Source organism: Streptomyces sp. NPDC088762 (assembly GCF_044750905.1).
Classification (GTDB): domain Bacteria; phylum Actinomycetota; class Actinomycetes; order Streptomycetales; family Streptomycetaceae; genus Streptomyces.
The window spans coordinates 166,073-220,553 of sequence record NZ_JBIVKT010000011.1; the positions used below are offsets into that span (position 1 = coordinate 166,073).

Sequence of the window (54,481 nt, forward strand, 5' to 3'; positions counted from 1 at the left end):
GACGACCAGATTGGGAATCGTCTGCCCCGCGACGAAGTTCAGGTTCGACGCACTCGTACGCGTCGTCCCGTTCGGATACACCGACACGTAACTACCGGCGGTCGGATCGGTCGCCGTGACGTTCAGGACCACCGCCGTCACCCCCGACGCCGGAATCCCCGCCGTACCCGTGACCTGCAAGGTCACCGTCCCACCCTGACCCACCTTCGCCTTCGGCACACCCAGACCCTCACGAGTGTCCATCAACCGCGTCGGCGTGATCGGCTTGTACGTGGAGCCCGTGCCATCGGTCGTGTAGTAACCGGCCACATCCGCGATGAGGTCGACCGACCCCGCGTTGTTGTAGAAGCTGACCTTCCCGTTCACCACCGGCACGACGACCAGATTGGGAATCGTCTGCCCCGCGACGAAGTTCAGGTTCGACGCACTCGTACGCGTCGTCCCGTTCGGATACACCGACACGTAACTACCGGCGGTCGGATCGGTCGCCGTGACGTTCAGGACCACCGCCGTCACCCCCGACGCCGGAATCCCCGCCGTACCCGTGACCTGCAAGGTCACCGTCCCACCCTGACCCACCTTCGCCTTCGGCACACCCAGACCCTCACGAGTGTCCATCAACCGCGTCGGCGTGATCGGCTTGTACGTGCCCTGGCCGGAGCCCGCGGGCGGCGTCACCGTCAGCGTGCCGCGCGAGTACTGGTGGTTGAGCGCGTTGACGGTGATGTTCCAGATGCCGGCGGGGGCCGTGCGCAGGTCCACCGTCGCCTTGAGCGTCCGGGCGTCGGCGGAGACCGAGACGGTCTTGGCCGTCAGCGGCGCCGGGCCGCCGGTCAGCTGGACGGTGGTGTTCATGCTCAGCGCGGTGCCCTGGACGGTGAGGGTCGCGACCGTACCGCTCTGGGCGGTGTTCGGCGTGACCGCCCCGACCGACAGCTCCTCAGGGCCGCAGGGCGCGTTGGTGCAGACGAGCTCGGCGCGGTACGCCGTACGCTCCGCCCGGTCCGGCAGCGCGAGGACGAACAGGCTCTGGTCGACGCCGTCGCACTTGTAGGGGGACGAGCTGCCCTGGCACAGGTTGCGCCCGGTGCCGTTGTACAGCGCGGGCTCCGGGGTCGACTGCCCGCCGTCCGTGGCGGTGATGTCGGCCCTGAACTCGTCACCCTGGACGCTCGGCAGGACGGCGCACACGCCGGTGCGCTCCGCGGAGAGAGTGCCGGTCAGGGGCCCGTACCCGTACGCGACCGACCCGGCGCGCGTGCACTCGGGCGCGGGTCCGGCGGCCGTGGCGATCCGCCAGGCGTCGAGGCGGTAGGAGGCGGGCAGGGTCCAGTTCTCGGGGACCTGGGTGACGACCTGGTAGCCGGTGGAGCCGGTGAGCGGGCATGTCCAGGTGGTCGGGTGGCAGGCGATGCCGCCGCCGTTGTCCATGATCAGCATGTGCGTGCTGTCGTGGGCGTCCCGGACGTTGACGTTCAACCGGTCCGTGGCGGCGGCGGTGGTGATCCGGTGGCAGCGCAGGGTGCCGTTCTGGCCGGACGTTCCGGTCGTGGCAGGGGCCCCGATCGCCGTCGCGGCGGAGGTGGTGCAGCCCTTGGCCGTGGCGGTGACGTCCCGGCGGTCCAGGGTGTGGCTGCGCGGGGCGTCCTGGCCCTCCAGGAGCACGGTGTACGCCTTGCCGGCGGTGAAGTAGCAGCTGGTGAGGCCGTCGGTGCGCAGCTGCTGCCCGGGGGTGGGGTGGCTGTAGCAGGACGGCCCGTTGCCCTCGGTGTCGATGATGCTGACCGCGTAGTCCGGGAACAGCTCCGTGTCGTCCGGGAGGCCGTAGCGGGTACGGAGGAGCTCGGAAGTGGAGTGCGCGGCGGCCGGGATCGTCAGGCAGTGCGAGAAGACGCCGTTGCCGGTCTCCAGCCGCACGGCCGCGGTGTCATCGGCGAAGCTTCCCGCGGACCAGACCGGGCAGTCCGCCTGGAGTACGTCCGTACGGACGAAGTGGACGCCGTACGGCCCGGTCGCGGCGGTGTCGTCGGCGTGCACGAGGGCACGGAACGGCGCCGTCCCGGTCAGGGCGCACTCGCCCCGGACGAGATCGCCGGCGGCGCACTGGGCGGCGCCGTTGCGGTCCACCACCTCGACCTGGACGCTCACGCCCGCGCCGCCACGCGAGGTGAGGGCGGCGATCCGGGCGCCCTGCGGGCTCGGCAGCTCCAGGCAGTGCGTCTGCCCGGCGGTGGCGAACGTACCCGAGTACCGTCCCGCGGCGACGGCGACGCAGTTCTCGGCGGCCGGCGCGGCCTGAGCGGCGCCCACCGGCAGGAGGAGTGTGGCGAGGACGGCGAGAAGGAACGTCAATACGGCGGGAATCGGGCGTCTCTCGGACACCGAAGACATTGGCATGAACCCCCCAGGGTGATGTGCGACGAGTGATCGTCGCACACCCCTCCCCGGGGCTCCGCCCCGGCTGCCCGGGCCCCGCCCCGCACCCCGCGGCGGTCAGGCTCGGAGGGTGCCGGCCAGGGTGGCCAGGAAGGACGCCACGGCGGCCGGTCCGGGGAGGACCAGGTCGGCGCGGGCCGCGAGCTCCGGGACCTCCGCCGAGCCGCTGCACAGCAACAGGCCCGGCAGACCGTCCGCACGCCGCTTCTCGACCGCCGAGTACGCGGCGAGGTCACCCAGGTCGTCCCCGGCGTACAGCACCGCTTCCGCGTCCGTCTCCGCCAGGAACTCCGTCAGGGCGACCCCCTTGTCCATCCCCGGCGGCCTGAGCTCCAGTACCGCCCGTCCCGGCTCGACCATCAGCCCGTGCCGCGCGGCCAGCTCGGCCAGCGGTTCCCGCAGGGCGGCGAAGGCCGCCTCCGGGTCGGCCGCCCGCCGGGTGTGGACGGCCAGGGCCCGGCCCTTCTCCTCGATCCACGTGCCGCGCCAGGCCCCGATCGACTCCAGGAACCCCGGCAGCTCGGCCCGGACCGCCGCCACACCGGGGTGCTCGGCGGGTGCCTGGACGATGCCGGTGACGGCGTCCCACCGCTCGGCCCCGTAGTGGCCGAGGACCACCAGGTGTTCCAGTCCGGGGACCCCGGCGAAGCCCCCGTAGCGGACGGCGACCCCCGCCGGCCGGCCGGTGACGACGGCCACCGACGCCACCTCGGGGGCGAGTGCCGCAAGGGCGGGTACGGCCCCGGGGTGGGCCCGGGCCTGGTCCGGGTCCGGGACGATCTCGGCGAGGGTGCCGTCGAAGTCCAGGGCGATCACGGATCGGCGCGGTGCGCGGAGCAGGGCTTCGAGTCCCTCGCGTCCGGCTGCGGTGACGGGCATCGGCAGGTCGCGGTCGTTCGGCTGGCTCCCCATACGCACGACCCTAACGGCCCCGCCCGAGGACGGCTACGGTGCCTACCGCCTGGCCCGCTGGGCCTCGCGGATGCGCCGCAGCCGGTTCACCGTGCCCGGCGCGTGGGCGAGCGCGCGCGGGTCGTCCATCAGTACGTTGAGCAGCTGGTAGTAGCGGACCGGGGTCATCCCCAGCCCCTCCCGTATCGCCCGCTCCTTGGCGCCGGGCCCGGGCCAGGTGCGTGCCTCGTACGCGAGCACCGCGGCCTCGGTGGCCGTCAGCTGCCCCTCGTCCGTCATACCGCCAGATTAACGCCGACCGCTGACACCGCGGCGGCCCGTCACCGCCGCCGCCGCTGCCGCCGCCGTCACCGCCCTCACCGCCGTCGCCGCCGTCACCTCTGGTCGGCCGCCCGCGCCGCCGTCGCGATGTCCTCCAGGACCTTCGCCGGCTGTCCGCCCGGCTGCACGCTCGTGCCGATGTTCCGCTTGATGTCCTCGCTGACGCCCGCCCAGGACTTCTTGCCCACCGGGTACAGCTTCGAGGTGGGCAGCGCGTCGAGGAAGGTCTTCAGCTGCGGCGCGGAGCCCGCCGTGCCGTTCGCCATGGCCCGGTACCCGCTCGTGGTCGCCGGCAGCAGGTCGTACGTGTTGGTGAAGGCGGTCACGTTCTTCGGCTCGTACAGGCGGTCCAGGAACTTCCCGGCCTCCTTCCGGTGGCCGTTCTTGAAGGCCATCACCCAGTCCGCGACGCCCATCGCCGAGTGCTCGGTGCCGTCGGCGGTCGGCATGGTCACCATGCCGAACTTGACGCCCTTCCCGGCCGCCTGCTTGAGCAGCGTCGGGTGTCCGTTGAGCATGCCGACCTCGCCCCGCGTGAAGGCGTCGAAGGCGGCCTGCCGGTCGAGCTTCGCCGGTTCGACCGGCCCCGTCAGCCCCTGCCCGACCATCCTGTCGCGCAGGAACTCCAGCGTCCGGACGTTCTCGGCGGAGTCGAGGGTGTACTCCTCCTCGTTGTCGGTGTAGCCGCCACCGCCCGCCAGCATCCACATCATCGTCTCGGCCTGCGCCTCCTCGCGGCCCAGCGGCAGCGCGAAGGGGGTCGCGACGCCCGCGCCCTTGAGCTTCTTGGCGGCCGCCTCCAGCTCCGCCCAGCTCTTGGGCTGCCAGCCGGCCTTGGAGTCCTTCGGGATGACCCCGGCGTCGGCCAGCAGCTTCTCGTTGTAGAAGAGCAGCCGGGTGCTGGCCACGAAGGGCAGCCCGTACTGGACCCGCTTGACCTTGCCCGCGTCGGCGAGCGGCCCGAGGAAGTCGGCCTCGGTCTTGACGGAGAGCAGCTCGTCCGCCGTGTAGAGCTTGCCCGCCTCCGCGTAGTCGGCGTAGGCGCCGATCTGCGCGATGTCGGGGGCCTTGCCCGCCTTGACCATCTCGGCGACCTTGGCGTCGACCTGCGACCAGGAGTAGACGCTGACCTCGACCTTCACGCCGGGGTTGTCCTTCTCGAAGCCGTCGGCGAGGCCCTGCCAGTACGTCTGCGAGGAGTTCTGCGGATTGTCCCCGTAGTCGGCCGCCACGACCCGCAGGGTCACCTCGTTGTTCCCGGTGAGTCCGCCGGCGGCGCCACAGCCCGTCAGTGTCGCGGTCAGGCTCAGCGCGGCGCAGGACGCGGCGAGGCCCGGCAGGTAACGGCGCTTCACAGTTCTCGTTCCACCCCTTGTTGTACGTACGATCCACGTAAGGTCTACACCACTTTGGCGGCTGTTCCACATCCGGCTCCCCACCGGGGCCTCGATTTGTATGGCCGCTCAACAATCCCTCTCAATGGACTAGACCTTTCCCCGCCGAGCACGCGAGACTGTCCCCTGTGAAACCCGTGAAACACGTCATCGCCCTCGATGTGGGCGGCACCGGGATGAAGGCCGCCCTGGTCGCCGCCGACGGCACCCTGCTCCACGAAGCGCGCCGCGCCACCGGCCGCGAACGGGGCCCCGGGGCCGTCGTCGAGACGATCCTCGACTTCGCCGCCGAGCTGCGCGACACCGGCCGCGAGCACTTCGGGCAGCCCGCCTCGGCCGCCGGCGTCGCCGTCCCCGGCATCGTCGACGCCGACAACGGGATCGCGGTCTACGCGGCGAACCTGGGCTGGCGCGACGTACCGATGCGGGAGCTCCTCAGCGCCCGCCTCGGCGGGATCCCGGTGGCCCTCGGCCACGACGTGCGCACGGGCGGACTCGCCGAAGGCCGCATCGGCGCCGGCCGGGACGCCGACCGCTTCCTCTTCGTCCCCCTCGGCACCGGCATCGCCGGAGCCATCGGCATCGCCGGCCGCATCGAAGCCGGAGCCCACGGCTACGCGGGCGAGATCGGCCACATCGTGGTACGCCCCGGCGGCCCCGCCTGCGGCTGCGGCCAGCACGGCTGCCTGGAGACCCTCGCCTCCGCCTCCGCGGTCAGCCGCGCCTGGGCGGCCGCCTGCGGCGACCCCGACGCCGACGCCGCCGACTGCGCCAAGGCCGTCGCGTCCGGCGACCCCCGCGCCCGCGAGGTGTGGCTGGCCGCCGTCGGCGCGCTCGCCGACGGGCTGGTCACCGCGATCACCCTGCTGGACCCGCGCACGCTGATCATCGGTGGCGGGCTCGCCGAGGCGGGGGAAACCTTGTTCACACCACTACGGACGGCCGTGGAGGAGCGCGTGACGTTCCAGCGGCTCCCCCACATCGTGCCGGCGGCCCTCGGGGACACCGCCGGATGCCTGGGCGCAGGGCTGCTCGCCTGGGACCTACTCGCCACGGAGGTACCTGCCTGATGTCCGGAAGCGGAAGCGAGCACAGCACTGTTCTCTCCGGCGCCAGGGTGGTCCTGCCCACCGGAACCGTCGCGAACGGCCGGGTCATCGTCGACGGCGACCGGATCGCCGGCAGCGCCCGGGAGGGCGCGCGGGTCGTGGACCTGTCCGGGCACTGGGTCGTCCCCGGCTTCGTGGACATGCACAACCACGGCGGCGGCGGCGCCTCCTTCACCTCCGGCACCGCCGAGGAGGTCCTGAAGGGCGTACGGACCCACCGCGAGCACGGGACCACCACCCTGGTCGCCTCCACCGTCACCGGGGACCTGGACGGACTGGCCCGGCGGGCCGGGCTGCTCGCCGAGCTGACGCAGCAGGGCGAGATCGCCGGCATCCACTTCGAGGGGCCGTTCATCAACGCCTGCCGCAAGGGCGCGCACAAGGAGGACCTGCTCCGGGACCCCGACCCGGCCGAGGTCCGCAAGCTCATCGACGCCGCCCACGGCGCCGCCCGCATGTTCACTCTCGCCACCGAACTCCCGGGCGGCCTGGACTCCGTACGGCTGCTGGCCGAGCACGGGGTCATCGCGGCGATCGGGCACACGGACGCGACGTACGAGCAGACGCGCGCGGCCATCGACGCGGGCGCGACCGTGGCCACCCACCTCTTCAACGCGATGCCGGCCCTCGCCCACCGCGAACCGGGCCCCATCGCGGCCCTGCTGGAGGACGAGCGGATCACCATCGAGCTCATCAACGACGGGACCCACCTGCACCCGGCCGCCCTGGAGCTGGCCTTCCACCACGCGGGCGCACACCGCGTGGCGCTGATCACCGACGCGATGGACGCGGCCGGTTTCGGCGACGGGACGTACCACCTGGGCCCGTTGGAGGTCGAGGTCAAGGACGGCGTGGCCCGGCTCGTGGAGGGCGGCTCCATCGCCGGCTCGACGCTCACCTTGGACACCGCCTTCAAGCGGTCGGTGACGGTCGACAAGCTGCCGGTGGAGTCCGTGGTCCAGGCGATCTCCGCCAACCCGGCCAAGCTGATCGGCCTGTACGACGAGATCGGCTCGCTGGAGCCCGGCAAGTACGCGGACCTCGTCGTCCTGGACGCCGGCTTCTCGCTCAAGGGCGTCATGCGGCGCGGCGAATGGGTCGTCAGCCCGGGGGCACCGCCCGCCCCCTGACGGCCAAGCGGCTGTACGCACGGGGCGGTCGGCCCACAGGACTGGGCCGACCGCCTTCTGTTTGGCATGATCCCGGCAGCAACAACCCCGGGGGTGCCCTTCATGATCCTGACCGTGACGCTCAACACCGCGCTCGACGTCACCTACCGTGTGCCGCGGCTGCTCCCGCACGCCTCGCACCGGGTCTCCGACGTCGCCGAGCGGCCCGGCGGCAAGGGGATCAACGTGGCCCGGGTGCTGGGCGCGCTCGGCCACCCGGTGACGGCGACCGGCTTCGCGGGCGGCCCGGCGGGCGTCCTCGTACGGGAGTTGCTGGCGCGGCGGTCCCCGGAGGTCGTGGACGCCCTGGTGCCCTGCGCGGGCGGCACGCGGCGCACGCTCGCCGTCGTCGACGAGGCCTCCGGCGACACCACCCAGTTCAACGAGCCGGGCCCGCTGATCACTCCCGCGGAGTGGACGCGGTTCCTCGACCGGTACGAGTCCCTGCTGGCCGGCGCGGACGCCGTGGCCCTGTGCGGCAGCCTGCCCCCGGGCGTGCCGGTGGGCGCGTACGCGGTGCTCGTACGGGCCGCCCGCGCGGCCGGGGTCCCGGTCCTGCTGGACACCAGCGGCGAGGCCCTGCGCCGCGGGGTCGCCGCCCGCCCCGAGATCATCAAGCCGAACGCCGCCGAGCTGGCCGAGCTGACCGGCTCCCGCGAGCCGCTCCCCGCCACCCGCGACGCCCGCCGCCGGGGCGCCCACGCGGTGGTCACCTCGCTCGGCCCGGACGGGCTGCTGGCCGCCACCCCCGAGGGCACCTGGCAGGCGGCCCCGCCCCGCGCCCTGTCCGGCAACCCCACCGGAGCCGGCGACTCCGCGGTGGCCGGCCTGCTGTCCGCCCTGACGGAGGGCCTGGACTGGCCGGAGCGGCTGGCCCGCGCGGTCGCCCTCTCGGCGGCCACGGTGCTCGCCCCGGCGGCGGGAGAGTTCGACCCCCGCACCTACGACGAGGTACGGGGGTCGGTGAAGGTCACGACGACGGCGGCCGTCTAGACGGCCTTGGCCGGGGAAGTGGACCGGCTCAGCCCTGTTCCAGCCAGAGCTGGTCGAGCTTCACGTCGCACTGGTTGCCCGCCTCGCACGAGATCCTGATCGTGTTGGCGCCCTGCTTGAGGTCCACCAGTGAGTAGGTGTTGGTCCAGCCCTTGGCCCAGTCGCCCTCGGCGGCCTTGGAGAAGTTCTTCATGTTGATCGGCCGGGTCTGCGCCTCGCCGTTGACGGTCAGCGTGGTGTTGGCGTCCTTGCCCGGCACCCCGTAGGTCATCTTCAGCTTGTACTTGCCCGCCTTGGGGACCTCCAGCGACCAGGTGGCCGCCGCGCCCAGCTGGTTGAGGCCGCCCACGTACTGGCCGCCCGCGCTCTTCGCGCCCGGCACGACGCTCTCCAGGGCGGCGCCGCCGGTGAGGGACATGCCCGCGCCGGCGAAGTCGGCCTTCGGCAGCGGAGCCTCGGACGGCTTGGGGCTGCCGCTCGGGGCCGGCTGCGAGGCGTTCTGCGAGGGCGCCGTCTGGTTCTGGCCGGCGTTCGCGGCGTCGTCGCGCTTGTCCTTGTCCTTGTTGCCGAAGGCCAGGGCGGCGCCGATGCCGATCACGACCGCGCCGACCACCGCGACGGCCGCGATGAGCAGGCCCCTGCGGCTGGAACCGCCGCCGCCGTGGCCGCCGTGACCGCCGGAGTGGCTGATCGACTGCGTCTGGTGCTGCGGGGCCTGCTGCTGCGGCGGAACGCCGTAGCCGCCCGCCTGGAGCGCCTCGGGGGCCTGGTACTGCGCCTGGTAGGCCGGCTGCTGGGCCGGCACCTGTCCGCGCTGACCGCCGGCGTTCCTGCGCTCACCGACCGTGCGGACCTGGTGGTGGGAGGTGCGCGGAACTCCGGGCTGTGCGCCGGGATGACCACCGGCCGCGGGGCCCGGGTAGCCGTATCCACCGCCCGCAGCGGGCGGGGCGGCACCGGCCGCCTGGCCGTCCGCGTAGAGATAGCCGAACGGATCATCGTCCTCGGGCTTGTTCGCCCCACCGTGCGGGCCGTTGTTCGCGGGCGTCGTCATCGCAGGTCACTCCTTTCGACCCCCGGGAGCCTACCCCGAACACGTGCGCCCACGGGCGTCCGATCACCTCAGCCGGCCCGGCGGTGCGCCTTCGAGCGGGACCTCTTCTCGATGTACATCCGCTGGTCGGCGGAGCGCAGGACCTCCTCCGCGGACATGCCGCAGCTGGCCCAGCCGATGCCGAAACTGGCCCCGACACGCACCGCACGCCCGTCCACCCGGATCGGCGGGATGATCGCGTTGCGCAGCCGGACGGCGAGATCGGCGGCGTCCGCGGCGCCCAGTCCGTCGGCGAGGACGACGAATTCGTCACCACCCAGCCGGGCGACGGTGTCACCGTCCCTGACGCCCGTCGTGAGCCGCCGGGCCACCTCGATCAGGACCGCGTCCCCCGTGTGGTGCCCGAACCGGTCGTTGATCGACTTGAAGCCGTCGAGGTCGCAGAAGAGCACCGCGAGCCCCTTCGTCCCGTCGTCGACGTCGCTCGCGGGCGCCACGGTGTGCACGTGGTGGTCGTACGGGCCGTCCGTGCGGGCCGCGGGCACCCCGGAGTAGGCGAAGGAGTCCCCGCCGGGCCCGGCCCCGGGGCCGGGCTGCTGCTCGGAGACGTCGGGATGAAAGCCGTGCTCGCCGGCACCACCCGCCCCCGCTCCGACGCGTACTTCGTGCCCGCCGTACACCGCGTGGTCCTCACGCCCCTCGAAGGCCGCGTCCAGGGCCTCGACCGCGGTGGCCCGTACGGACTGCGGCCTGCGGCAGAGCCGCGCCCCGAGCCGTGCGCGCAGCTCGGCGCTGTTGGGCAGCCCGGTCAGCGAGTCGTGGCTGGCGCGGTGGGCGAGCTGGAGCTCGTGGCGCTTGCGCTCCTCGATGTCCTCGACGTGCGTGAGCAGGAACCGCGGCCCGTCGGCGGCGTCCGCCACGACGGAGTTGCGCAGCGAGACCCATACATACGTGCCGTCGCGCCGCCCGAGCCTCAGCTCGGCGCGGCCGCCCTCGGCCGAGGTCCGCAGCAGCGTCCCGATGTCCTCCGGATGCACCAGGTCGGAGAAGGAGTAGCGGCGCAGGACCGAGGCCGGTCGGCCCAGCAGCCGGCACAGCGCGTCGTTGGTCCGCAGCAGCCGGCCGTGCTGGTCCCCGCCCATCTCGGCGATGGCCATGCCGCTGGGCGCGTATTCGAAGGCCTGCCGGAACGACTCTTCACTGGCCCGCAGCGCCTGCTGCTCGCGCTCCAGCCGGACGAGGGCGCGCTGCATGTTGGCGCGGAGCCTGGCATTGCTGATCGCAATCGCCGCCTGGAAGGCGTACATCTGGAGCGCTTCGCGGCCCCAGGCGCCGGGCCGGCGCCCGTTGCGCGGTCTGTCCACCGAAATGACACCCAGAAGTTCCCCGCCGGACGCATACATGGGGGCGTAGAGCCGGTCCTCGGGGTGCCACTCGTCCTGGAACCGCGGTTCGGGGCCCTCCGTGTGCCACTGGGGGACGTCGTCCTCCATGAGGACCCAGCCCTCGGTGTGCGCGATGAAGCGGAGGCCGTCCCAGTTCTCGCCCATCGCCAGGCGGCGTTCCCAGGAGGAGCGGGAGCCGACGCGGCCGGTGATGAGGGCCTCGGCGGCGGGGTCGCCGGCGAAGGCGGCGACGACGAGATCACCGTCCGGGCGTACGAGGTTGACACAGGCGAGTTCGTAGCCGAGGCCCACGACGATGCCGTCCACGACGGTCTGCAGAGTGTCCGCCAGGCTCCTGGCCGTGTTGAGTTCGGCCACCACCCGGTGCAGCTGCCGCAGGGTCGCAAGACGGACGTACGGCTCCGACTCGGTCTCCATTGCTCGCTCTCCCCGAGACCTCGACAGCAACTCCAGGTTTGTCATCGGCGTTTCGTTGCGGTGTCCCGTCCACTGAATCACAGTGAGCTGTGCGGCAGGTACACAGGGTCAACAAATCTTGCCCTGTGTGACTCAAGTCACATGAGATGAATAACGAGGCCCGACGCGCCGGGTGAGGACTGGGAGCGCTCCCCGCCCTTCCCGAGAGCAAACGATACGCCCGGGCCTAGTCCCAGGGGCGGGGACGCGACTCGGACCGTGGCCCGATGTGCCGGACGGAAGGGCGAGATTAGCGTTCGACCGTGCCGAAAACGACCCCCGCACCGCTGCCCGTGCCGACGCCCGTACCCACCCGGGTACCGGCCCCGCCCCGGCCGACCCCGCATGCTGAGGGAGTGAGCAACGACGAATTCCGTGCCGCCATGTCCCGGCTGGCGGCGGGCGTGTGCCTGATCACCGCACACGAGCCCGCCCTGACGGCGGACGGCCCGCGCGGCGAGGACGTCGGCATGACGGCGACCGCCTTCATGTCCGTGTCCCTGGACCCGCCCCTGGTCCTGGTCAGCCTGCGCGAGGGCTCCCGGATGGACGACCTGCTGGCCGAACAGCCGCTGTGGGCCGTCTCGGTCCTCTCCGAACACCAGCTCCAGGTCGCGGGCCGCTTCGCGATGAAGGGCCGCATCAGCGACCGGCTGCTCTTCGCGGACGTCGCCTACGAACGCGGCGGCGCCTCCGGCGCCCCCCTGCTGACCGGCGCCCTGGCCACCCTCGAATGCCGCACGGAGAACCGCGTCGAGGCGGGCGACCACACCCTGGTCATCGGCCGCGTCCTCACCGCCGCCCAGCCCAACCCGGACGCGCAGCCCCTGACCTACTTCCGCGGCCGCTACCGCCACTTGGGCGCGTGACGCCGTGACGCCGTGACGGTCCGCCGGGGCCCGGCCGCGGAAAGCGGCGCGGCAGCGGGCCGTCCGGCGCCTACCAGTCCCGGCCGGTGCGCCCCCGCTTGGTCTCGGCACGGGCCTTCTTCTCCCGCAGCCGACGCTCGTTGATCCCCCGCGGAATCTTCGTCGCCCGCCTCGGCTTCGGCGGCGGTGCCGTCGCCTCCGCCAGCAGCGAGGCCAGCCGGACCAGCGCCATCTCCCGGTTGCGGAACTGCGACCGGTGCTCGGAGGCCCGTACGGTCACCACCCCGTCCACCAGACGCGACGCCAGCCGCTCGAGCGCCCGCTCCTTCCACACCTCCGGCAGCGCCTTCGTCGCCCCCAGGTCGAACAGCAGCTCCACGCGCGAGTCCGAGGTGTTCACGTGCTGCCCGCCCGGCCCCGAGGACCGCGAAAAGCGCCAGGCGAGCTCGCCCTCGGGGAGCACGACCGAACCGCGGATGACATAAGGACCAGGCATGCCCCCTATGATCCGCCCCCGCCCCACCGCCGTCACCCGCATTTCGCCCGGGAACCCGACCGCCCCCTCGTCGCGTTATAGAGGTCAGCGGTAGTTTGACCGCCTGTACGTGCATGTCGGATGAGGAAAGGGACATTCCCATGGCTGTCAGCCTGTCCAAGGGCGGCAACGTCTCGCTCACGAAGGAGGCCCCGGGCCTCGCTGCCGTCACGGTCGGCCTCGGCTGGGACGTCCGGACCACCACCGGTGTCGACTTCGACCTCGACGCCTCGGCCATCGCCGTGAACGCGATGGGCAAGGTCGTCTCCGACGGCCACTTCGTCTTCTTCAACAACAAGTCCACCCCGGACCAGACCATCGTCCACACCGGTGACAACCGCACCGGCGAGGGCTCCGGCGACGACGAGGCGATCAACGTCAACCTCGCCGGCCTCCCGGCCGACGTGGACAAGATCGTCTTCCCGGTCTCCATCTACGACGCCGAGACCCGCAGCCAGAACTTCGGCCAGGTCCGCAACGCGTACATCCGCGTCGTGAACCAGGCCGGCGGCACCGAGATCGCCCGCTACGACCTCTCCGAGGACGCGGCGACCGAGACCGCGATGGTCTTCGGCGAGCTCTACCGCAACGGCGCCGAGTGGAAGTTCCGCGCGGTCGGCCAGGGTTACGCCTCCGGCCTCACCGGCATCGCGCAGGACTTCGGCGTCAACGTCTGAGCCGTCCCACGCGTCCGCGGCTGAAAATTCCGCGGTGAAAGCCCCCTCTCGCCGTCCGGAGAGGGGGCTTCGCTACCGTTCACAGGTGATTCTCCAACCGCTCGTCCCCGTGGACGGCGCCCTGCCCGGCCCGGTCCTGACCGAGATCGCCGCCCTGTACTCCACGAACCACGCCTTCTTCGAACTGAGCGGCGACTTCCCCGACCCGAACCGCATCACGGTCGAACAGGTCGCGGCCTCCCTCGCCGGCGAACTCGCCCACGACGGCGCCGAGATCCTCCTCGCCCGCTCCGCCGGCCGCCTCGTCGGCCTGGCCGCCACCCTCGCCCACCACCCGGACCCTGCCTCCGAGGACCCGGACCCGTGGATCGGCCTGCTGTTCATCGACGCCACCGCGCACCGCGAGGGCTACGGCCGCGCCGTCACCACCCTGCTCGAGGACCGCTTCCGCGCCGCGGGACGCACCGGAGTGCGGATCGCCGTACTCGACGACAACCCCACGGCCCTCGCCTTCTGGCAGTCGCGGGGGTACGCCCCGCTGCGCCGGGCCGAGGACCGCGAACGGGGCCGCGCGTGCACGGTGTTGCGCAAGCCGCTGGACCAAGGGGTCTTGAGGGTTTAGCGGGTCCAGGGGGTCGAGCGGGTGTCGCTCAGCGCGGGCGGTCCTTCCCGTACAGCCACACGTCCCAGACCTCCTTCAGGTCGTGGCCCGTGCGCTCCTCGGCGTAGGCCGTGAAATCGGCCGTACTCGCGTTCCCGTGCCGGTGGTCGGCGGCCCAGCCGCGAACCAGCGAGAAGAACTCCGCATCGCCCACCTCCTGGCGGATCCGGTGCAGGACCATCGCACCGCGGTAGTACACCGGGTACCCGGAGATGTACTCGGGCCCCGGCGGGGCGGCGGGCGGGAAGCCGGCCCAGTCGGAGCCCGCGTCCTCGTCCACGTCCGTGTCGCCGGTCAGGAAGGCCCGGAAGTACTCCTCGGCGGTGTGGCCGCCGTGGTCCTCGGACCACAGCCACTCCGCGTAGGTGGCGAAGCCCTCGTTGAGCCACATGTCCTTCCAGGACTTCGGCGACACCGAGTCGCCGAACCACTGGTGGGCGAGCTCGTGCACCACCAGGTCCTCCTCCGCGGGCGCACCGGAGAAGACGGGCCGGGTCTGGGTCTCCAGCGCGTAGGTCAGGCTCCCCTTCGGCAGCACGATCGCACCCGTCGTGGTGAAGGGGTACGGTCCGAACCGGCCGCCGGCCCACTCCATCACCTCCGGCAGCCGCGCGAGCGCGCCCTCGCTCGCGGCCACCTCCCCCGGCGCCACCGCGTTGTAGACGGTCACGCCCGACGGCGTCTTCCCGGTCGTCACCTTGTACGGACCCACGACCGCGGTCGCAAGGTAGCTCGCCATCGGCTCGGGGCTGTGCCAGGCGAACTCGGTCCGCCCGTCCCCGGTGTCGGTGCGGGAGCGCAACTCGCCGTTCGACACGGCCTCGTAGCCGTGCGGGACGGTCAGCGTGATGTCGTACGTGGCCTTGTCGCTGGGGTGGTGGTTGCCGGGGAACCAGGCCATCGAGCCGACGGGCTCGCCGACGCCGACCGCGCCGCCGGGGGGACGGCCCTCTGTGGGGATCCAGCCCTCCTTGGCGCCGTCCCGGTCCGCGATGGTCAACGGCTTGCCGCCGTAGTCGACCTCGACGCGGAAGACCTCGCCCTTCTTCAGGTCGTCGGCGGGCCGCACCGTCAGCTCGTTGCCGGTCCGGTTGTGGCGGGCCGGCTCGCCCTGCACGCTCACGCCCTCGACCTTCAGGCCGCTCAGGTCGAGGTTGAAGGAGCTGAGCCCCTGCTCCGCACGGGCCGTGATGACGGCCGTGGCCCGCAATTCCCCGTCGGCCGGGTCGTAGTCCAGGTCCAGGGCGTAGTGATCGACCTGGTAGCCGCCGTTGCCCGCCTTGGGGAAGTACGGATCGCGCAGCCCCGACGCACCCGGCCGCCCCTGCACGGGGCCCCCCGTACACGCCGTGGTGAGGGCGAGCAGGGCGGCCGCGGCAGGGGCGGCGAGGCGGGAGAAGGCGCGGAGTTCCACGCGTTCGATCCTAAGCGGGGGGCCTGCGGAAACTACTGGGCGAGGGCCTCGACGCCCGCCTTGGCGAACTTCTCGTCCAGGTCGCCGCTCGGGGCGCCGGCCACGCCGATGCCCGCGACCGGGGCGCCGTCGGCCTGCACCGGGACACCGCCGCCGAGGAAGAGGGTGCCGGGGATGTCCTTCAGGTTCGGGGCCTGGGCGAGGCGGCCCACGAGCACCGAGGTCGGGGCGTTCCAGGACACGGCGGTGAAGGCCTTGCGCGTGGCCGACTCGTAGGACTGCGGGCCCGCGCCGTCGCCGCGGAGGGTGACGATGGTGTTGCCGTTGCGGTCCACGACCGCGACCGTCACCTTCTGGTTCTCCTTCTGCGCGGCGTCCAGAGAGGCCTGGGCGGCGCGGGTGGCGGCGTCGATGGTGAGGTGGGTCGTGGTCGTGAAGTTCTTGCCGTTCACGTCCTTCTTGGCGGAGGCGGCGGCCGGCGCACCGGCCGGGGCGGCGCTGGCGGTGGCACTGACGGCCCCGAAGGTCCCGGCGCCGAGCGCGAGGGCGAGGGCGGTACCGGTGAGGACGCGGGTACGGGTGTTCATCTCTGCTCCTGAGAACGACTGCGGAGAGGTCGCATGCCGCAGCAACACCACGGCAGCACGACCAGGCCTGGAACTGGACTGGGACTGGGAGTGCCGGTGCCCCGGCGGCACTGACCCGCCCGGCTCCTTCACTGCTCCCAGCCTGTCCCGCATCCCCCCGCTCCCCCGTCCCCGTACCGGCTCCCCCCACCAACCACACCGGCTGACCCAAGGGTCATCCGATCGGTCGATGCGCCCGCCACCCCCGGCCCTATTGGCTGGTCCCGGCCCCCGGGGCGAAGCCCCCATCCCCGGAGCCCGGGGCACAACCCCGAGGAGCGAAGCCCGGGGCGGAGCCCCACCCGGAACCCGCACCCACCCACCCCACCGAGCCAAAACCAGCCCCGCCGGCGCTTGAGGCGCGGGGCCCGGGGCGGAGCCCCGGAAACGGCGCCGCACCCGGCTCCCCACACCGGGACCCGGCAAAATGGACACACGCCGCCACCCCAGGAGCCCCCGTGACCCCCGCCCCGCAGCCTCCCCCGCCGCGGAACCCGAACACCCGCACCCTGGCCACCGTCATGCACGCGGCGTTCTTCCTCCTCCTCGGCGCCTCGGTGGCCCGTTTCCTCCTGCGCCACCCCGGCGAACCCCGCACCCCCTGGGTCATCGCCCTCAGCATCGCCCTGGCCCTGCTCTACGTCCTCGGCCCCGCGGTCGGCGCCACCCAGCCCCCCGCCACCGACACCCGCGCGACCCGCGCGACCGGCGCGACCGGCGCGGCCCGCGCGACCCATCCCCCCAGCCGCCTCCTCTGGCTCGGCCTGGTCGTCGCCACCTGGGTGGTCCTGGTCGTCCTGGCCCCCAGCTTCGCCTGGTGCGCCGTCCCCCTCTTCTTCACCGCCCTCCGCACCCTCCCCCCACGCGCCGCGATCGTCCTCGTCGCCCTCCTCACCGTCTTCGTCGTCATCGCCCAGCTCCGCCTCGCCACCGCCTTCGACCCCAACCTGCTCCTGGCCCCGCCCGCCGTCGCCGCCCTCGCCACCGCCGTCTTCGTCCACATGGAGCGCCAGGCCCAGGCCCAGCGCGCGCTGATCGACGACCTGATCCGCACCCGCCGCGAACTGGCCGCCACCGAACGCCGCGAAGGCACCCTCGCCGAGCGCCAGCGGCTGTCCATGGAGATCCACGACACCCTCGCCCAGAACCTGTCGAGCCAGCAGATGCTGCTCCAGGCCGCGGACCGCACCTGGGAGACCGACCAGGCCACCGCCCGCGCGCACGTCCGTACCGCCACCGGCATCGCGGCCCGCGGCCTCGCCGAGGCCCGCCGGCTCGTCCACGACCTGGCCCCGGCCGAGCTCGCCGGCGGCGCCGGACTCGCCGACGCCCTGCGCGCGCTGGACGCCGGCCCGGACATCGAGGTCCGCTTCCACCTCGAAGGCAGCCCGGCCCCCCTCCCCGACCGCGTCCAGTCCGCCCTGCTGCGCATAGCCCAGGGCGCGCTGGCCAACATCCGGGAGCACTCCGGCGCCCGTACGGCGGCGCTCACCCTGAGCTTCCTGGGGGACCAGGTGGTCCTGGACATCGCCGACGACGGCCACGGCTTCGCCGAACCCCGCGCCGCCACCGCGCAGCGCGGACACGGCCTCCCGGCGATGCGCGCCCGCGTCCGCCAGCTCGGCGGCACCCTGACGATCGAATCCACGCCGGGCGAGGGCACGGTCCTCTCCGCGGCCATCCCCTTGGAGCCGGCCCCATGACGACGATCCTGCTCTGCGACGACCACGTGGTGGTACGCGCCGGCCTGCTCGCCCTGCTCGGCAGCGAGCCGGACATCGAGGTGCTCGGCGAGGCGGGCAGCGGCGAGGAGGCCGTCGCCATGGCGGCCAAACTGCACCCCGACGTGGTCCTGATGGACCTCCAGCTGGGCGAGGGCATCGACGGCGTCGAAGCCACCCGCCGCATCACCGCCCTCCCCCGGCCCCCGCACGTGCTGGTCCTGACCACCTACGACACCGACGCCGACATCACCCGGGCCATCGGCGCGGGCGCCACCGGCTACCTCCTGAAGGCGGAACGCCCCGAGGAGCTCTTCGCGGCGATCCACTCCGCCGCCCAGGGCCGCACCACCCTCTCCCCGCCGGTGGCCAGCCGTGTCATGGCGCACATGCGCGGTACCCGCCCCACCCTGACCGACCGCGAGCTGGACATCCTCGGCCAGCTGGCCCGGGGCCTCGGCAACCGCGACATCGCCCGTGCCCTGTTCATCAGCGAGGCCACCGTGAAGACCCACCTGGGCCGCATCTACGACAAGCTCGGCGTCGACACCCGCGCGGGCGCGGTCTCGGTGGCGAAGGAACAACGCCTCCTGCCGTCCTGATCGGCCGGGGGTGAGGGCCGCCGACACCCGTGACACCATCGGGTACGTGCTCGACATCGGCTACTCCCTCTCCCGGCGCTTCCCCGACCCCCCGCAGACCGACTACCGCTCGGCGGACGTCCACAGCCTGCGCCACGACCTGTTCTGCGGGGACGTGTACCTCGCCGACACCCACGCCGACCGCGAGGTGTCCACGGCCTGGGGCTGGGTGCCCGTACTGGACTTCGCCTGGGCCCTGTGCGACATCGTCGAGCAGCTCGACCAGGACCCTCGCGGCAGCCGCTCCGCCAACCGCCAGTACGCCGAGCTCGACTTCACCGAGTCCACGGACCGCATGCTCTTCGAGCGCCGCTTCGGCTGGGTCGACATCGAGGCCGACTGGATGCCGGCCGAGGAAGCGCCGCTGACCTTCAGCCACCGCCTGCTGCGCCGCGAGGCCCGTGACTTCCTGCACGACCTCATCGCGGACCTCACCGACATGCACGACGGCCTGGCCGACAACCCCGCCATCTGGACCCTCCAGGCCCGCTTCCCCCGAGTCCCGGCGTAGCCGGCCCCCGCCGAAACCAGAGGCCTCCCGCAGACCGAGATCCCGGCGGGAACGGGTGTGCGCCGGAACGCCCCCGCGGCAGGACGCGCACCCAGATCCCAACGGGGACGCGCGCGTGCCGGAACGCCCCCGCGGGGCGCGGCCCCAGGTCCCGGCGGGGACGGGTGTGCGCCAGGACGCGCACCCAGGTTCCGGTGGGGACGGGTGTGTGCCGGGGCGCCCCCGCAGGGCGCGGCCCAGGTCCCGGCGGGGACGGGTGTGCGCCAGGACGCGCACCCAGGTTCCGGTGGGGACGGGTGTGTGCCGGGGCGCCCCCGCAGGGCGCCGAACACTGTCCCGCAGAACTGCCCACCCCCTGGCCACGTTCGGCGCCCGAGGAGGTGCCCCGGCGCGCGCCCGTCCCCGCCGGAACCACCCCGCCCCCGGCACGAACGCCCCGCTGCGCGCAACACGGCCGCCCCCGCCCGGACGCAGCCCGAACCCCCGCCGGGGGTACCGCGCGGCCGCATCGCCGCGCAGCCGCCCCACCCCCGGCGCGGGGGCGCACCCCCAACGCCCCGCCGACTACGCGATCACCCGTACCCCCAGCTGCGCAGCAAGCGCCGGCGCCAAGTCGAACAGCTGCGCCGGACTGATCACCGCCCCGGCCAGCGCGTCCACCCCGCGCGCGATCTCCAGCACGCCCGCCGCCCGCAGGTCCACGTCCGTCATCCGCGCCCCGCTGAAGTCCACCCCGCGCACCACGCAGTCCCGGAACTCCACCCGCTCCAGCACCGCCCCCGCGAAATCCGGCTCCACCAGCACGCACCCCTCGAAGACCACGTCCTTCAGCCGTGCCCTCCGCAGGTTCAGGTAGTCGATCTTGCCGCCCCGCACCACCACCCGCTCCAGCACGGCCCCGTGCAACTGCACCCCGCCCAGCCGCGCGTCCACCACCTCCACGTCCCGCAACGACGCCTCCGACAGGTCCGTGCCCACGCCCCGGACCCCCTCCAGGACCGCGTCCACGAACCGCGCCTTCGCCAGCCCCGTCCCGTCCAGCACGCACCGCCGCACCGCGCAGTCCATGAACCGGGCCCCGACCCCTTCCTGCCCCGCCCAGTCCAGATCCGCGAACTCCAGCCCGTCGTAGTCCCCGTCGGGCTCCAGCTCGCCGCCCTCCCACACCGCCGGCTCCGGCAGCCGCACCTCCGGCCGCCGCGCCGCCTTCACCGTTTCCTGCCCCTTGCGCACCATGTGCCCATCGTGACGGACCCCTCTGACAACGCCGCCCCTTGACCTCAACCACGCTTGAGGTCACACGCTGACGCCATGTCCACCACCATGCGAGCCATCCGCCTCCACGCCTTCGGCCCCGCCGAGAACCTCTCCCCCGAGACCGCCCCCACCCCCGTACCCGCCCCCGGCCAGGTCCGCATCGCCGTCGCCGCCGCCGGCGTCCACCTCCTCGACACCGCCCTCCGCCAGGGCATCCAGGGCCCCGCTCCCGCCCTCCCCGAGCTGCCGACCATCCCCGGCCGTGAAGTCGCCGGCACCGTCGACGCCCTCGGCCCCGGCACCGACCCCGCCTGGCTCGGCCGGCCCGTCACCGTCCACCTCGGCTTCGCCCCGGGCGGCTACGCCGAGTACGCCGTGGCCGACGCCGACCGCCTGCACCCGATCCCCGAGGGCCTCGACCCCGCCGAGGCCGTCGCCATGATCGGCACCGGCCGCACCACCCTCGGGATCCTCCAGTTCGCCGACCTCGGCCCGGAGTCCGTCGCCCTGGTCCCCGCCGCCGCCGGCGGCATCGGCACCCTGCTCGTCCAGTACGCCAGGAACGCCGGAGCCATCGTCATCGCCCTCGCCGGCGGCCCCGCCAAAACCGCCCGCGCCGCCGCCAACGGCGCCCACCTCGCCCTCGACTACACCGCCCCCGGCTGGGCCGAAGCCGTACGCGCCCACCACCCCGGCGGTGCCACCGTCCTCTTCGACTCCGTCGGCGGCGCCACCGCCCGCACCGCCCTGGGCCTCCTCGCCCCCGGAGCCCGGCACCTGGTCTTCGGCTGGTCCGAAGGGCCCCTCGCCCTGACCGACTCCGAACGCGCCGGGCTCACGGCCCGCGGCATCACGACCGAGAACGTCCTCGGCCCCGCCATGTTCCGGCGCGTCGGCGCCCCCGCCCCCCTCCGCGTCCTGGAAACCCGCGCCCTCGCCGAAGCCGCCGCCGGCCGGCTCCGTCCCGCCGTGCAGCGCTACCCGCTGGCCGAAGCGGCCGCCGCCCACCACGCCCTGGAAACGCGCGCCACCACCGGCAAGGTCGTCCTCGAACCCTGAAACGTGCCCGACGGGGCCAGGCTCACCCGGCCCCGCCCAGCCGCCGGAGCGCGCCGTCCGTCAGACGGTTCACCGTCCACTCGTCCATGGGCACCGCCCCGACCGAGCGGTAGAAGCCGATGGCGGGCGCGTTCCAGTCGAGGACCGACCACTCCAGCCGCTCGTAACCCCGCTCCACGCACGTCCGCGCCAGCTCCGCGAGCAGCGCCTTGCCGTATCCGCCCCCGCGCGCGCCCGGCCGTACGTACAGGTCCTCCAGGTAGATCCCGTGCGCCCCGCGCCACGTCGAGAAGGAGAGGAACCACATCGAGAAGCCGACCACTTCCCCGTCCGCCGTCTCCGCGACGTGCGCGAACACCGCAGGCCGCTCCCCGAACAGCGCCTCCCGCAGCTGCTCCTCGGTCGCACGCGCCTCGTGCGGCACCTTCTCGTACGCGGCGAGTTCGCGGATCATCGCCCGGATGACCGGGACGTCGGCAAGTGCAGCACTACGGATCATCCCCGCACCCTAGGTCGTGCCGTCGGAGTCCCGCCTGCGGGGTCCGGCACGCACGCTCGCCGCGGTGTCATCCGCGCCCGAGCAGCAGCTCCCCCACCGCCCTCTGTACCCCGTCGAGCCGCTCCTCCCCGTCCTCCACGTCCCACAGGCAGTTCTGGAGCACCCGCCCCAGCGTCCAGGCCCGCGCCCGTTCCCGGTCCAGTCCCAGTACCTCCGTCATCAGGTCGAAGCGCCACCGCACGTCCCGCGCCCGGAAGTTGTTCACGATCGCCGGCAGCAGATCGAAGCCCGGATCACCGGCCAGCGGCTTCGGGTCGATCGCCAGCCACGGTTCCCGGCCGCCCGCCAGCACGTTGTCGTAGTGCAGGTCCCAGTGCAGCAGCCGGTCCCCCGGCTCGCCCGCGACCTCCGCCACCGCCGCCGCGCAGTCCCGCAGCAGCCGCCGGTCCCCTTCGTCGGCGAGCCGCCGCAGCGCCTCCGGTACGTCCGCCGGCATCCCCGCGACGATCTCCCCGAGCCCGCGCAGCCCGGCCGGCGCCGGCGCCGCCGTCAGCCGCGCCAGCAGCTCCGCGACCACCCGCACCGCCTGCCGCGCGTCCCGCTCCGCGAGCGCCGACAAGGGCCGCGTCTCGTCCAGCCGTTCCAGCAGCATCGAGCCCGTCTCCGCGTCGTGCTCCCACAGCCGTACGCTGCCCGCCCCGTCCCAGGCGCGCAGCGCGAGCGGCTCCCCCGCGCTCTCCTCGTCCGGCAGCGCCAGCTTCAGTACGGCCGCGGTCCCGTCGGCCCGCTCCACCGGCAGCACCAGCGCCGTCACCCCGTGCATCACGGGTCCGGTGCGGCGCAGCTCCCACTGCGCCAGGAACCGCCCGGCCAGCGCTGGCAGCCCCGCGATGAACTCCCGCCCCGCGTCGCCGTTCCACCTGAGCTGCGCCCGGACCAGCCCGTCGGGGATCTCCACGATGTCGGTCATGGCCCGACCCTACGACCGGCACACCTCCACGCCGTACCGGCAGCCGCCCCCGCCGCATCAGCCACAACGCCTCGATTCACCCCCCGGAACCCGGCATCCCGCACCTGGACACCCCTCCGGAACCGGGTGTACCAACTCCCCCATGACGATCAACGGCGGCATTTCCTTCTGGTACGCGACCGACCGCACCGCACCGGCCGCGCCACCCCGCGCGCCGCTCACCGCCCACGCCACGGCCGATGTCGTCATCGTGGGCGGCGGCTACACCGGCCTGTGGACCGCCTACTACCTCAAGCAGGCCGCCCCCGACCTGCGCGTCACCGTCCTGGAGCAGAAGTTCTGCGGGTACGGGGCCTCCGGCCGCAACGGCGGCTGGCTCTACAACGGCATCGCCGGCCGCGACCGCTACGCCCGCCTCCACGGCCCCGACGCCGCCCGCCGCCTCCAGCGGGCCATGAACGACACCGTCACCGAGGTCATCGACACCGCCGCCAAGGAGGGCATCGACGCCGACATCCACCGCGGCGGCGTCCTCGAAGTCGCCCGGACCCCCGCCCAGCTGACCCGCCTGAAGGCCTTCCACGCCGCCGAACTCGCCTTCGGCGAGAGCGACCGCGAGCTCTACGGCGCCGCCGAGACCCGCTCCCGCATCGACATCGCCGACGCCGTCGGCGCCGGCTGGAGCCCCCACGGCGCCCGCATCCACCCCCTGAAGCTGCTCCGGGGCCTGGCCGCGGTCTGCGAACGCCTCGGCGTCGTCATCCACGAGTCCACCCCGGTCACGGAGATCACCGCCGGGAAGGCCGTCACCCCGTACGGCACCGTCCGCGCCCCCCACGTCCTGCGCTGCACGGAGGGATTCACCGCCGCCCTCAAGGGCCAGAAGCGCTCGTGGCTCCCGATGAACTCCTCGATGATCGTCACGGCCCCGCTCCCCGACCCGGTCTGGGACCGGCTGGGCTGGTCGGACGCGCCGGTCCTCGGCGACATGGCCCACGCCTACATGTACGCCCAGCGCACCGCCGACGGGCGCATCGCGATCGGCGGCCGCGGGGTGCCGTACCGCTTCGGATCGCGTACGGACAACGACGGCCGTACCCAGCCCGCCACCGTCGAATCGCTGCGGGAACTGCTGTTCTCCTTCTTCCCGGTCCTCACCGGTACGGAGATCACCCACGCCTGGTCCGGGGTCCTCGGCGTCCCGCGCGACTGGTGCGCGACCGTCACCCTGGACCGCGCCACGGGCCTCGGCTGGGCGGGCGGCTACGTCGGATCGGGCGTGGCCACCGCCAACCTCGCCGCCCGCACCCTGCGCGACCTGGTCCTCGGCGACTCCACCGTGCTGACCGCCCTCCCCTGGGTGAACCACCGCGTGCGCGGCTGGGAGCCGGAGCCCTTCCGCTGGCTCGGCGTCCAGGCGCTCTACGCCGCCTACCGCGAGGCGGACCGCCGCGAAACCGCCACCCGCCGCCCGACGACCACCCCCCTGGCCCGCCTCGCCGACCGCATCTCGGGCCGCCACTGACCACCACCGACGGCCGGCCCGGGCACGCGAAAGGCCCCGGACCTGAACGGTCCGGGGCCTCTCGTCAGCAGAGCCCCCTGTCGGGTTCGAACCGACGACCCCCGCTTTACAAGTTCGATCGGTGCCACTGCGCTTGCTGCTGACCCACAGCCCTGACGACCGGACGGGGGTGCCGGGGTACCTCCCCGTCCTAGGCCGTTGATGTCAGGTGCGGATGTCAGAACCTTCTGATCCGTAGCTCTAGCGAGACCGGTCAACGACGGTCATTCCGGCCGCATCAGAGCCTCGTCGCGGCATAGCAGGTCAGGGGCGATTGCCACGGTTGCGGTACGCGACTGCTGTGCCGCCGCTTGCGAGAGCTGCCGCCAACGCCATCGCGTTCACGTAAACGCCGACAGCTTCAACGGCGGCTGGCCAGAAAACCAGCACGATGACGATGACCGTGACTAAGCCGTAAATCCGCCCGGGATTTGACTCCTGGCCACACAGGGTCAGACTCGACATGGAACCTCCCATGGTTCTGGCCCACTCCCACCGTTGCGGTTGCAGCCCAGGCGGTCGGGGGTGGGCGATCGAGCTCTCATCATGAGCCCTGCTACCGGCCTCGCTCCGTCGCCGAATTTGCGAGATTTGCGACTGCGCGGCGCGGATGAGTGCGCACGCATTCGTGATCAAAATGCAGGGAATCTTACATCGCGGGAAGTCAAATACTAGGTATGGACCTGAAGCCGCACTTCAAAGCGTTGCACGCGCGCAACGATTGCTTGCATGCACGCAAGAAGCGAATCGAGCCGCGGAGCGGCATCGCGCCGCCATAACTGGAGCAATGGAGCTTGATGTGACGTACCTCACACTAGGCTTTCGTTGGGCTCCGGCATCCAGCGTTTTTGCATCGACACTCGCGACCGCTCCGCTCGGTTCGCCGAGAAGGTTCCGCCGGACAACAACGACGGGCGCTGAGCTGAGCCACCAAGGCTCGTCCCAACGCCCGTCCTTCACCGTCTGGACCTGACAGGCACGCCGCCTTCCGCATCGCGCCCTTACAGAGCGAGATAAGAACAGGCCCTCGCGGACATCAGCCGCCCGTGCCGCGGAGAGCGGCTGCCACACCCCCGGCCCCTATGAGCAGGCCGGCTACAGCGGCGGCGTTCGCGTACAGCCCTGCGATCTCGGCCGCCGCCGGCCAGAGGCCAAGCACGATGACGATCACCGTGACTACCCATCCTGCGGGAATGGGGTTTGACAGGTACTGGGGATTAAGGGCCACACTCGTCATTGAGCCTCCAAGGGTTCCTGGCCCACTCGACTGTGCATGCCGCCAAGCCGTGCAGCCGAGGTGGGCCTTCTTCGTGGTGGGAACCATGGTGGGGCTTCAACCCCGGTGCGACGCAACGTAATCTTCTTGCGCACCAACGCCTTCTTGATGTGGAAGAGCGCTGTGCTCGGAGGTAGAGCGAAGCCCAACCCCTGGGCTGAGACCTGCGTAAATGCGGGTGGAGCTTGCGGCCATAGCACACACCACCGACAAGCGCGCCGCTGTGCTACGGAGATTTCCGAGGAAAGGCCAGTTTGCACCGATTCTGTATTTACCTAGCCTTTGCCGATTGTCGTAGGAAACCTACGTCGAGAACATCAGAAACGACGGCTATCTGCGAAGCGGTAGCGCCTAAACGCGCTTTCGTGCCAGCGCGCTAGCCATACGGGTCCCCGGCTGTCATCCCGTCTGCCGTCGACCCACACGTATGTGGAGCGGACGCGGGTCCTGGCGTCCAGGTGGAGCGCGCCACTGTACGAACGACCTGGACGCCAGGGCCCGTGTCTGCTCGGCTTGCCTGGGTCGACGGCAGACGGGATGACAGCACCCCACCCCCACCACGAACCCGCCCGCAGACGCAGGACTGGCCCCCGCCATCCCGGAGCCTGAGCGCCCCCGCCGGAGGCATCAGATCTGACTGTCAGCCGACAGATCAACCGGGTTCACCCATCAAGCCCTCAGCCCAGTGGCGCGCGGCCGGCGTCCCGGGCTGGAGCGGGGCGCAGACAGGAGCGCAGGCCCGGGGCGACGGGCGCGCGACGCCGCCTTGGCGGCGGAAGCGCCCTTGATGAAGTAGGGAAACTTTGACCCCACGCCGTACGGCCTGGCCCCGGTCCCCTGTCCCCATGCCTGCTCGCTGGCTACGCTGATGCGGTCCAGTGAATGAGCAGGGGAGTGTGCTGAACGTATGGGGCCGAAGTCGGAGCGGGTCTACCGCACGATCCGTGAATGGATCTCGACGGGGAAGTACCTGCCCGGGGCCAAGCTCCCTTCAGAGCGTGCGCTCTCCGAGGAGCTTGAGATCGGTCGTACGCAGCTCCGCCAGGTGCTGGCCAAGCTCGTTGCCGAGGGCGCAATCGAGGTCCACGGTCGTAGCGCGTACCGCGTGCCCGACATGGCGGTGTCCGTGACTGCGCCCACGGACCTGGAGCCGTGGCAGATCCATGGTGAGCGGATCCTGTACGACAACCGCTGGGTGAAGCTGACGCTCGCCGACGTGGAGCCCCCTGGCGTGGAGCGCTTCGAGCACCACGTGGTGCGGCTCCAGCACGTGGCGATCGCCGCAGTCCTGGACGATCAGGACCGTGTCCTCATGCTGTGGCGGTACCGCTTCGTCCCTCAGTCCTTCGGCTGGGAGCTGCCCGGCGGCATCGTGGATCCCGGCGAGGACCCTGCGGCTACGGCCTTTCGCGAGGTGGAGGAAGAGACCGGGTGGCGTCCCGAGGCTCTTGAGCACGTGGTGACGTACCAGCCCATGGTCGGCATGGTGGATTCACCGCACGAGATCTTTGTGGGACGCGGTGCTCAACTTGTCGGTGCGCCCACGGACCTGGAAGAGGCGGGTCACGTTGCTTGGGTACCGCTGGCCGACATTCCGGGGCTCATGTCCCAGGGTGAGCTGATGGGCTCCGGCACGCTGGTCGCGCTCCTCCACGTGCTCGCCTCGCGCGCGGCCGGGGCGCCCCCTACAGCTGCTGCGTGAGCTGCTCGATCCGGCGGCGCTGCCGTACAGATCCGGTTCGGTTCGCGAGCAGGCGGGCCTGCTGAAGGTGCTCTTGGCCTTGGTCGTACTCGCCGCGGGCGAGATGCGCTTGAGCCAGGTCGCAGCGCAGACCTGCCGCTGCCCGGATGAACGTGGGGTCCAAGGCGCCGAGCGCGTCATAGAGGCTCTCCACCGCGTCATCGTCGCCGAGCAGCGCTAAGGCATTGCCTCGCCACCGGCGCAGATGCCCTTCGTTCAGGAAGATGCTCAGCATGTCGGGATCGCGGGCTGTCTGTCCCTCGGGCAGCCAACGCGCGGCTTCATCCAGTGCGCGTCGGCAGTCGTTCGCCAGTCCCGCCTTGGCGCAGATCTCGGCCTCAGCCGCGTACAGCCATGCCTTGAGCCGCGGGGACATCTTCGAGCCACCGACTCGGATGGCGTCACGGACCAGCTCGACGGCTGTGGCCGGCCGCCCGGCGTCGCAGAGCACGTAAGCCTGCTCCGCAGTGGCGTGCGCGAGGTACATAGGCTCTCCGGCCTCCTGCGCTGCGCGCTTGCCTAACTCGTAGTTTCGCCAAGCTCGTTCCACAGCGCCCGAATCGAGGGCCTGCCATGCGGCGAGCGTCGCGGCGCCAGCGAGAGCCCGGGCAACTGGACGCCTGGTCTCCGGTAGGACAGCAAACGTGAGTGCGTCCTCAAGCGTGGCCAAGTGTCCGGTCATCTGGTCGACCAAGCCCGCCGCACCCATCTGACGGTCCACGGTCCGCAGTAGCTCGGTCTGCTCCATGAACGTCTGCACCATGGTCACGCTGACGTTGCGGGCTGCGTCGATACGGCTCACGAGCTCGTCGTACCCGTCCACCTCGGGTGGGCCCGCGCTGGTCCGCCGGCCGTGAAGCTCGTCGTCCGTGACCCCGAGCAGCGCTCGCAGGATCCTGGCGTACCGCTCCGAGATAGGCCGTCTGCCGTTCTCCCATTCCGATACGTAGACGTGCAGGCTCGCTGTCGAGGCGACCGTCAGTGCGTGCTGGCGCGCATGGCGCTCGATCTCGCGAACCAGTCGCTCCTGCGACCACTCGCGCGCGTTCCGTGCTGCCCGAAGTCCGTTGGTCACGTGCACCGCCCTGCATGTGATTTCTGAGCCGTCCAAGCAGCATGCCCGACGTCGACGCAGGTCGGCAGGGGTTAACAGGAAGTTGGTTAACCCCTGTTGGCTACCGGTCCGTTGGGGCCTGAGGTCCTCTAGAAGGGTCGCAGGAAGGCGAGTTGAAAAGCCCGAGCCGCGACACCGCTTGACATCTGGTGCGCACCAGTTGCAACCTGTTGGTGCGCACCAGTTGGGAACCAAAGGGCTCGAAGCCGAATGGCTCGGGCCAAGCCAACGCAATGGAGCGGCGACCCACCGCCAAGTAGCCCGCCGCTCCCGCCCCTCCGAAAGGGAGTTCCATCATGCGTCAGATTCCCGTCGACACCTCCGCCGCCATGGTGATGGTGGCCCAGCCCCCGGCCCCGAAGGTCAAGGACCGTCGTACCGGTGAGATCGCGACCGACCCGGACACCGGGGCCCAGATGATGACCGTGGACGTCCTCTTCGCCGCTTACGGCGAGGCCGAGGTCCTGTCGGTCGTCGTCCCGGGGCCCGGCATCTCCGGAGACCTGGTCATGGGTACCCCGGTGGCGCTGACCGGTCTGGTCGCCCGTCCGTGGGAGAACGAGTTCAACGGCCAGAAGCGCCACGGCATCAGCTTTCGTGCCGTCGCCGTCACCTCGCTGGCCGGGGACGTGTCCAAGGCGAAGGCGGCCTGACCGTGAACTGGTTAACAGTCACGCTGCTGCTGGTCGCCGCGCTCGCGCTCATGCTTCGGTGGCGGCGCCCGGCCTGGTACTGGCTGACCTTCGGGGTCACCTTCGCCGCCCTGCGGGTGCTGCTCCGCTACCGGTCGGTGATGGAAGCCTGCGGGCTCACCGTCCAGCCGGCTCGATGGCGCCTGGCCCTGGCCCGCTGGTCCAACCGCCCCATCCCGGAATCCCGGGCCCCTCGGATCCTGCGGATCCGGCCGACCCGAACGGGCCTGGTCCTGCGTCTCAAGCTCCGGCCCGGTCAGGACGCCTACGACGTCGCCGCCGCCACCGACCGTCTCCGCCACTCATTCGCCCTCCACAACGTCACCGCCAGGGAGATCAAGTCCTCGGTGATCGAGCTGCGGATGACCGGCTACGACGTCCTCAAGCGCGTGCAGATGCCCACCCGCGACACCCACGAACCGATGAGTATCCCGGTCGCGCTGCGGGAGGACGGTGAGGTGTTTCGCCGGGACTACCTGCAAGTCCCGCACGCCCTGAACGTGGGGGCCACCCAGTCAGGGAAGTCCGTCTACCTCCGCAACCTCGTGGCCGGCCTCGCCACCGAGCATGTCGCCCTTGCCGGGATCGACTGCAAGAACGGCGTGGAACTCGCCCCACTGGCCCGCCGCTTCACCGCGCTCGCCGACAACCCCGACACCGCCGCCGACCTGCTCGCCGCACTCGTCCGCTACATGGCCCGCGTCTACGACATCATCCGGCGCGAGCAGCGCATCAGCGCCGACATCCCGGACGCGGAGATCACCGCGCACATCTGGGACCTGCCCAAGCACCTGCGCCCGGTGCCGGTCGTGCTCCTGGTCGACGAGGTGGCAGAGCTCGCCCTCTACGTCACCAAGGCTGAGGAGCAGCGCCGCGACCAGATCATCACCGACCTTGTCCGCCTCGCCCAGCTCGGCCGGGCCGCCGGCATCTACCTGGAGATCTGCGGTCAGCGCTTCGGCTCCGAACTCGGCAAGGGCATCACCATGCTCCGCGCCCAGCTCACAGGCCGTACCGCCCACCGCGTCAACGACGAGACCTCGGCCAACATGGCCTTCGGGGATATCTCCCCGGACGCCGTCCTGGCCACCGTCCAGATCCCCACCGACCGCCCCGGCACGGCCGTAGTCGGCGACTCCTCCGGCGGCTGGGTCCGCATCCGCACCCCGCACACCACGCTTCGCCAGGCCGTCAACGTCTGCAACGCGAACGCCCACCGCACCCCAGACATCGGCGAACTCGCGCCCTTCCGGCCCGTGCTGCCCGCCCCGGTGCTGACCGGCAACGTCATGCCGAAGCCCACCGCGGCAAGCGTCTAAATCCCTCCTTGCTCCATCGGTCGGCGTGACCGCATCACGCCAGGTCCCTACCCCTCCCATGCCAAGAAGCAGGAGTGATCCTCATGGCCACCGCGAGGAAGACCAGCGCCCGCAAGCCGAAGAAGTGCGCCGACTGCGGCGGCAAGGGCGAGACCGCCGAGACCGTCCGCGTCGGGAGCCGAAAGATGCGTGAGACCGCCGACCGGCAGGCCGCACTCTGCCTGACCTGCTTCGGCACCGGCGAAGCCCCGACTACCTGAGCTGCCGGGACCGGGCGGCCGGCCAGACACCCCGCCCGGCCCTGGCTCCAACCCCAAGGAAGGAGGAACCCCGATGCTCCCCAAGGCCCGCCCGGACGCCGTCCTTGTTCAGGCCGTGATCGCTGGGGCCCTGTCCTTTGCTCACCTGCACGATCTCGCTGAAGCGGCCGGACAGGACGGCTGGAAGGCCTGGGCCTATCCGGTGAGCGTGGATCTGCTCCTTGTCGCCGCCTGGCGCCGCCTCCGGCTCCTGCGCGATGCCGGGGAACCGGTCCGCTCGGCCTGGACCTGGTTCACCGTGGCGCTCGCCGCGTCCCTCGGGGCGAACGTCGCCACCGCGGGACTCCTCGACCTCGGACACGTCCCGGCCTGGCTGCGGATCCTGGTCGCCGGATGGCCCGCCCTTGCCTTCCTCGGCGGAACCCTTCTCGTCCACCCCGCCCCCGCCACCGACCCTGCCCCGGCCCTCGAACCCGCGCCTGTGGAAGGGATCGAGCCTGCGGTCGTCGAGCGCGACACAGCACTTGAGCCTGTCGCCGAACCGGAGCCGGTCCCTGCCCTCCCCGCGCCCGTGCCTGAGCCGGTGCCCGTTCCGGCCCCGCTGGTCGAACACGCGCGCAAGCTCGCCGCCGATCACCTGGCCCGCACGGGCACCCCGCTCGACACCGACACCCTGCGCGCCCGCCTCGGTGTCCCGGCCGCCATGGCCGACGCCATCACCGCCCGACTCGCCTGACAGGAGACCCGCATGCCCGCCCCGGACCGCTTCCACTCGCTCATGCAGATCGGCCCCGTCCAGATCGGCACCTACCGCGACCGCTACGGCCGCACCAAGCACGCCGCGGTCTGCACCACGGACGGATGCGGTTGGTCCGTCACGAAGTACACGACCAGCACGGCCGCCCAGCTCGCCGCCCGCTCCCACCGCTGCCGCATCCACTGACCCGGAAGGACACCCCGTCATGGACGTCCCGCTCTGGCTCGCCCTGATCGTCGTCGGCGCCCTCGGCATCAAGCTCATCCGCCCGCCCTGGTGGCTCGTCGCCGTGATCCTCCTCGGCGGCTACCTCCTCGCGGACAGCCTCCTCGCCCCGGTCATCGACACCGCCATCACCAAGTAACCCCACCGCGAAAGGAGAACCACCGATGATCCGCCCCAAGATCCCGGTCAACCCGCTCCCCACCGGCCTCCTCATCCCCCTCGACCAGCCGACCGCCAACACCACGGTTGAGTCCCACCACGGCACGGCCCCGGCCTGTGGATGCGACCACAGCCCGGCCCCGGCTCAGTCCCGCATCCAGATGCCCGCTGTGCGCCTCACCCCGGCCGGCCTCGTCGCCGTCGTCGCGGGTGGTGCCGGGCTCGTCCTGGTCGTCGGCGCGGTCCTCGTCTCGATGCTCCTGGCGGTCGCCATCACGGGCGTCTCGGTCGCCGTCTGCGCCGTCGTCCTGCGCTCCCTGCTCAACCAGCATCACCACCGCTGAACCGGCCCCGGGACGGCCTCCACTGCCAGGTTTCCGCCGTCCCGGCGCCGTGCTCCTGCCCGAACCAACCGATCCGGAAGGAAGCACCATCATGAACCAGCACACCCACACCCCACGGCAGGTCTGCCCGAACTGCGACGGACACGCCTCCGTCGCCATCACCCTCGGCCGCCGCGACCGCACCGGCCAACTCCGCACCATCACGGCCCATTGCCCCGCCTGCCACGGCACCGGCACCCGCCCTGCACGCCGCCTCATCACCTCGACCGGGAGGTGACCGCGTGATCGACCTGCTCCAGGACCCGGCCACCCTCAACGACATGCTGAGGGTGGCCTCGGCCCCCGACTACCACCGCTGGAACGAGCAGATCCACCGCACCGGCGGATGCTCCGACCCCATCCACATCACCGGCTGGACCCTCACCAAGGACAAGACCAGCGGCCAGACACTGAGCCGCTACTCCACCGAAGACGAACCCGGCGGACGGCTCCGTATCGCCTGCGGCAACCGCCGCGCCTCCCGCTGCCCCTCCTGCGCCTGGACCTACGCCGGAGACACCTACCACCTCATCCGGGCCGGCCTCGCCGGAGACGACCGCCGCGACATCCCCGCCACCGTCCGCGAACACCCCCGCGTCTTCGCCACACTCACCGCCCCCTCCTTCGGCCTCGTCCACAACCGGCCCACCTCCGGCCGCTGCCGCTGCGGCACACACCACACCGCCGAGGACCCCGCCCTCGGCACCGCCATCGACCCCACCACCTACGACTACGCGGGCGCGGTCCTCTTCAACAACCACGCCGGACAACTGTGGTCCCGCTTCACCAACCGCCTACGCCGAGAGATCGCCATTCGGGCCGGACTCACCCGCCGCGAACTCGCCGATGTCTGCCGCGTCTCCTTCGGCAAGGTCGCCGAATTCCAGAAGCGGGGAGCGATCCACTTCCACGCCGTGATCCGCCTCGATGGTCCCGACGGGCCGGACTTCCCGCCGCCGTCCTGGGCCAGCACCCATCTGCTCGGTGAAGCCATTCGGGCCGCCGCCGCCCACTCCTACACCTCGGTGAGCGTCCCGGCCTCGGGCGACCAACCCGCCCGGACCTTTCGCTGGGGCACCCAGCTCGACGTACGTCCCATCAAGGCCTTTGGGGACGGCTCCGACATCACCGAACAGGCGGTCGCCTCTTACGTCGCCAAGTACGCCACCAAGGCCGCCGAGACCACCGGCACCCTGGACCGCCGCATCGGCAACCGCGAGGCCCTGGTCCTCCTCGACGTGCCCGACCACACCGCCCGCCTGATCGGGGCCTGCCTCGACCTCGACCCGCTCTACCCGGACCGCCGCCTCGCCGCCTGGGCGCACATGCTCGGCTTCCGCGGCCACTTCTCCACCAAATCCCGGCAGTACTCCACCACCCTCGGCGAACTGCGACAGACCCGCGCCGACTACCGCGCCGCCCAGGAACGAGAGGCCCGCGGCCTCGATGCCGAGCCGGACACCGTGCTCGTCCTCGCCTCCTGGCAGTACGCCGGCCACGGCCACACTCCCGGTGAATCCGTCCTCGCCGCCACCATCGCCCGCGGCATCCAGCTCAACCGCCAGACCGCCCGCGAAGCCCTGCACGACCAACTCGCCCTGGAAGGAGCCACGTCGTGAGCACCGCCACCTCCGAACTGCTGACCGTGCCCGAGGTCATGGAGCGGCTCAAGCTCGGGCGCTCGACCGTCTACGACCTCATCCGGACCCGGCGGCTGGTGTCGATCACCATCGGGCGCGCCCGTCGCATACCCGCTGCTGCCATCCGGGAGTTCATCGACCACGAGATCGAGGAGGCTGCCTGATGGCCACCCAACGCAAGCGCAACCCCAACGGCGCGGGCACGATCACCCAGCGCAAGGACGGCAGGTTTCAGGCCGCCGTGTACGTCCTCCAGCCCGACGGAACCCGTGCACGGAAATTCGCCTACGGCAAGACCTGGGCCGAGTGCGACGCCAAGCGCCGCGTCCTCCTCGACAAGGTCGACCAGGGCGTGCCGGTGCCCACACGGTCCGCCAGGCTCGCCGACTGGCTGCCGTACTGGCTCGACAGCTTCGTCCAGCCTCCGCGCCGTACCCCCGCCACCTACGAGAAGTACGAGTCCCACATCCGGCTCCACCTGATCCCGTTGATCGGCACCAAGCGGCTCGAGTCTCTCGGCGTCGCCGACGTGCGCCGGTTCCTCAAGGCGCTGGAGTCCAAGACCACCGCCGCGACCGCCAAGGAGTCCCATCGCGTCCTGCGTTCGGCTCTCTCCGCCGCTTGCCGTGAGGAGCTGATCAGCCGGAACGTCGCCACGCTGGTAGAGCCGCCACGACCGGCTTCGCGAGAGCTGTCCCCCTGGTCGCTGGATGAGACCCTGGACTTCCTCACCGCTGCTCGCAGGGACCCGCTGTACGCCGCGTTCGTCCTCGCCATCGCAATGGGCCTGCGCCGGGGCGAGATCGTGGGACTGCGCTGGTCGGACATCGACCTCGACCAGCGGGTGATCCACGTCCGGAACCAGACCCAGCGTCGGCGAGGCGTCCTCTACGACGGCGACCCCAAGAGCCGCCGCCGTCGGGTCGTGCCCATCCCGGCCCTGTGCGTCGCACCCCTGCGCTGGCACCGGATGCGGCAGACCGCGGCCAGGGCCAAGGCGGGAGAGGACTGGTACGACTCCGGCCACGTCTTCACGACCCGGACCGGTCGCCCCGTCGAGCCCCGCAACGTCTACCGCTCCTTCATTCGGGTGGCACAGGCGGCCGGGCTCCGTCCGATTCGGCTGCACGACGCCCGGCACGGCACCGCCACCCTGCTCACGGCGGCCGGCGTCGCACCCCGCGTCGTGATGGAGATCCTCGGGCACAGCCAGATCAGCGTCACCATGAACGTCTACGCGCACGTGGTGCAGGACACCCAGCGGGAGGCCATGAGCCACATGGACCGGCTGCTCAGGACCCGCCCCGGTCGTCAGTGATCGTCCGCGTTGATGTCAGCCGTAGATGTCAAAGACCCCCAGCCATGATCGGCTGGGGGTCTTTGCGCTGGAGCCCCCTGTCGGGTTCGAACCGACGACCCCCGCTTTACAAGAGCGGTGCTCTGGCCAGCTGAGCTAAGGAGGCAGGGCCGCCATCACTCTACACAGGCCCCTCTTCCCCAGCCATCACATTGGCTACGGGCACCGCGCAGGAGGTGTCAGGAGCAGCCGGGCACCGTGCCGCCGCAGTTCGTCGGCAGGTTCCGGAGGACCTTGCTGTCGCGGAGGGTCACGACGGCGCCCGCGCCGTTGTTGATGCCGCCGCCCACGCCCGCGGCCCGGTTCTCCACGACCGTCGTGTGCTCCAGCGTCAGCTGGGTGACGCCACCCCCCGTCTCCGCCACGTTGTTGATGCCGCCGCCGTCGCGGCCGGCCTGGTTCGCCTCGACCTTGCTCTTCCTCAGCGTCGCGGTGCCCGCGTTGTTGAGGCCGCCGCCGTCGTTGCCCGCCCGGTTGTCGGCGATGGTCGTGTCCTTGACCTCCAGCGTCCCGTCCTCACCGTTGTTGACGCCGCCGCCGTTCTGACCGGCCCAGTTCTCCACGATCTTGCTGTACCTGATCGTCGCGTCGCCGAGGTTGTCGATGCCGCCGCCGTTGCCGTCGCGGGCCTCGTTGTTGGTGATGAGGCTGTGATCGACGGTGAGCCGGCCCTCGTTCTCGATGCCGCCGCCGTCCGTGTCGGCCGCGTTGCCCGCGACGGTGCTCTTCCTGAGCGCGAGGGTGCCCGACGCGTCGTTGCTGATGCCGCCGCCGTCCCCGGCGGTGCCGCCCGCGTTCGTGACCACGTTGGTCAGGACCTCGCTGTCGACGAGCGTGGCGGTGCCCCCCGTGTTGTGGATGCCTCCGCCCTGTCCGGCCGCCTGGTTGCCCGCGACCTTGCTGTCCTCCAGGCGCAGGGTGCCCGCGTTGGCGATGCCGCCGCCGTACCCGTCGGTGCGGCCTCCGGTCACGGTGATCCCCTTCAGGAGGAGTTCACCGCCTTCGCTCACCGAGAGGAGCCGGAAGAGCGGCTGGCCGTCCGCGGCGGACCGGATGAGCGTCGAGTTGCGGCCGATGATCTTGACCCTCTCGGTGATGGCCGGCAGGGCGGTGCCCGAGTCCTCGAAGTCGTCGGTGAAGCGGTACGCGCAGTCCGTGGCCAGCGTGATCGTGCCGCCGTCCGCATTGGAGTTCGCGTTGCCGATGGCGGTGATGAGCCCGGCGACGTCGCCGCAGCGCACGGTCACCTTCAGGGGAGCCTGGGCCATCGCCGGCGTGGCGGCCATGCACAGGCCGACGCTCGCCGCCACCGCAGATCCAATGAGTACGAGACGACTCTTCATTCGTTTCTCCCTCAGTTCCAGCCGCAGGCAACCCCCGGACCGGAGGCGCCGCCAGGACGCACCAGAGGTACCGCCTCGAACCGGCGAGGTCTCGCACCCCGGTTCGGACCCTCCGGAAATCCATGCGAACGGCCGTCACCCGTACGGGGTGGACGATCGAGACTTCCCGGGTGCTGACAGAAGCCGTCCGGGCAGGTAGCGTCGAGCGAAGTCCGGCTTACTGGACTAGACCTTCCACTCGGATCGTCCGGCACGTTCCTGCCGGTAGAAGGGATTCACCCCCATGGCTTCTGTCACTTTCGACAAGGCGACGCGGCTCTACCCCGGCGGCGACAAGCCCGCCGTCGACCAGTTGGAGCTGGAGATCGAGGACGGCGAGTTCCTCGTCCTCGTCGGCCCCTCCGGCTGCGGCAAGTCCACCTCGCTGCGCATGCTCGCCGGCCTCGAGGACGTCAACGGCGGCGCCATCCGCATCGGTGACCGCGACGTCACGCACCTGCCGCCCAAGGACCGGGACATCGCGATGGTGTTCCAGAACTACGCGCTCTACCCGCACATGACCGTCGCCGACAACATGGGCTTCGCGCTCAAGATCGCGGGCGAGGACAAGGCCACCATTCGCAAGAAGGTGGAGGACGCGGCGAAGATGCTCGACCTCACCCAGTACCTGGACCGCAAGCCGAAGGCGCTCTCCGGCGGTCAGCGCCAGCGCGTCGCCATGGGCCGCGCCATCGTGCGCAAGCCGCAGGTGTTCCTCATGGACGAGCCGCTGTCGAACCTCGACGCCAAGCTCCGCGTCTCCACCCGCACCCAGATCGCCGCGCTCCAGCGCGACCTCGGCATCACGACGGTCTACGTCACCCACGACCAGGTCGAGGCCATGACCATGGGCGACCGCGTGGCCGTACTCAAGGACGGCCTGCTCCAGCAGGTCGACACCCCGCGCAACATGTACGACCGCCCGGCGAACCTCTTCGTCGCCGGCTTCATCGGCTCCCCCGCCATGAACCTGGTCGAGGTCCCGATCACCGACGGCGGTGTGAAGTTCGGCGACAGCGTCGTCCCGGTCTCGCGCGAGGCGCTCTCCGCCGCGGCCGACGCCGGCGACCGCACCGTGACGGTCGGCGTCCGCCCGGAGCACTTCGACGTCGCGGAGAGCGGCGGTCTGACCATCGTCGTGAACGTCGTCGAGGAGCTCGGCGCGGACGGCTACGTCTACGGCTCCACCGACAAGGCCGCCGGTGCGCAGGACCTCGTCGTCCGCGTGGGCGGCCGCCAGGTGCCCGAGAAGGGCTCGAGCCTGCACGTCGTGCCGCGGGCCGGCGAGATCCACGTGTTCTCGACCTCCTCCGGCGCCCGCCTGTCCGACTGACGGCACCTCAGCACCGCTCGCAGAGGGGCGCCCCCGTCAGGAGGCGCCCCTCCGCCGTTCCCGAAGAACCCCGGCAGACCGGTCGATTCAGACCCGCCCGTCAACCCATAAATCGAAAAGCCACGTCGAACCATCCCCCGACCGGGTGACTAAATGTCGCCAAATCTTCACCGAGCGCTACTCTCGCCCTCGTGACCCACACTGCCCGCCGTATCGGCCGTTCCCTCGCCCTGGTCCTGCCCGTCGTCCTCGTCCTGTCCGGGACCCTCGCGGTCACCATGGTCCCCTGGGCGGACACTTCCTCCTCCCAGATCCTGACCGCCTCCGCTGAGGACGTCTCCGTCCCCGCGAAGCCGCGCGCCGCACACGAGGTGCTGCGCGAGAAGCTGCTGAGCGAGCTCCAGCAGGGCGAGGAGCCGGGTGACGTCCTCACCCACCTCCAGCAGGAGGTGGACAAGCGGCCCTCGCTCGCCGAGCACTGCGTCGGCATCGCCAAGGCCCTGGGCCGCGCCGCCGTGACCGCCTACGGTCCGACGAAGGCCCAGTCCTTCGCCCGCCCCGTGTGCGACACCTCGTACGCGACCGGCGTCGCCTCCATGGGCTGACCCGCGCCGCGTCCCTACGCTGCCCCCATGAACGACACCCCCCGATCCGCCCCTCCCGCAGCCGCGTTCCCCACCACGCCCACCCAGGCGGTCGTCCTGGCGGGCGGCCAGGGTTCGCGGCTGCGGCCGTACACGGACGACCGTCCGAAGCCGATGGTCGAGATCCCGGGGACGGGGGTGCCGATCATCGGGCACCAGCTGGCCTGGCTGGCCGCCGAGGGGGTCACCGACGCCGTCGTCTCCTGCGGGCACCTCGCGGACGTGCTCCAGGAGTGGCTGGCCGCGGCACCGCTGCCGCTGCGCGTGACCACGGTCGTCGAGGAGGAGCCCCTCGGCCGCGGCGGCGGCCTCAAGCACGCCGCGCGGCACCTCCCGCACCCCGACCGCGCCTGGTACGCGACGAACGGCGACATCTGGACCCGCTTCTCGCTGCGCGAGATGGCAGCCTTCCACGCCGAGCGCGGAGCGGTCGCCACGCTCGCCCTGGCGCGCCCGCGGATCCCGTGGGGCGTGGTGGAGACGAACGAGTTCGGGCAGGTCCTGGACTTCATCGAGGCCCCGCTGTCGCCGTATCCGGTCAATGCCGGCGTGTACGTCTTCGGGCCCGAATTCGCCGCCCAGCTCCCCGACTTCGGAGACCACGAGCGCACCACCTTCCCGCGGCTGGCGCGCGAGCGGCGGCTGGCGGGCTTCCCGCTGCCCCAGGGCGCCTACTGGCGGGCGATCGACACCGCGAAGGATCTCACCGAGGCCGCACGGGAGTTGGCCGCCCAGACGGCCCCCTGAGCCCTTCGACCGCCCCCGCCCGCCCCCGCCCGCCCCGGCGCCCCGCCCGCCCGCGCACCTCACTTCGTACGATGCTTCGCGCGCTCCGCACACGAGGAGGGCCCGGCACGCCGTGCGCGCCGGGCCCTCGCCCCTGAATGCCGTGCGGACGGCTCAGCCGAGGAGCCCCCCGACCAGGCCGGGCTGCCTGCTCGGGGTGGTGCTCCCGGTGGTGGAACCCGAGGAGGAGGCCGGCGGCTTCTGGGAGGCGGACTGCCGCGGCGTGCTGCGCGGGGTCTGCCGGCTGCCGGTGGTGCCCTTGGTCGCGGTGGGCGATTCGGAGCCGGTTCCGGCGGAGGCCCGGGTGGGCGCGGGGGTCGCGCCCTTCCCGGACTTGGCGGCCGGTTCGGTGGCGGTGGCGCTGGGCTGCGGCGCCTTGGACGGCTGCTTCTGCGAGGGCTGCTGCCCCGCGGGGGTCTGCGGGAGCGGCTGCCCCGGCAGGTAGTTGCTGGGGGCCTGTCCCGGTCCGGGCACGGTGACGACGGTGGAGGAGCGGACGGCCCCGCCCAGGAGGGAGCCGATGAGGAGGGTGAGCCCGCACACGACGGTGGCCATGACGGCCCCGCGGCGCAGGACCCGCCGCCGCAGCTGCCAGACCTCGGAGCGCGGCCCGAGGGTGCGCCAGGCCTCGCCGGCGAGGCGCCCGTCCAGCGAGTACACCGGGGCACCGGCGATGATCAGCGGGCTCCAGGCGGCGAGGTAGATGATGTCGGGCGCGTCGTAGGCCGGCACGGTCCGCCAGCTGACCGTCATCAGCAGCGCGGCGGACAGCAGGGCGCCGAAGCAGGCGGCGAACCGCTGCCACAGCCCGAACACCGTCAGCACGCCCACGATGACCTGGAGGAAGGCGACGCTGAGGCCGGCCCCGACCGGGTGGGCGAGCGCGAAGTCGCGCAGCGGCTCGGCGAGCGCCCAGGGGTGGAGGGTGTGCAGCCAGGTGACCATGGAGCCGCGCTCGCCGCCGTCGAAGTAGACGGGGTCGCACAGCTTGCCCATACCGGCGTAGATGGAGATGAAACCGAGGAAGACGCGCAGCGGGAGCAGCACGACGCCGAGGTTCATGCGGCGGCCGGGGTAGTAGGAGGCCTGCGCGCGGGTGTCGGACCCGGTGCGGCGGGATTCGGGCCCGGCGGGGCCGGGCCCCGCGCCGGCCGGCTGCTGGTGGGGCAGGTCCCGGACGGCGGCCATCGGGCGCGTCTCGTCCGGGTTCCCGTGGTCCCCGTAGTAGCTGCGCTGGCCGACGACGGTCGGCACGGCCAGCGTGTCCTCGGCGAGGTCGTGGGCGAGGTCGATCCGCGGGATGACCTGGGTGGCGCCGCCGTCGTAGTCGTCGTGCCCGCGCCCGGCCTCGCGGACGGCCTGGAGCAGACCGCCCATCGCGGCCGCGTCGCCGGCGTCGGACTTGCCGCTCCAGACGACGGGGGCGCGGCGCCGGGTGGCGCCGGCGGCGGCGACCACGGCGCCGCCGAGGACGGGCGCTCTGCCGGGGGCGTTCGCGGGCTTGGAACGCGCGCTCGGGCTCGGTGCGAGCCGCACGCGGAAGCTGGCGTGGTTGACGATGACCTGTGCGGGATCGCACGGCACCTTGACCATGCTCAGCGCGGGCTGGTCGTCGAACCCTGACGTTCTGGTGTCCACACTCATCTAACCGAGTGATCAGTGTTTAGGACACTGCCTTGACAGCAGGGATCTGTCCGAGACCCGTCAAGGTCAAGCCACCCCGCCCACAACGGGCGGGGTGGCACGCTCACGGGTCACTTCCCGTGAGCCGAGTGGATCAAGCCGGAGGCGTGGATCAGACCCGGCCGCGCTCGGCGCGGCGGCGGGCCGCCTCGTAGAGCACGACTCCGGCGGCGACGCCGGCGTTGAGGGACTCGGCGCCGCCCGGCATCGGGATGCGGACGAGGTAGTCGCAGTTCTCGCCGACGAGACGGCCGAGGCCCTTGCCCTCGGAGCCGACGACGATGACGACCGGGCCGGACAGCGCGTCGAGGTCGCCGACCGTGTGCGTGCCCTCGGCGGCGAGGCCGACGACGGTGATGCCGGCCTTCTTGTAGTCCTGGAGGGCGCGGGTCAGGTTGGTGACGCGGGAGACCGGGGTGCGCGCGGCGGTGCCGGCCGAGGTCTTCCAGGCACCGGCGGTCATGCCGGCGGCGCGGCGCTCGGGGATGACCACGCCGTGGCCGCCGAAGGCGGAGACGGAGCGGACGATCGCACCGAGGTTGCGCGGGTCGGTGACCCCGTCGAGGGCCACGATCAGCGGGTCCTCGCCCTCGTCGTAGGCGGCGGCGGTGAGGTCCTCGGGGTGGGCGTACTCGTACGGCGGGACCTGGAGGACCAGGCCCTGGTGGTTGAGCCCGTTGGTCATGCGGTCGAGCTCGGGGCGCGGGGCTTCCATCAGGTTGATGTTGCCGCGCTCGCCGGCGAGCTGGAGGGCCTCGCGGACGCGCTCGTCGTTGTCGATGAACTGCTGGACGTAGAGCGTCGTGGCCGGGACGCCGTCGCGCAGCGCCTCGAAGACCGGGTTGCGGCCGACGACCATCTCACTGGTGCCCTTGGGGCCGCCGCGGCGCGGGGCCGGGCGGCGCTTGGCGGCCTGCCGGGCCATCGCGTTGGAGACGCGGAACGCCTTGTGGCCCTTGCGGTCCTCGGCCTTGGGCGTGGGGCCCTTGCCCTCCAGGCCCCTGCGCCGCTGGCCACCGCTGCCGACCGTCGCGCCCTTCTTGTTGGACGTGCGGCGGTTCCTGCGCTGGCTGTTCCCGGCCATGACTTCTACCCGTTTTCGTTGGTGCTGCGGTGTGTACGTATGAAGAGTGTGCGGCCCGGAGCTCCCGGAGGCACACCAGGCTCAGCTGCCCGGGCTCAGCGGGGGCCGAGCGTCCAGCGCGGTCCGGTCGGGCTGTCCTCGATGACCAGTCCGGACTGCTGGAGCTGGTCGCGGATGGCGTCGGCGGTCGCCCAGTCCTTGCGGGCGCGGGCGGACTCGCGCTGTTCCAGGACGAGCCGGACGAGGGTGTCCACGGCGCCGTGGAGGTCCTCGCCGCGGTCCGCTTCGCCGGCCCAGTGGGGGTCGAGCGGGTCCAGGCCGAGGACGGCGAGCATGGCCCGTACCTCGGCGAGGCGCGCCATGGCCGCGTCCTTGTCGTCAGCGGCGAGCGCGCTGTTGCCCTGCCGGACGGTGGTGTGGACGATGGCGAGCGCCTGCGGCACGCCGAGGTCGTCGTCCATGGCCTCGGCGAAGGCGGGCGGCACCTCGGCGGCGGGCTCGACGGGCCCGCCGGCCTTCTCGATGACGCGCTGGCAGAAGCCCTCGATGCGGGCGAAGGCGGACTCCGCCTCGCGCAGGGCCTCTTCGCTGTACTCGATCATCGACCGGTAGTGCGGGGTGCCGAGGTAGTAGCGCAGGACGATCGGGCGCCACTGCTTGACCATCTCGGAGACGAGCACCGAGTTCCCGAGGGACTTCGACATCTTCTCGCCGGACATGGTCACCCAGGCGTTGTGGACCCAGTACTTGGCGAACTCGTCGCCAAAGGCCTGTGCCTGGACGATCTCGTTCTCGTGGTGCGGGAAGATCAGGTCGAGCCCGCCGCCGTGGATGTCGAAGGCGCTGCCGAGGTACTTGTGCGCCATCGCGGAGCACTCCAGGTGCCAGCCGGGACGGCCGCGGCCCCAGGGGGTCTCCCAGTCGGGCTCGCCGGGCTTGGAGGCCTTCCACATGGCGAAGTCGCGGGGGTCGCGCTTGCCGGTGATGCCCTCCTCGGCGGGCTGGCGCAGGTCGTCGATGTCCTGCCGGGACAGCGCCAGGTAGCCGGGGAAGGAGCGCACGTCGAAGTAGACGCTGCCGTCCGCCTCGTAGGCGTGGCCGCGCTCGATGAGGCCGCGCATCATCTCGATCATCTCGGGCACGTGGCCGGTGGCGCGCGGCTCGTAGGTGGGCGGGAGGCATCCGAGCGCGTTGTAGCCGTCGTTGAAGGCGCGCTCGTTCTCGTAGCCGATGGACCACCAGGGGCGGCCCTGTTCGGCGCCCTTCTTGATGATCTTGTCGTCGATGTCGGTGACGTTGCGGATGAAGGTGACGTCGAGGCCGCGGTAGGTGAACCAGCGGCGCATGATGTCGAAGTTCAGGTAGGACCTGACGTGCCCGATGTGCGGGGCCGCCTGCACCGTGGCGCCGCACAGGTAGATCGAGACGCAGCCCGGGACGAGCGGGGTGAAGTCGCGGATCTGCCGGGCGCTGGTGTCGTACAGGCGAATAGTCACGGCATCCAGGGTAGTGCGCGCATAGCAGTGCCCCGCGACCCTTTGGGGCCCCGGGGCACCTTTGTTGCCGAAGATGTGCCGCCTCCGGGCGTTTTCAGGTCCGGTTCGTCCGGTACACGAGGGCCGTGGCGATCGCGGCGAGCCCTTCGGCCCGCCCCGTGAGGCCCAGACCGTCGGTCGTGGTACCGGATACGGAGACGGGGGCGCCCGCGGCGGCGGCGAGCGCCTTCTGCGCCTCTTCGCGCCGCTTGCCGATCTTCGGGCGTACGCCGATCACCTGGATGGCGATGTTGCCGATCTCGAAGCCCTCGGAACGGACGATGCGGGCGGCCTCCGCCAGGAGGGTGACCCCGGCGGCGCCGGACCACTCGGGGCGGGAGGTGCCGAAGTGCGCGCCGAGGTCACCGACGCCGGCGGCGGAGAACAGCGCGTCGCAGGCGGCGTGCGCGGCGACGTCGCCGTCGGAGTGCCCGGCGAGGCCGTCCTCGCCCTCCCACAGCAGGCCGGCGCACCACAGCTCGCGGCCGGTCTCGAAGGCGTGCACGTCGGTGCCGATCCCGACGAGCGGGACCAGGGGCAGGTCAGTAGACATCGGTGGCCCTCCTGCGGGCGAGTACGGCCTCGGCGAGGACCAGGTCGAGCGGGCGGGTGACCTTGAAGGCCTCTTCGTGGCCGGGGACCACCACGACGGTGACGCCGAGCCGCTCCACCATGCCGGCGTCGTCGGTGGCGCCCTCGCCGGCCACGGTGATCTCCTCGTGGGCGCGCAGGAGGGTGGCGAGGTCGAAGCCCTGGGGGGTCTGGACCGCGCGCAGCCGGGCCCGCTCGGGCGTGGCGACGACCGGCTCGGGGTCGCCGGGGGTGCCGGACTCGACCTCCTTGACGGTGTCGGCCAGCGGCAGGGCGGGCACGACGGCGGGGGCCCCGGCGCGCACGGCCTCCACCACGGAGTCGACGGTGTCCACGGGGACGAACGGGCGGGCCGCGTCGTGGATGAGTACGGAGGTGATGTCCGCGGGGAGCGCCTGCAGCCCGGCGCGTACGGACTCCTGGCGGGTCTTCCCGCCGGGGACGACCAGGATCTCGGTGCGGTCGGGCAGCGCGTGCTCGTTCAGGAGCATGCGCACCTCGTCGGCACCGTCGGAGGGGGCCACGACGACCACCACGGAGACCGCGCGGGAGCGGGCCATCGCGCGGACGGCGTGGATGAGCATGGGGGCGCCGCCGATGGCCCGCAGGGCCTTGGGGGCGCCGGGGCCGAGGCGTACCCCGCGGCCGGCGGCCGGGATCACCGCGGCGGTCCGGTGGGGGCGCGTTTCGTCAGACATCAGTAGCTCCGAGCCAGGTTTGTGACTTCGGCCGACATGGGTATGGCCTGAAGGGTGCCGGGTGCGACGCCCTCGCCCCTTCCGTGACGACCGGTCGAGCAGGCTGCCCGGACCCGGCACGCCAGTGAGACGCGCGGCAGTGGGACGCATGAATGGAAACAGACATGCCGCAGCGCCCGGCAACAGGCCTCTCGTGGAGGAGAGGCCTTGTCATCGGGCACCGCGGCACAACTGTGTACACACTGTTTAGCTGAACTTCGGTACGGTGCCAATCCGGGGCTTCGCCCCGGACCCCGCGAACCGAACGGGGACTCGCGTCAGGACGCGAGCACCTCGTCGAGGAGGGCCTCGGCCTTGTCCTCGTTCGTGTTCTCGGCGAGCGCGAGCTCGCTCACCAGAATCTGGCGCGCCTTCGCGAGCATGCGCTTCTCACCCGCGGAAAGCCCGCGCTCACGCTCACGACGCCACAGGTCACGCACCACTTCGGCGACCTTGATGACATCGCCAGAAGCGAGCTTCTCCAGATTTGCCTTGTAGCGCCGGGACCAGTTCGTCGGCTCTTCTGCATACGGTGCACGAAGCACCTCGAAGACCCGGTCCAGCCCGTCCTGGCCGACTACGTCGCGAACACCGACGAACTCCGCATTGTCCGCAGGCACACGAACCGTCAGGTCGCCCTGAGCGACCTTGAGCACCAAGTAGGTCTTGTCCACGCCTTTGATCTGACGAGTCTCAATGGCCTCGATCAGCGCGGCCCCGTGATGGGGATAGACCACGGTGTCGCCAACCTTGAACGTCATGTGACAGGTACCCCTTCCGTGGCTATCCAGGGTAACACGAGAACTGACTGTTATGAATGGCGTTTTCGCAGGTCAGAGCACATCTCAGGGCTTGACAACAGCAACGGGAACGTGCTGCGAAGGGCTTGCGGAAGGGGGTATTCGCAGGTCGGGGGCGCTGTACGGACCGGGCGAAAGGGCCACGCTACACCTGCCCGGCACCCTCGCCAGTGTGACGTACGTCCCGTTTTGCCGGGTTCGGCGCGGAGAAACCGAACTACTCCGTTCGACTGGCGGGCGCCCGTACGGATCGGGTTCCGGCCCAATCGGGAATTGATCACCGAGCGGCGTTCCCGTGAATCCCGGAATTGATCACAGGAGCGCGGCGACGGAATGCGGGCGCCACATGATCGGCGCGGCGTACGGCCCCGTGAATGCAAGATCGCGGGGCGGCGCCCCGGGGGTGTATCGCCGATCGGGCCGGATCAGCCGCCGGGAGCCCGGCCCGACGGCGGGACACCCCCGAGGGCCGCCGCCGCGCTGCGGAGGGTCGGGTGCGGGGGCAGGGCGGCGGCTCGGTAACCTAAGCGCGCTGACACACCCTTAGAGCGGCTTCAGCCGGCCGTTCCGAGAGCCCCCCGCCCGTTCCGTACGTCCAAGGAGTTGCCGCCGCCGTGAGCCGCAGCCTTCGACGCGGCGCCCTCGCCGCCACCGCCGTCGTGTTCTCGATCGCCTCGCTGGCCGCATGCGGTGCGGGCAACGACGCGCAGACCCTCCAGATCAAGCCGGACAACGCCGCCGTCACCAAGGGCGAGATCAAGATCCAGAACGCACTGGTGATCACCCAGGGCGGCAAGGAGAAGAAGGGCCCGGCCGCCGTCTCGGCGACCGTCTTCAACTCCGGCACCAAGGCGCAGACCCTCGACGGCATCACCCTCGGGGGCGGCAAGGGCAAGGTCACCCTGAAGCCGGCCGAGGGCGCGGGCAAGATCACCGTGCCGGCCGGCGGCTCCGTCGTGCTGGGCGGCAAGGGCAACGCCTCCGCCGTGATCGAGAACGGCGCCGAGGGCGCCAAGGACGGCGACGTGCAGGACGTCACCTTCCAGCTGAGCAGCACGGGCGACGTCGAGCTGGAGGCCTTCGTGGTCCCGGCCACCGGCATGTACGCGGGCTACGGCCCGACCGCGGCCCCGGCCGCCGGCCCCACCGCCTCCGGCAGCCCCGCGGCGACCCCGTCGGGCACCCCCTCCGGCACGCCGTCGGGCGCCGCCACCGGCGCGGCCTCCGGCACCCCGGGCGCGACCCCCTCGGGCAGCGCCTCGCACGCCGCGGGCCACTGAGACACGCAGGACACAGGGGAAGGGCCCCGGCCGCCGATGCGGCCGGGGCCCTTCCCCGTGATGCGCGGCTGCGGCTTACGGTTCGAACTTGTAGCCGAGGCCGCGGACCGTGACCAGGTAGCGCGGCGCGCCCGGGTCCGGCTCGATCTTGGCGCGCAGGCGCTTCACGTGGACGTCGAGGGTCTTGGTGTCGCCCACGTAGTCGGCGCCCCAGACGCGGTCGATCAGCTGCATGCGGGTCAGCACCCGGCCCGCGTTGCGCAGCAGCATCTCCAGCAGGTCGAACTCCTTCAGCGGGAGGTCCACCTTCCCGCCGGCGACGGTGACCACGTGGCGGTCGACGTCCATCCGTACGGGGCCCGCCTCCAGGGCCGCCGGGGTGACCTCCTCCGGCTCGCCGCGGCGGCGCAGGACCGCGCGGATGCGGGCGACCAGCTCCCGCGAGGAGAAGGGCTTCGTGACGTAGTCGTCGGCTCCTATCTCCAGCCCGACGACCTTGTCGATCTCGCTGTCCTTGGCCGTCACCATGATCACGGGAACGTTGGAGCGGCCGCGCAGCTGCCGGCAGACCTCCGTGCCGGGCAGCCCGGGGAGCATCAGGTCGAGGAGGACGAGGTCGGCGCCGTTGCGCTCGAACTCGTCGAGCCCGTCGGGCCCGGTCGCAGCGATCGCGACCTCGAAGCCCTCCTTGCGGAGCATGTAGGACAGGGCGTCGCTGAAGGATTCCTCATCCTCGACGACGAGCACTCGGGTCACGGAAGGACCTCCGGGGCAGGATTGGCTGGTGCTGTTTCGGTTTCGGGCAGGGTTCGGGCGGGCGCGGGGCCCGTCGCCGGGGCCGGCGCGGCCGCTTCGGGCAGGCGCAGGGTGAAGGTGGAGCCCTGACCCTCGGAGCTCCAGACCGACACCTCCCCGCCGTGCGAGGCCGCCACGTGCTTCACGATCGCAAGGCCGAGGCCGGTTCCTCCCGTGGCGCGGGAGCGGGCCGGGTCCACGCGGTAGAAGCGCTCGAAGATGCGCTCGCGGTCCTTTTCCGGGATGCCGATGCCCTGGTCGGTCACGGCTATCTCGATCAAGTCTCCCCCGGGTGCCGACACCCTGCGCCCGGCTATGCCGACGCGGGTGCGGGCGGGGCTGTAGTTGACGGCGTTCTCGACCAGGTTCCCCAGGGCTGCGGCGAGCTGCCCGCGGTTGCCCCAGACGCGCAGGTCGGCGGTGCCGCCCGCGGCCATGGTGATCTGCTTGGAGGACGCGGTGTGCCGGCAGCGGTCGATCGCCTCGGCGACCAGCGTGTCCACGCGGACGGGCTCGGCGTCCTCCAGCGGGTCGTCGTTCTGGACCCGGGAGAGGTCGATGAGCTCCTGTACGAGGTTGATGAGCCGGGTGGACTCGATCTGCATGCGGCCCGCGAAGCGGCTGACCGCCTCGGGGTCGTCGGCCGCGTCCATGACGGCTTCGGAGAGCAGGGAGATCGCGCCGACCGGCGTCTTCAGCTCGTGCGACACGTTGGCGACGAAGTCGCGGCGTACGGCCTCGATGCGGCGGGCCTCGGTGAGGTCCTCGACGAGGAGCAGCACCAGGCGGGAGCCGAGCGGGGCCACCCGCGCCGAGACGGCGAGGGCCTCGCCGCGACCGGTGCCGCGCCGGGGCAGATCGAGCTCGACCTGGCGTATCTCCCCGTCGCGGCGGGTGTCGCGGGCCATGTGGAGCATGGGCTCCACGGCGAGTTTGCCACCGCGTACGAGCCCGAGGGCGTAGGCGGCGGAGCTGGCCTTGACGACCGCGTCCCCTTCGTCCAGTACGACGGCGGAGGAGCGGAGCACGGACAGGACGGTGTCCACGCCCGGTGGGAGCACCGCGTTGATGTCGGGGCGCATGGAGCTCCGGGTGGGGCGGGCCTGGTCGCGCTCGCTCCAGCGGAACGCCAGCATCGCGATGACACCGGTGCACAGACCGGCGATCGCTGCAGCTGCGGCGACCGCCGCGTTCACGTCCATGGATCCAGGTTAAGCAGGCACAACGACACTTCCACAGCCGTTCGGGTGGCACCTCGAACAGTCGTCGCCCAGAGTTCACCCTGACGACGGGGTTGATTCACTTGGGGTGCCGGAGTCGGACGCGTTCGCGGCTCACCGTGTCACCGTGGGGCCGATGGCCGCCCCGGCCCGCCCCCGGGCAGTACCGCAGTAGTAGGTCGAGAGAGGGACACGAGACATGCGCGACGCGTACCACGAGGAACTGGACTCGATCGGAGAGAGCCTGGTCGAGATGGCCCGGCTCGTCGGTTCCGCGATCGGGCGGGCCACGACGTCCATGCTCGACGCCGACCTGAAGCTCGCCGAGAGCGTCATCGCCGCCGACCAGAAGGTCGACGACCTCCAGCACGACCTGGAGGCCCGCGCCATCGCCCTGCTGGCCCGCCAGCAGCCCGTCGCCACCGACCTGCGCATCGTGGTCACCTCGCTGCGCATGAGCGCCGACCTGGAGCGCAGCGGTGACCTGGCCCAGCACGTGGCGAAGCTCGCCCGGCTGCGCTTCCCGGACACGGCGGTCCCGCGTGACCTGCACGCCACGATCCTGGAGATGGGACAGCTGGCGCAGCGCCTGATGGCGAAGGCGGCGGAGGTCATCATCACCAAGGACGTCGACCTGGCGCTCCAGCTGGAGCAGGACGACGACGAGATGGACCAGCTGCACCGCACGCTGTTCCAGCACCTGATGGACGACCGCTGGAAGCACGGCATCGAGACGGCGGTCGACGTGACGCTGCTGGGCCGCTACTACGAGCGCTTCGCGGACCACGCGGTGTCGGTCGCCAAGCGCGTCGTCTACCTGGTGACGGGCGAGCACGCGGACGAGCTCCAGCAGCCGACGCACGTCGAGGGCGCCTGAGCCTTGCGGCGAGCCCCAATGCGCCGTTGACGCGCCGGGGGCGCTGGGCATGAATGAGGCGAAGGCACGTACGACTCCCGTACACCGCCTGCGAGGAGGAACCATGCCCGATTCCCCCGTCCCGATCACTCCGGAGCAGGAGCAGCCGCCGAGGCCGGAGCCCCTCCGCCTCCCGCTGCTCGCAGCCTGCGGCTGCGGCTCGGGCTGCGGCTGCGGCTGCCAGTCCGGCGCCCCCTGCCAGTGCGGCGGCTGACCCCGCGCGCCCCGGCTCGACGCACGCGCGGGCCCCGACCCGGAACACCCCGGGCCGGGGCCTTCGCGCGTCTCGGCACCCTCTACGATGCCCGCGGGGGCGGGGCCGTAGCGCAGAGGTCGTCGCGCGCGGTCTCCAAAACCGCGAGGACGCCGGTTCGATCCCGGCCGGTCCCGTCCCCGCCACGACGCCCTTCCCCTCACCCGGGAGCGGCCGGGCCCTCGCGCCGGACACGACCCGACGGGCCCCGCAGAACGCGAAAGGTCCCCTGACCGCCGTGAGTCGGCGGGCAGGGGACCTTTTCCTGGGTCAGGGTTACTTCTTGCCCTGGTTCTTGACGGCCTCGATGGCGGCCGCGGCGGCCTCCGGGTCGAGGTAGGTGCCGCCCGGGTTGACCGGCTTGAAGTCGGCGTCCAGTTCGTAGGACAGCGGGATGCCGGTCGGGATGTTCAGGCCCGCGATGTCGGCGTCGGAGATGCCGTCCAGGTGCTTGACCAGGGCGCGCAGGCTGTTGCCGTGCGCGGCGACCAGCACCGTGTGGCCGTCCAGCAGGTCCGGGACGATCGAGTCGTACCAGTACGGGAGCATGCGGACGACGACGTCCTTGAGGCACTCGGTGCGCGGGCGCAGCTCCGGCGGGATCGACGCGTAGCGCGGGTCCTCGGACTGCGAGAACTCCGTACCGTCCTCGAGGGCCGGCGGCGGGGTGTCGTACGAGCGGCGCCACAGCATGAACTGCTCCTCGCCGAACTCGGCGAGGGTCTGGGCCTTGTCCTTGCCCTGGAGGGCGCCGTAGTGGCGTTCGTTCAGGCGCCAGGAGCGGTGGACCGGGATCCAGTGGCGGTCGGCGGCCTCGAGCGCCAGCTGCGCGGTGCGGATCGCGCGCTTCTGGAGCGAGGTGTGCACGACGTCGGGGAGCAGGCCGGCGTCCTTGAGCAGCTCACCGCCGCGGACCGCCTCCTTCTCGCCCTTCTCGTTGAGATTGACGTCCACCCAGCCGGTGAACAGGTTCTTCGCGTTCCACTCGCTCTCGCCGTGGCGGAGGAGGATCAGCTTGTACGGTGCGTCGGCCATGCGCACGAGCCTAATGGACGCGCCAGGGCGCTCGCGCGCGGTGTCCACCCCTCCCGATTGACGCCGCGCGTCAATTGAGTGGCGCCGGAAAGCGCCCGCTCGTAATGTGCGGGGAGCTGAAGAGACACTTACGCGCCCGGGGGGATTCCTTATGTCCGTTGCCAGTGTGAGACGGGCCGCCCGGGAAAGCGTGTCGGGGCTGCCGCGCGCGTTCTGGTGGCTGTGGACGAGCACCCTCGTCAACCGGCTCGGGGCCTTCGTCGCCACCTTCCTGACCTTGTACCTGACGGTCGACCGGGGCTACTCGGCCTCCTTCGCGGGACTCGTGGTCGCCCTCCACGGGCTCGGCGGTGTGATCTCCTCGCTGGTCGCCGGGGTGATGACCGACCGGCTCGGGCGCCGGCCCACGCTGATGGCGGCTCAGGCCTCGACCGCCTTCTCCGTCGCGCTGCTCGGCTTCATGGAGCACCCGGCGACGATCGCGGCGGTCGCGCTGCTGGTCGGCATGACCTCCAACGCCTCGCGGCCCGCGGTGCAGGCGATGATGGCGGACATCGTCCGCCCCGAGGACCGGGTCCGGGCCTTCGCGCTCAACTACTGGGCGATCAACCTCGGCTTCGCCGTCTCGGCGACGGTCGCCGGGTTCGTGGCCCAGTACAGCTACCTGGCCGGTTTCCTGGGCGAGGCCGCGCTCACGCTGGTCTGCGCGGTGCTCGTGTACGTGAAGCTGCCCGAGTCCCGGCCCGAGAAGGGCGACGCCGCGCAGGTGGCCGCCGAGGCGGAGATCAGCCTGGGCACGGTGCTGCGCGACGGGCGCTACATGGGTGTGGTCGGGCTGTCGTTCCTGATATCGCTGATCTTCATGCAGGGCTCGTTCGGGCTGCCGCTGGCGATGGGCTCGGCGGGCTTCTCCACCGGCGACTACGGTCTGGTCATCGCCGTCAACGGGGTCCTGATCGTCCTGCTGCAGATCCCGGTCACCCGGTTCATCGAGCACCGCGACCCGCAGAAGCTGCTGGTGGTCTCGGCGCTGCTGGCGGGATACGGGTTCGGCCTCACGGCCTTCGGCGGCTCGATCGGGGTCCTCGCCCTGACGGTCTGCGTGTGGACTCTGGCCGAGATCATCAACTCGCCGACCCAGATGAGCCTGGTCGCCCGCCTGTCCCCGCTGCACGGGCGCGGCCGCTACCAGGGGATGTACACGATGTCGTGGGCGGTGGCCTCCCTGGTGGCCCCGCTGCTGGCGGGCGCGGTCATCGACCGGTTCGGCGCCGGCTGGCTGTGGGGCACGACGGCCCTCCTGGGCACGGCGGCGGGCACCGGCTACTGGCTCCTGATGCGGAACCTCCCCGAGTCCACGACGCGGACCCCGAAGCCCGCCACGACCACCCCTCCGCTCCCGGCGACGGCGGAGGCGTAGCGCCCCCCTGCCCCCGCACGGGATGGCCGAACACCACCGCTTCCGCCGGGGCCGGGCGTGTGCCGGGGCGCCCCCGCAGGGCGCCGAACACTGTCCCGCTCCACTCTCCGACCCGTTGCCACGTTCGGCGCCCGAGGAGGTGCCCCGGCGCGCGCCCGGCCCCGGCGGAACCGGCGCGCGCCCGGCCCCGGCGGAACCGGGCCGTTCAGGACGGGCGCGTCAGGTGCTTGAAGGCGTCCAGGTTCCGGGTCGACTCCCCCCGGGACACCCGCCACTCGTACTCCCGCCGGATCGCACCCGCGAAGCCCAGCTCCAGCAGCGTGTTGAACGCCCCGTCGGCCGCCTCCAGGACGGTGCCGAGCAGCCGGTCCAGATCGTCCGGCGTCACCACCGACAGCGGCAGCCGCGCCGTCAGGTAGACGTCGCCGAGCGGGTCCACCGCGTACGCCATCCCGTACAGCTTGAGGTTCCGCTCCAGCAGCCACCGGTGGACCCCGGCCTCGTTCTCGTCGGGGTGGCGGATCACGAACGCCTGGACCGACAGCGAGTGCCGGCCGACCCGGAGCGAGCAGGTGGTGCTCAGCTTGCGCGTGCCGGGCAGCTGGACGACGTACGAGCCCGGCTCGGGGCTCTCCCAGCTCAGTTCCGAGCCGGTCAGGACGCCCTCGATGATCGCGGCGGTGTCGGTGTCAGCGTCAGCCATGGTGGGAGCGTACGCGACGGCGATGATCATGCATGGCGGCGGTGTAGACGTCCGCCGTGCCGCTCGCGGCGGTGTCCCAGCCGAAGAACTGCGCGTGCCGCGCGGCCTCGGCCCCCATCCGGTCGGCGAGCCCGGGCTCGTCCACGAACCGCCGCAGCTCGCGCGCGTAGTCGGCCGGGTCGTGTCCCGGTACGAGGATTCCCGTGACCCGGTCGTTCACGGCGACGGGCAGCCCGCCGACCTCGGCGGCGAGCACGGGCGTACCGCTGGCCTGGGCCTCGATCGCGACGAGTCCGAAGGACTCGCTGTACGAGGGCATGACCAGCACGGACGCCGCCCGGAACCAGTCGGCCAGCCCGTCCTGCGCCACCGGCGGGTGGAAGTGCACGAGGTCGGCGATGCCGAGCTTCGCGGCGAGCTTCTGCAGCCCCTCCGGCTTGGCGAGGCCGCTTCCGCTGGGCCCGCCGACGACGGGCACGAAGAGGCGCCCGCGCAGCGAGGGGTCCTGGTCGACCAGGACGGCGACGGCGCGCAGCAGGATGTCGGGGGCCTTGAGGGGCTGGATCCGCCCGGCGAAGAGGGGGATGACGGCGTCCTGCGGCAGCCCGAGGCGGGCGCGTGCGGCGGCGCGGCCGTCGCCGACCGTGAAGCGGTCGAGGTTGACGCCGGGGTGGACGACGGCGACCTTGCCGGGGTCGGCCTCGTAGTGGCGGACGAGTTCGTCGGCTTCCTCGGCGGTGTTGGCGATGAGCCGGTCGGCGGCGGACACGATCTGGGTCTCGCCGATGACGCGGGCGGCCGGCTCGGGCGTGTCGCCCTCCGCGAGCGCGGCGTTCTTGACCTTGGCCATGGTGTGCATGGCGTGCACGAGCGGGACGCCCCAGCGCTCGGCGGCGAGCCAGCCGACGTGGCCGGAGAGCCAGTAGTGGGAGTGGACGAGGTCGTAGTAGCCGGGGCGGTGGCCGGCCCAGGCGCGCATCACGCCGTGGGTGAAGGCGCACAGCTGCGCCGGGAGCTCCTCCTTGGCGAGGCCTTCGTACGGGCCCGCGTCCACGTGCCGTACGAGGACCCCGGGGGCCAGCTCGACCACGGGAGGCAGCCCGCCGG

At 71.9% G+C, this 54,481-nt stretch carries 56 protein-coding genes and 2 tRNA genes (2 of these 58 cut by a window edge); 31 read left to right on the forward strand and 27 right to left on the reverse strand.

Annotated features, from left to right (window positions below; all coding sequences use genetic code 11):
• The 4 genes from ACIP5M_RS24080 to ACIP5M_RS24095 form a co-directional block, all read right to left on the reverse strand.
• Positions 1 to 2,352: the 5' portion of a hypothetical protein gene (locus ACIP5M_RS24080; protein ID WP_401200354.1), read on the reverse strand. The gene continues 465 nt to the left of window position 1, outside the view; 2,352 of the gene's 2,817 nt are visible here — the first part of the coding sequence; it begins with the start codon at positions 2,350 to 2,352; its stop codon lies beyond the left edge, outside the window.
• Between the two features lie 141 nt (positions 2,353 to 2,493).
• Positions 2,494 to 3,348, reverse strand: a complete 855-nt coding sequence (gene otsB / locus ACIP5M_RS24085; RefSeq protein WP_401200356.1) for a trehalose-phosphatase — start codon at positions 3,346 to 3,348, stop codon at positions 2,494 to 2,496.
• A 42-nt stretch (positions 3,349 to 3,390) separates the two neighbouring features.
• Entirely contained in the window at positions 3,391 to 3,627 is a 237-nt protein-coding gene (locus tag ACIP5M_RS24090; RefSeq protein WP_382644321.1) for a DUF3263 domain-containing protein, read from the reverse strand.
• A gap of 95 nt (positions 3,628 to 3,722) precedes the next feature.
• Positions 3,723 to 5,024: an ABC transporter substrate-binding protein gene (locus ACIP5M_RS24095; RefSeq protein ID WP_401200360.1), complete on the reverse strand. Its 1,302-nt coding sequence runs from the start codon at positions 5,022 to 5,024 to the stop codon at positions 3,723 to 3,725.
• A 176-nt stretch (positions 5,025 to 5,200) separates the two neighbouring features.
• Between ACIP5M_RS24095 and ACIP5M_RS24100 the strand changes: the two genes are divergently transcribed.
• From ACIP5M_RS24100 to ACIP5M_RS24110, 3 genes are all read left to right on the forward strand, one after another.
• Entirely contained in the window at positions 5,201 to 6,133 is a 933-nt protein-coding gene (locus ACIP5M_RS24100) for an ROK family protein (RefSeq protein WP_401200647.1), read from the forward strand.
• A complete protein-coding gene (nagA, locus tag ACIP5M_RS24105) occupies positions 6,133 to 7,302 on the forward strand; it encodes an N-acetylglucosamine-6-phosphate deacetylase (RefSeq protein WP_401200363.1) in 1,170 nt (389 codons plus the stop codon). Before ACIP5M_RS24100 ends, nagA begins: the two co-directional genes overlap by 1 nt.
• A 102-nt stretch (positions 7,303 to 7,404) precedes the next feature.
• Positions 7,405 to 8,334, forward strand: a complete 930-nt coding sequence (locus ACIP5M_RS24110) for a 1-phosphofructokinase family hexose kinase (RefSeq protein ID WP_401200366.1) — start codon at positions 7,405 to 7,407, stop codon at positions 8,332 to 8,334.
• Between the two features lie 28 nt (positions 8,335 to 8,362).
• On the opposite strand, the gene ACIP5M_RS24115 is transcribed toward ACIP5M_RS24110, so the two are convergent.
• Positions 8,363 to 9,388: a CBM35 domain-containing protein gene (locus ACIP5M_RS24115; protein WP_401200369.1), complete on the reverse strand. Its 1,026-nt coding sequence runs from the start codon at positions 9,386 to 9,388 to the stop codon at positions 8,363 to 8,365.
• A 68-nt stretch (positions 9,389 to 9,456) separates the two neighbouring features.
• A complete protein-coding gene (gene cdgB, locus ACIP5M_RS24120; protein ID WP_401200372.1) occupies positions 9,457 to 11,211 on the reverse strand; it encodes a diguanylate cyclase CdgB in 1,755 nt (584 codons plus the stop codon).
• A 395-nt stretch (positions 11,212 to 11,606) separates the two neighbouring features.
• On the opposite strand from cdgB, the gene ACIP5M_RS24125 reads away from it, so the two are divergent.
• On the forward strand, positions 11,607 to 12,119 hold the full coding sequence (locus ACIP5M_RS24125) for a flavin reductase family protein (protein WP_401200374.1): 513 nt from the start codon (positions 11,607 to 11,609) through the stop codon (positions 12,117 to 12,119).
• 70 nt (positions 12,120 to 12,189) lie between these two features.
• Here ACIP5M_RS24125 and arfB read toward each other — a convergent pair whose 3' ends face one another.
• Positions 12,190 to 12,615 carry an alternative ribosome rescue aminoacyl-tRNA hydrolase ArfB gene (gene arfB / locus ACIP5M_RS24130; RefSeq protein ID WP_401200377.1) on the reverse strand — a complete coding sequence of 142 codons (426 nt, stop codon included), beginning with the start codon at positions 12,613 to 12,615 and terminating at the stop codon, positions 12,190 to 12,192.
• A gap of 140 nt (positions 12,616 to 12,755) precedes the next feature.
• Here arfB and ACIP5M_RS24135 point away from each other — a divergent pair, with 140 nt between their 5' ends.
• Positions 12,756 to 13,331 (forward strand): TerD family protein, encoded by a 576-nt coding sequence (locus ACIP5M_RS24135; protein WP_401200379.1) that lies wholly within the window; start codon positions 12,756 to 12,758, stop codon positions 13,329 to 13,331.
• 85 nt (positions 13,332 to 13,416) lie between these two features.
• On the forward strand, positions 13,417 to 13,953 hold the full coding sequence (locus tag ACIP5M_RS24140; protein ID WP_401200382.1) for a GNAT family N-acetyltransferase: 537 nt from the start codon (positions 13,417 to 13,419) through the stop codon (positions 13,951 to 13,953).
• Between the two features lie 28 nt (positions 13,954 to 13,981).
• On the opposite strand, the gene ACIP5M_RS24145 is transcribed toward ACIP5M_RS24140, so the two are convergent.
• Positions 13,982 to 15,406 carry a M1 family metallopeptidase gene (locus ACIP5M_RS24145; protein WP_401200385.1) on the reverse strand — a complete coding sequence of 475 codons (1,425 nt, stop codon included), beginning with the start codon at positions 15,404 to 15,406 and terminating at the stop codon, positions 13,982 to 13,984.
• 32 nt (positions 15,407 to 15,438) lie between these two features.
• Positions 15,439 to 15,993, reverse strand: a complete 555-nt coding sequence (locus tag ACIP5M_RS24150) for a heme-binding protein (RefSeq protein WP_401200388.1) — start codon at positions 15,991 to 15,993, stop codon at positions 15,439 to 15,441.
• A gap of 560 nt (positions 15,994 to 16,553) precedes the next feature.
• Between ACIP5M_RS24150 and ACIP5M_RS24155 the strand changes: the two genes are divergently transcribed.
• Genes ACIP5M_RS24155 through ACIP5M_RS24165 form a run of 3 tightly spaced genes read left to right on the forward strand, consistent with a single transcriptional unit; the run spans position 16,554 to position 18,905 of the window.
• Positions 16,554 to 17,735, forward strand: a complete 1,182-nt coding sequence (locus tag ACIP5M_RS24155) for a sensor histidine kinase (RefSeq protein ID WP_401200649.1) — start codon at positions 16,554 to 16,556, stop codon at positions 17,733 to 17,735.
• Positions 17,732 to 18,355, forward strand: coding sequence for a response regulator (locus ACIP5M_RS24160; RefSeq protein WP_401200391.1), 624 nt, complete (start codon positions 17,732 to 17,734; stop codon positions 18,353 to 18,355). Before ACIP5M_RS24155 ends, ACIP5M_RS24160 begins: the two co-directional genes overlap by 4 nt.
• A 46-nt stretch (positions 18,356 to 18,401) precedes the next feature.
• Positions 18,402 to 18,905, forward strand: coding sequence for a hypothetical protein (locus ACIP5M_RS24165; protein WP_401200650.1), 504 nt, complete (start codon positions 18,402 to 18,404; stop codon positions 18,903 to 18,905).
• Between the two features lie 564 nt (positions 18,906 to 19,469).
• On the opposite strand, the gene ACIP5M_RS24170 is transcribed toward ACIP5M_RS24165, so the two are convergent.
• Entirely contained in the window at positions 19,470 to 20,141 is a 672-nt protein-coding gene (locus ACIP5M_RS24170) for a pentapeptide repeat-containing protein (protein WP_401200394.1), read from the reverse strand.
• Between the two features lie 87 nt (positions 20,142 to 20,228).
• Here ACIP5M_RS24170 and ACIP5M_RS24175 point away from each other — a divergent pair, with 87 nt between their 5' ends.
• Positions 20,229 to 21,221 (forward strand): zinc-binding dehydrogenase, encoded by a 993-nt coding sequence (locus tag ACIP5M_RS24175; RefSeq protein ID WP_401200652.1) that lies wholly within the window; start codon positions 20,229 to 20,231, stop codon positions 21,219 to 21,221.
• Between the two features lie 22 nt (positions 21,222 to 21,243).
• On the opposite strand, the gene ACIP5M_RS24180 is transcribed toward ACIP5M_RS24175, so the two are convergent.
• Positions 21,244 to 21,720, reverse strand: a complete 477-nt coding sequence (locus ACIP5M_RS24180) for a GNAT family N-acetyltransferase (protein ID WP_401200397.1) — start codon at positions 21,718 to 21,720, stop codon at positions 21,244 to 21,246.
• Positions 21,721 to 21,787: 67 nt separating this feature from the next.
• The gene (locus ACIP5M_RS24185) at positions 21,788 to 22,690 is read right to left on the reverse strand and encodes an aminoglycoside phosphotransferase family protein (RefSeq protein WP_401200399.1); all 903 of its coding nucleotides are present in this window, start codon (positions 22,688 to 22,690) and stop codon (positions 21,788 to 21,790) included.
• Positions 22,691 to 22,832: 142 nt separating this feature from the next.
• Here ACIP5M_RS24185 and ACIP5M_RS24190 point away from each other — a divergent pair, with 142 nt between their 5' ends.
• Positions 22,833 to 24,215 carry an NAD(P)/FAD-dependent oxidoreductase gene (locus ACIP5M_RS24190; RefSeq protein ID WP_401200402.1) on the forward strand — a complete coding sequence of 461 codons (1,383 nt, stop codon included), beginning with the start codon at positions 22,833 to 22,835 and terminating at the stop codon, positions 24,213 to 24,215.
• Between the two features lie 303 nt (positions 24,216 to 24,518).
• On the opposite strand, the gene ACIP5M_RS24195 is transcribed toward ACIP5M_RS24190, so the two are convergent.
• Positions 24,519 to 24,719, reverse strand: coding sequence for a hypothetical protein (locus ACIP5M_RS24195; RefSeq protein WP_401200405.1), 201 nt, complete (start codon positions 24,717 to 24,719; stop codon positions 24,519 to 24,521).
• Between the two features lie 1,718 nt (positions 24,720 to 26,437).
• Between ACIP5M_RS24195 and ACIP5M_RS24200 the strand changes: the two genes are divergently transcribed.
• Complete coding sequence (locus ACIP5M_RS24200) at positions 26,438 to 27,232, forward strand: NUDIX domain-containing protein (protein WP_401200408.1); 795 nt, start codon at positions 26,438 to 26,440, stop codon at positions 27,230 to 27,232.
• Here ACIP5M_RS24200 and ACIP5M_RS24205 read toward each other — a convergent pair.
• Positions 27,216 to 28,346, reverse strand: coding sequence for an XRE family transcriptional regulator (locus ACIP5M_RS24205; protein WP_401200410.1), 1,131 nt, complete (start codon positions 28,344 to 28,346; stop codon positions 27,216 to 27,218). The two genes, ACIP5M_RS24200 and ACIP5M_RS24205, sit on opposite strands and share 17 nt — an antisense overlap.
• A gap of 335 nt (positions 28,347 to 28,681) precedes the next feature.
• On the opposite strand from ACIP5M_RS24205, the gene ACIP5M_RS24210 reads away from it, so the two are divergent.
• The 11 genes from ACIP5M_RS24210 (at position 28,682) to ACIP5M_RS24260 (ending at position 35,138) form a co-directional block, all read left to right on the forward strand.
• A complete protein-coding gene (locus ACIP5M_RS24210; RefSeq protein WP_401200413.1) occupies positions 28,682 to 29,038 on the forward strand; it encodes a hypothetical protein in 357 nt (118 codons plus the stop codon).
• Positions 29,039 to 29,040: 2 nt separating this feature from the next.
• Positions 29,041 to 30,396: an FtsK/SpoIIIE domain-containing protein gene (locus ACIP5M_RS24215; protein WP_401200415.1), complete on the forward strand. Its 1,356-nt coding sequence runs from the start codon at positions 29,041 to 29,043 to the stop codon at positions 30,394 to 30,396.
• 83 nt (positions 30,397 to 30,479) lie between these two features.
• On the forward strand, positions 30,480 to 30,656 hold the full coding sequence (locus tag ACIP5M_RS24220; protein ID WP_401200418.1) for a hypothetical protein: 177 nt from the start codon (positions 30,480 to 30,482) through the stop codon (positions 30,654 to 30,656).
• 73 nt (positions 30,657 to 30,729) lie between these two features.
• Positions 30,730 to 31,392: a DUF2637 domain-containing protein gene (locus tag ACIP5M_RS24225; protein ID WP_401200420.1), complete on the forward strand. Its 663-nt coding sequence runs from the start codon at positions 30,730 to 30,732 to the stop codon at positions 31,390 to 31,392.
• A 12-nt stretch (positions 31,393 to 31,404) separates the two neighbouring features.
• On the forward strand, positions 31,405 to 31,599 hold the full coding sequence (locus tag ACIP5M_RS24230) for a mobile element transfer protein (RefSeq protein ID WP_401200423.1): 195 nt from the start codon (positions 31,405 to 31,407) through the stop codon (positions 31,597 to 31,599).
• Between the two features lie 19 nt (positions 31,600 to 31,618).
• The gene (locus ACIP5M_RS24235; protein WP_328298446.1) at positions 31,619 to 31,777 is read left to right on the forward strand and encodes a hypothetical protein; all 159 of its coding nucleotides are present in this window, start codon (positions 31,619 to 31,621) and stop codon (positions 31,775 to 31,777) included.
• 25 nt (positions 31,778 to 31,802) lie between these two features.
• The gene (locus tag ACIP5M_RS24240; protein WP_401200426.1) at positions 31,803 to 32,141 is read left to right on the forward strand and encodes a SpdD-like protein; all 339 of its coding nucleotides are present in this window, start codon (positions 31,803 to 31,805) and stop codon (positions 32,139 to 32,141) included.
• A 91-nt stretch (positions 32,142 to 32,232) separates the two neighbouring features.
• Positions 32,233 to 32,418: a hypothetical protein gene (locus ACIP5M_RS24245; RefSeq protein WP_401200429.1), complete on the forward strand. Its 186-nt coding sequence runs from the start codon at positions 32,233 to 32,235 to the stop codon at positions 32,416 to 32,418.
• Positions 32,419 to 32,422: 4 nt separating this feature from the next.
• Positions 32,423 to 33,799, forward strand: coding sequence for a replication initiator protein RepSA (repSA, locus tag ACIP5M_RS24250; RefSeq protein ID WP_401200431.1), 1,377 nt, complete (start codon positions 32,423 to 32,425; stop codon positions 33,797 to 33,799).
• Entirely contained in the window at positions 33,796 to 33,984 is a 189-nt protein-coding gene (locus tag ACIP5M_RS24255) for a helix-turn-helix domain-containing protein (protein ID WP_401200434.1), read from the forward strand. Before repSA ends, ACIP5M_RS24255 begins: the two co-directional genes overlap by 4 nt.
• Positions 33,984 to 35,138 (forward strand): tyrosine-type recombinase/integrase, encoded by a 1,155-nt coding sequence (locus ACIP5M_RS24260; RefSeq protein WP_401200436.1) that lies wholly within the window; start codon positions 33,984 to 33,986, stop codon positions 35,136 to 35,138. Before ACIP5M_RS24255 ends, ACIP5M_RS24260 begins: the two co-directional genes overlap by 1 nt.
• Positions 35,139 to 35,206: 68 nt before the next feature.
• On the opposite strand, the gene ACIP5M_RS24265 is transcribed toward ACIP5M_RS24260, so the two are convergent.
• Positions 35,207 to 35,283, reverse strand: a tRNA-Thr gene (locus ACIP5M_RS24265).
• Between the two features lie 73 nt (positions 35,284 to 35,356).
• A complete protein-coding gene (locus ACIP5M_RS24270) occupies positions 35,357 to 36,520 on the reverse strand; it encodes a right-handed parallel beta-helix repeat-containing protein (protein WP_401200439.1) in 1,164 nt (387 codons plus the stop codon).
• Positions 36,521 to 36,803: 283 nt separating this feature from the next.
• Here ACIP5M_RS24270 and ACIP5M_RS24275 point away from each other — a divergent pair, with 283 nt between their 5' ends.
• The 3 genes from ACIP5M_RS24275 (at position 36,804) to ACIP5M_RS24285 (ending at position 39,283) form a co-directional block, all read left to right on the forward strand.
• Positions 36,804 to 37,892 (forward strand): ABC transporter ATP-binding protein, encoded by a 1,089-nt coding sequence (locus tag ACIP5M_RS24275; RefSeq protein WP_401200441.1) that lies wholly within the window; start codon positions 36,804 to 36,806, stop codon positions 37,890 to 37,892.
• Positions 37,893 to 38,083: 191 nt separating this feature from the next.
• Positions 38,084 to 38,497, forward strand: a complete 414-nt coding sequence (locus tag ACIP5M_RS24280; RefSeq protein WP_401200443.1) for a hypothetical protein — start codon at positions 38,084 to 38,086, stop codon at positions 38,495 to 38,497.
• Positions 38,498 to 38,524: 27 nt separating this feature from the next.
• Positions 38,525 to 39,283 (forward strand): NDP-sugar synthase, encoded by a 759-nt coding sequence (locus tag ACIP5M_RS24285; RefSeq protein WP_401200446.1) that lies wholly within the window; start codon positions 38,525 to 38,527, stop codon positions 39,281 to 39,283.
• A gap of 153 nt (positions 39,284 to 39,436) precedes the next feature.
• Here ACIP5M_RS24285 and ACIP5M_RS24290 read toward each other — a convergent pair whose 3' ends face one another.
• From ACIP5M_RS24290 to ACIP5M_RS24315, 6 genes are all read right to left on the reverse strand, one after another.
• Complete coding sequence (locus tag ACIP5M_RS24290; protein ID WP_401200449.1) at positions 39,437 to 40,966, reverse strand: DoxX family membrane protein; 1,530 nt, start codon at positions 40,964 to 40,966, stop codon at positions 39,437 to 39,439.
• 151 nt (positions 40,967 to 41,117) lie between these two features.
• Positions 41,118 to 42,089, reverse strand: a complete 972-nt coding sequence (rlmB, locus tag ACIP5M_RS24295) for a 23S rRNA (guanosine(2251)-2'-O)-methyltransferase RlmB (protein WP_401200451.1) — start codon at positions 42,087 to 42,089, stop codon at positions 41,118 to 41,120.
• Positions 42,090 to 42,184: 95 nt separating this feature from the next.
• Complete coding sequence (cysS, locus tag ACIP5M_RS24300; RefSeq protein WP_401200454.1) at positions 42,185 to 43,585, reverse strand: cysteine--tRNA ligase; 1,401 nt, start codon at positions 43,583 to 43,585, stop codon at positions 42,185 to 42,187.
• A gap of 94 nt (positions 43,586 to 43,679) precedes the next feature.
• Positions 43,680 to 44,177, reverse strand: a complete 498-nt coding sequence (gene ispF / locus ACIP5M_RS24305; RefSeq protein ID WP_401200457.1) for a 2-C-methyl-D-erythritol 2,4-cyclodiphosphate synthase — start codon at positions 44,175 to 44,177, stop codon at positions 43,680 to 43,682.
• On the reverse strand, positions 44,167 to 44,913 hold the full coding sequence (gene ispD / locus ACIP5M_RS24310) for a 2-C-methyl-D-erythritol 4-phosphate cytidylyltransferase (protein WP_401200459.1): 747 nt from the start codon (positions 44,911 to 44,913) through the stop codon (positions 44,167 to 44,169). The genes ispF and ispD overlap by 11 nt, the downstream gene beginning before the upstream one ends.
• 317 nt (positions 44,914 to 45,230) lie before the next feature.
• Positions 45,231 to 45,713 (reverse strand): CarD family transcriptional regulator, encoded by a 483-nt coding sequence (locus ACIP5M_RS24315; RefSeq protein ID WP_003953493.1) that lies wholly within the window; start codon positions 45,711 to 45,713, stop codon positions 45,231 to 45,233.
• A gap of 653 nt (positions 45,714 to 46,366) precedes the next feature.
• Here ACIP5M_RS24315 and ACIP5M_RS24320 point away from each other — a divergent pair.
• A complete protein-coding gene (locus ACIP5M_RS24320; RefSeq protein WP_401200464.1) occupies positions 46,367 to 47,032 on the forward strand; it encodes a DUF461 domain-containing protein in 666 nt (221 codons plus the stop codon).
• Positions 47,033 to 47,107: 75 nt separating this feature from the next.
• Here the strand turns inward: ACIP5M_RS24320 and ACIP5M_RS24325 are convergent, their stop codons facing one another.
• Together ACIP5M_RS24325 and ACIP5M_RS24330 are read right to left on the reverse strand one after the other, a co-directional pair.
• Positions 47,108 to 47,788: a response regulator transcription factor gene (locus tag ACIP5M_RS24325; RefSeq protein ID WP_030387286.1), complete on the reverse strand. Its 681-nt coding sequence runs from the start codon at positions 47,786 to 47,788 to the stop codon at positions 47,108 to 47,110.
• On the reverse strand, positions 47,785 to 49,029 hold the full coding sequence (locus ACIP5M_RS24330; protein WP_401200467.1) for a sensor histidine kinase: 1,245 nt from the start codon (positions 49,027 to 49,029) through the stop codon (positions 47,785 to 47,787). The genes ACIP5M_RS24325 and ACIP5M_RS24330 overlap by 4 nt, the downstream gene beginning before the upstream one ends.
• Positions 49,030 to 49,246: 217 nt before the next feature.
• On the opposite strand from ACIP5M_RS24330, the gene phoU reads away from it, so the two are divergent.
• The 3 genes from phoU (at position 49,247) to ACIP5M_RS24345 (ending at position 50,353) form a co-directional block, all read left to right on the forward strand.
• Complete coding sequence (gene phoU, locus ACIP5M_RS24335; protein ID WP_401200470.1) at positions 49,247 to 49,924, forward strand: phosphate signaling complex protein PhoU; 678 nt, start codon at positions 49,247 to 49,249, stop codon at positions 49,922 to 49,924.
• A gap of 103 nt (positions 49,925 to 50,027) precedes the next feature.
• Positions 50,028 to 50,177 carry a hypothetical protein gene (locus tag ACIP5M_RS24340; protein WP_167344738.1) on the forward strand — a complete coding sequence of 50 codons (150 nt, stop codon included), beginning with the start codon at positions 50,028 to 50,030 and terminating at the stop codon, positions 50,175 to 50,177.
• 101 nt (positions 50,178 to 50,278) lie between these two features.
• Positions 50,279 to 50,353: transfer RNA gene (locus tag ACIP5M_RS24345), tRNA-Trp, on the forward strand.
• A 139-nt stretch (positions 50,354 to 50,492) separates the two neighbouring features.
• Here ACIP5M_RS24345 and ACIP5M_RS24350 read toward each other — a convergent pair.
• On the reverse strand, positions 50,493 to 51,251 hold the full coding sequence (locus ACIP5M_RS24350; RefSeq protein WP_401200474.1) for a phosphoglyceromutase: 759 nt from the start codon (positions 51,249 to 51,251) through the stop codon (positions 50,493 to 50,495).
• A gap of 151 nt (positions 51,252 to 51,402) precedes the next feature.
• On the opposite strand from ACIP5M_RS24350, the gene ACIP5M_RS24355 reads away from it, so the two are divergent.
• Complete coding sequence (locus ACIP5M_RS24355; protein WP_401200476.1) at positions 51,403 to 52,671, forward strand: MDR family MFS transporter; 1,269 nt, start codon at positions 51,403 to 51,405, stop codon at positions 52,669 to 52,671.
• 205 nt (positions 52,672 to 52,876) lie between these two features.
• On the opposite strand, the gene ACIP5M_RS24360 is transcribed toward ACIP5M_RS24355, so the two are convergent.
• Together ACIP5M_RS24360 and mshA are read right to left on the reverse strand one after the other, a co-directional pair.
• Positions 52,877 to 53,374 (reverse strand): YbjN domain-containing protein, encoded by a 498-nt coding sequence (locus ACIP5M_RS24360; protein WP_401200478.1) that lies wholly within the window; start codon positions 53,372 to 53,374, stop codon positions 52,877 to 52,879.
• A protein-coding gene (mshA, locus tag ACIP5M_RS24365; RefSeq protein ID WP_401200481.1) for a D-inositol-3-phosphate glycosyltransferase crosses the window boundary here: on the reverse strand, positions 53,367 to 54,481 show its 3' portion. It continues 268 nt past the right edge of the window; 1,115 of the gene's 1,383 nt are visible here — the last part of the coding sequence; the start codon falls outside the window, past its right edge; its stop codon occupies positions 53,367 to 53,369. Before mshA ends, ACIP5M_RS24360 begins: the two co-directional genes overlap by 8 nt.

Bases quoted from the DNA above. Each gene is read 5' to 3' on its own strand.
- ACIP5M_RS24275 (WP_401200441.1), top strand. From the start codon at position 36,804: ATGGCTTCTGTCACTTTCGACAAGGCGACGCGGCTCTACCCCGGCGGC.
- ACIP5M_RS24185 (WP_401200399.1), bottom strand. From the start codon at position 22,690: ATGACCGACATCGTGGAGATCCCCGACGGGCTGGTCCGGGCGCAGCTC.
- ACIP5M_RS24110 (WP_401200366.1), top strand. From the start codon at position 7,405: ATGATCCTGACCGTGACGCTCAACACCGCGCTCGACGTCACCTACCGT.
- ACIP5M_RS24200 (WP_401200408.1), top strand. From the start codon at position 26,438: ATGGGGCCGAAGTCGGAGCGGGTCTACCGCACGATCCGTGAATGGATC.
- ACIP5M_RS24150 (WP_401200388.1), bottom strand. From the start codon at position 15,993: ATGAACACCCGTACCCGCGTCCTCACCGGTACCGCCCTCGCCCTCGCG.
- ACIP5M_RS24290 (WP_401200449.1), bottom strand. From the start codon at position 40,966: ATGAGTGTGGACACCAGAACGTCAGGGTTCGACGACCAGCCCGCGCTG.
- ACIP5M_RS24245 (WP_401200429.1), top strand. From the start codon at position 32,233: ATGAACCAGCACACCCACACCCCACGGCAGGTCTGCCCGAACTGCGAC.
- ACIP5M_RS24195 (WP_401200405.1), bottom strand. From the start codon at position 24,719: ATGTCGAGTCTGACCCTGTGTGGCCAGGAGTCAAATCCCGGGCGGATT.
- ACIP5M_RS24170 (WP_401200394.1), bottom strand. From the start codon at position 20,141: ATGGTGCGCAAGGGGCAGGAAACGGTGAAGGCGGCGCGGCGGCCGGAG.
- ACIP5M_RS24330 (WP_401200467.1), bottom strand. From the start codon at position 49,029: ATGGACGTGAACGCGGCGGTCGCCGCAGCTGCAGCGATCGCCGGTCTG.
- ACIP5M_RS24225 (WP_401200420.1), top strand. From the start codon at position 30,730: ATGCTCCCCAAGGCCCGCCCGGACGCCGTCCTTGTTCAGGCCGTGATC.
- ACIP5M_RS24230 (WP_401200423.1), top strand. From the start codon at position 31,405: ATGCCCGCCCCGGACCGCTTCCACTCGCTCATGCAGATCGGCCCCGTC.
- ACIP5M_RS24240 (WP_401200426.1), top strand. From the start codon at position 31,803: ATGATCCGCCCCAAGATCCCGGTCAACCCGCTCCCCACCGGCCTCCTC.
- cdgB (WP_401200372.1), bottom strand. From the start codon at position 11,211: ATGGAGACCGAGTCGGAGCCGTACGTCCGTCTTGCGACCCTGCGGCAG.
- ACIP5M_RS24340 (WP_167344738.1), top strand. From the start codon at position 50,028: ATGCCCGATTCCCCCGTCCCGATCACTCCGGAGCAGGAGCAGCCGCCG.
- ACIP5M_RS24135 (WP_401200379.1), top strand. From the start codon at position 12,756: ATGGCTGTCAGCCTGTCCAAGGGCGGCAACGTCTCGCTCACGAAGGAG.
- ACIP5M_RS24210 (WP_401200413.1), top strand. From the start codon at position 28,682: ATGCGTCAGATTCCCGTCGACACCTCCGCCGCCATGGTGATGGTGGCC.
- ACIP5M_RS24235 (WP_328298446.1), top strand. From the start codon at position 31,619: ATGGACGTCCCGCTCTGGCTCGCCCTGATCGTCGTCGGCGCCCTCGGC.
- ACIP5M_RS24260 (WP_401200436.1), top strand. From the start codon at position 33,984: ATGGCCACCCAACGCAAGCGCAACCCCAACGGCGCGGGCACGATCACC.
- rlmB (WP_401200451.1), bottom strand. From the start codon at position 42,089: ATGGCCGGGAACAGCCAGCGCAGGAACCGCCGCACGTCCAACAAGAAG.
- ACIP5M_RS24090 (WP_382644321.1), bottom strand. From the start codon at position 3,627: ATGACGGACGAGGGGCAGCTGACGGCCACCGAGGCCGCGGTGCTCGCG.
- ACIP5M_RS24175 (WP_401200652.1), top strand. From the start codon at position 20,229: ATGCGAGCCATCCGCCTCCACGCCTTCGGCCCCGCCGAGAACCTCTCC.
- ACIP5M_RS24270 (WP_401200439.1), bottom strand. From the start codon at position 36,520: ATGAAGAGTCGTCTCGTACTCATTGGATCTGCGGTGGCGGCGAGCGTC.
- ACIP5M_RS24285 (WP_401200446.1), top strand. From the start codon at position 38,525: ATGAACGACACCCCCCGATCCGCCCCTCCCGCAGCCGCGTTCCCCACC.
- ispD (WP_401200459.1), bottom strand. From the start codon at position 44,913: ATGTCTGACGAAACGCGCCCCCACCGGACCGCCGCGGTGATCCCGGCC.
- ACIP5M_RS24355 (WP_401200476.1), top strand. From the start codon at position 51,403: ATGTCCGTTGCCAGTGTGAGACGGGCCGCCCGGGAAAGCGTGTCGGGG.
- ACIP5M_RS24155 (WP_401200649.1), top strand. From the start codon at position 16,554: ATGCACGCGGCGTTCTTCCTCCTCCTCGGCGCCTCGGTGGCCCGTTTC.
- ACIP5M_RS24180 (WP_401200397.1), bottom strand. From the start codon at position 21,720: ATGATCCGTAGTGCTGCACTTGCCGACGTCCCGGTCATCCGGGCGATG.
- ACIP5M_RS24220 (WP_401200418.1), top strand. From the start codon at position 30,480: ATGGCCACCGCGAGGAAGACCAGCGCCCGCAAGCCGAAGAAGTGCGCC.
- phoU (WP_401200470.1), top strand. From the start codon at position 49,247: ATGCGCGACGCGTACCACGAGGAACTGGACTCGATCGGAGAGAGCCTG.
- ispF (WP_401200457.1), bottom strand. From the start codon at position 44,177: ATGTCTACTGACCTGCCCCTGGTCCCGCTCGTCGGGATCGGCACCGAC.
- otsB (WP_401200356.1), bottom strand. From the start codon at position 3,348: ATGGGGAGCCAGCCGAACGACCGCGACCTGCCGATGCCCGTCACCGCA.
- nagA (WP_401200363.1), top strand. From the start codon at position 6,133: ATGTCCGGAAGCGGAAGCGAGCACAGCACTGTTCTCTCCGGCGCCAGG.
- ACIP5M_RS24315 (WP_003953493.1), bottom strand. From the start codon at position 45,713: ATGACGTTCAAGGTTGGCGACACCGTGGTCTATCCCCATCACGGGGCC.
- ACIP5M_RS24115 (WP_401200369.1), bottom strand. From the start codon at position 9,388: ATGACGACGCCCGCGAACAACGGCCCGCACGGTGGGGCGAACAAGCCC.
- ACIP5M_RS24190 (WP_401200402.1), top strand. From the start codon at position 22,833: ATGACGATCAACGGCGGCATTTCCTTCTGGTACGCGACCGACCGCACC.
- arfB (WP_401200377.1), bottom strand. From the start codon at position 12,615: ATGCCTGGTCCTTATGTCATCCGCGGTTCGGTCGTGCTCCCCGAGGGC.
- ACIP5M_RS24360 (WP_401200478.1), bottom strand. From the start codon at position 53,374: ATGGCTGACGCTGACACCGACACCGCCGCGATCATCGAGGGCGTCCTG.
- ACIP5M_RS24350 (WP_401200474.1), bottom strand. From the start codon at position 51,251: ATGGCCGACGCACCGTACAAGCTGATCCTCCTCCGCCACGGCGAGAGC.
- ACIP5M_RS24160 (WP_401200391.1), top strand. From the start codon at position 17,732: ATGACGACGATCCTGCTCTGCGACGACCACGTGGTGGTACGCGCCGGC.